The following is a 51,064-nucleotide window of genomic DNA, read 5'->3' as shown; positions in this document are numbered from 1 at the left end:
ATCACTCCCTCCTACTCGATTATCCAAACACACTGTCTTATCTTGAGATGGTAGTCACAAGTGAGATTCTTTCTATAAATAACATATTATTTCGGTTTTTTTATTGAAATAAAAGGAAAAATGCATAAATGTGGTAAAATAGTGTTTAGGCAATACTTTTATTATGAAATGAGGAGTGATAATTTGTTAACTAGAGAAGTAATATCACATCTGTTTGTAAATTTCTCTGAAAAAGAATGCAAAAATTCAAGTAAATTATATGAGTTCTTGTCCTTAAAAATTGCGAAAGATATAGAACTTCTTGAGCTTTCCTTAAACTCGAGAAACGGTCAACCTATACCTAATTTGCTTTTCGGTGCTGTTCATTATCTACTTTTAAAAGGTAAAGACCACAAATTAAAAGAATACTATCCTAGTATGGTCGTTGAAGCAAAGGCATATAACGAATCATTTGATTCCTTTAAAGACTTTTGTTTAGTACACAAAAATGAACTAATTCAGATATTACAAACAAAGCTTGTTCAAACAAACGAGGTCCGAAGATGTGCTTACCTTTATCCAGCTTTTAGTTTCATTTACGAGAAAACCAATAAACCATTGGCACTTATCGAAATTGGAACTAGTGCAGGGTTACAATTACTGTGGGATAAGTATTCATATTCATATAAGGCTGATGAAGTTGTGGGAGACAAAAATTCAAAACTAAGCATTACTTCAGAAGTAATGGGTGACAATACACCATTTTTATATCCAACTCCTCCACCCATTTCAAACAGAATTGGTATTGATTTAAATATAGTTGATCTAAATGATCAAGAAGAATATGTATGGCTGAAATCATTAATTTGGACTGAGCACAAAGAGCGACTAGAGATGTTTGAACGTGCAGCTAGTTATATCAAAGACTATCCAGTTCAATTAATAGAAGGTGATGGGGTAGCATTACTAAGTGAAATTGTTGAAAATGTGCCTGCGGATAGCACAATTTGTATTTTCCATACTCATGTGGCAAATCAAATGTCGCTAGAAACCAGAAATTCATTGTTAACCACTGTAGAGTCAATTGGAATGAAAAGAGATGTATTTCATATTTACAACAATATTCAAGATAGAAATTTGCATTTAGATTATTATTTAAATGGAATTGAATATAAGCAAACAATTGCTGAAACAGATGGTCACGGTAGATGGTTTAAATGGTTACTTGGAACTGAATTGCCAGTATAGTAGCAAGAAATCAAGTACTCCCAAGTTAAATTTCCATAGAAAAAAACTAGGTTTCCGGTTCGCTATGGACGGCAAAGCTGCTGCAACCATAACCTAGAGAATGAAAGCGAGAATCGAAGTGAAGTTGTCACTTCGATTCTCGCCCGTTCATATAGGTAATCCTGCGGCGGATGTGCGTCCGTCGCTCTCCAAAAACCTGGACGTGCACAGATCTTTGATTTTGGGTTAACTAGTGAATGGACACTTACTGCAAAAAGACAATCGGCCGAAGATGAAATTTCGGCCTCTACATGCATTCTTTATAATAGCTACAATTCCATAAACCCACATTTTTGAAAAGTTAGGTTTCGCATATTTTCCGAATCCACCGAGGAAAATATAGTCTAGTTCATAACGTTAGATGGAACGAGAAATGACGGGAAAACTGTCACGTTCCGTTTGGAGCAGAGGAAATAGTAGGAATATTTCTGCAATTGGAGGTGTTTCTTTTGAGACCTAGCAGTCATGAAATTATGGATAAACTGGATACAGACTATATTGATGCAGAGTTGAAGGACTTGTCGTTTGACCACGCAAATCATTTAGTACAAATGAGGTATGGTGATCCAGGAGGGAAAGATTCGGATTCTACTATTTCATTTGTGGATTGTTTATCTGTAACTTTTAATAAGTGACATACAGGAGAGATAAGTTTCTTTGTTCACGAAATCACCATTGAGGATATTGAAATTGACGGAATTCAATTTTATAAATGCACGATGGTAATACCTATGATGGACTGTCAAATTACCTGTTTAATGATTGAAATGAATAACTAATTGTACAACTAACATGTGCTTTTACATCTATAGGTGTAGGTCACTTTAATATCGGGAGGTTGCATATGTTTTGGATAAAGGTGGTACTCTTCTTATTGATGGTGCTTGGCTTAATTATGGTAGTAAAGCTTCTTTTGAGAAAAGTACTTAAGATTGAAAAAGAAAAAAATCCTTTTTTTCTTACAACCACATAAACAATTTGCACAGGAAAATTGATTGGGGTATGAGAATTACTTCTGTTATTGTAATTATAATTACCAATATGTTGGTGATAGTTGAAAATTATCCGAATTATTTTTTACTACTACCTATTTTCATCATTGTACTAGATTATCCAATAAGAGCTTTTTTTGAGAGGAAATATTCGCAGAACCCAAAACAATACATTCTAACACTTAGCGAAGAGGTAATAGTGTTACTTGCCTTAGTAATAGTCATTCAATTTAATTATGATTTAATTATTTAATAATAAAAATGAGCTTGGAGAAACATTTCCAAGCTCATTTTCTTATACAAAATTCCAGTAGTATAAACACATTTCTTGTTTAAATAATGCCCGTGTTCACTCATCCCAATAATAAACCCGCCCAGGAACAGTTGTCCATAGGCGGGGAAGGTTCTACTATTAAATTAATTCACTTTCTTCGAGCTATTCCAATACATTTCTCTCAAACGGAATTTCTGTAGTTTGCCGGTTGCTGTTTTTGGCAATGATTCCACGAATTCCACTTCTTTTGGTGCTTTGAAATGGGCCATGATGGAGCGGCAGTAGCTGATGATTTCTGTTTCTGTTACTTTTGCACCCGGGTGGAGTACGATTATTGCTTTTGGTATTTCTCCCCATTTTTCATGAGGAACGGCAATGACGGCTACTTCCAAAACGTCGGGATGCTTGTAAAGCACGCCTTCAATTTCTGTAGAAGAAATATTCTCCCCACCTGAAATAATTAAATCTTTAATACGATCTTGGATCTCAATGTATCCATCTGGATAAGTTACAGCCAAATCGCCTGTATAGAACCAACCGTCTTTAATCGCTTCTGCCGTTTTTTGTGGATCCTTATAATACCCTGTCATGACAACATTTCCGCGGGTTACAATCTCGCCCATTTCCTTGCCGTCCCATGCAACTTCTACTCCTTCAGGGTTTAAAACTTTTGTTTCCCCGTTAAACGCAAGTTCGATGCCTTGTCGCGCTTTGATTGAAGCTTGTTCATCTTTTGTTTTTGATTCGAATTCCTTTTTCCATTCACAATACAAGATGAATGGAGACGTTTCCGTTAAACCGTAAACATGGATCATATTCAAGCCAAGAATTTCCTGCGCTTTTTGAATAAGAGCGGCTGCGGGAGGTGATCCTGCAGTTGCCATTCGCAGTTCGGTCTTTAATTGAACTTCTTTTGCTTTCGGATCGTTTACCAACATATTCACAATGGTTGGTGCACCACATAGTAAGGAAATATTTTCACTTTCAAATAAATCAAGAATTAAAGATGTATCTACTTTTCGCAAGCACACATGTGTACCACCTGCTGCAGTTAGCGCCCAAACGCCACCCCAACCATTCGCGTGGAACATCGGTAACGTATGAAGATAGACATCATCATGTTTTACATTTAAATGATATAAGAAATTCGCTGCATTCATATAATTGCTGCGATGTGGTAACATGACGCCTTTTGGTTTTGACGTTGTGCCACTTGTGTAATTCAAAGTTAGCATTTGGTTTTCATCAATGTCTACCACAGGAAGTGCAGTGTTGCTGTCTGACTGAACAAGGAATTGCTCATATTCTACAGCTTTTAATGAAGACGTTTGACCAGGTACTTTCACGATAACAAATTCTTCAAAACTTAAATTCCCTGCGATTTCTTCAATTAATCCGCTGAATTCTTCATCGATAATGAGCATTTTGGCATCACTATGATTGATGATGTACTCCAAATCAGCTGATGTTAAGCGATAATTCAATGGCACCATGACCGCGCCAATTTGGCAAATGCCGTAAAAACATTCGAGCATATAATGTGTATTCGGCAACATGACAGCAACATGATCGCCTTTTCGAATGCCTGATTCATGTAGGCCAATTGAAAGTTGGTCTGTGCGTTCTCCAAACTCCTTGTAGGTAAATTTCTTTTCCTCATCTATTACAGCAATTTTTTCAGGGTAATACTTTACCGCCCTGCGCTTCCAATCGAGTGGAGTTAATGGAGAGAACATTGAACATCTTCCTTTCTGAGTTCCCTTATTCGATAGAATAGTAGGATTGTATGTATATTCTACCATATTATTTGAAAATACCGAAAATTCTACGAAAAAAGATTTATGGAAATTTAGAATGCTTGAAAGAAGGATTTCCACACTGCATACTCTGAATTTTTCGGATCGCTATGGACGGTAAACCCGCTGCAACCATAACCTAGGGAATGAATGTGGAAATCTCCAAGTGAAAGACGTATTTTCTATACTGTATCGACTATGGTTTCCGGTTCGCTATGGACGGCACATCCACTGCAGGATAACCTAGGAATGAAGAAAATTATGCGGTGGGTCTGCATCCGTCTCTCTCCTGCAACCTTTTCGAGCGCAGATCTTTGATTTTGGTTAAGAATGGACACTTGCTGCAAAAAGACAATCGGCCGAAGATACAATTTCGACCTCTATTTGCATTCTTTATATTATCTACAATTCCCATAAACCCATATATAAAAAGTAGAGTTTCGTATACTATCCTGATCTTAAGTCAGACAACAATGTCCCTGGATTTATGGACTTCATCTGCAAGTGAACTCAAACAGGAGCGCAGCGAAAACAAAAGCATTTCAAGCCTTTGCAAAACAGTGTGGAAAGGGACTAATTTGGAGCCATTTCGCTGTCGCTACATGACTTTTTTATGCCAGTGAAGGTGTTTTTAATAAAATTCGTCAATTTAATAATAGCTGTATCAGCAAGTTAACTAGACTGTGAGACGTGTTTGGCCGATAAACACCTCAAGTTGGCCGATAAATTTTTATAATCAATAGAGACCCTCAAAAATCGTCTCATGAAACAAGTTGACTAGCTATTGAGATGATTCACTGCTGATTCCCGCTAGCTTTAATTACGTACAATCCCATTTTTTACAGATCTGGATAATATGTTTTTCAGGAGCGCAGCGAAAATAAAACCATTTCATGCCTTTGCAAAACAGTGTAGAACGGGACTAATTGACTTTTTTCTGTAAGTGAAGGTTTTTTTATTAGAGATCGACCATTTATTAGTAGCTGTTTCATCAAGTTAACTAGGCTGCGAGACGTGTTTGGCCGATAAATTTTTATAATCAATAGAGACCCTCAAAAATCGTCTCATGAAACAAGTTGACTAGCTTTGAGATGGAGTCCACTTGATGAATCATTGTTATAGAAATTAAAGGAAAATATAGTGTGGTGCTATTTGTTTGAAATAAATAAATCTTGTACTTTAGCTAATAAATGCTTTACGTCTATAAGAATGATAGTATCTTGTTTAACTAACCAAACTTGGCATTGAAGAGTGATCTTGTTTCTATAACATTTATAACTTATAGGAGGAATAAACAGTGATTAAGTTAATTAAAAAAGTAGATAATGAGTTGATTTATTGGGAAGCTTGGAAAGACGGTAAGACAGTAACCGTACACTTTGGTGTTGTTGGAGATATTGGTGGAACAGAAGAAGTAAAATTAAAGTTATTTGAAAAAGCAGAAAAGGTAATAGGAATATTAGCTAAAGAGAAGTTGGATGAAGGGTATGAACACCTTGATGAAGAGGAGTTAATCGAGCTTGTAGTCCAATATCGTTATGAAGAAGATCAAATGGAAGAAGCACATGAAAGAAGACAGTTGGTTGAAGAATTGATGAATGACTGTTTAGGTTGGACTGGAAATGGTTCGAGCGATGGGGGAGACATTGGTAGTGGTAGTACGAACGTCTTCAACTATGTGATTGATGTCCAAAGAGCTTTAAAAACGACAATTGAGGAATTATCTAATAACCAGTTATTAGATAATGTTAAAATCGCCTTTTTAGATGAAGATGAAGAATATGTTGCTCTGTATCCAAAAGATACTGATTTTGATATTACATAAAATACATAAAACAAAAGAAGATTTAAACAATGTTTGAACAGCAAATCTGCTGCATACCTAAAAATAGAACAAGTGCGAAGTGACAAATAAAGTCACTTCGCACTTGTTCTATATAACACAAAAATAGTGCGACTGGTGTTCACGCATTCATAGAAAACCTTTTAGAAAATAATGATATAGAAGAGATGACCGGAAGAGATTACATCATAAGTAATCTTTATAATTGTTCCACTACCAAGTGTATGATTTTAAAATAAATTAGCTGCTTAGGCATTGTTTCAAGAAATGGTAAACCAATAGATTGGAGTTGTAAAATGAAGAAAAATAGTTTAACAATCTTTATTTATGTACTGCTTTTAGTAGGTGGAATTATTACATTTTTCATCATATTTAAAGACGTTGATAGTTCTTTTTCTTTTGTATTTATTAGTGGCTATATGATATTTCTGGTTCTCTCTGTTTTTTATTTTATTATTGCCATAATTATCAATATGAAGAAATTGAAATGGAGAGAAATAAGAAATAGACTGTTAAAATTTATTGCATATTTTATTTTTCTATGTACGATCTCCTATCTTGTTGGTTATATGTATAAACCGTTACAATCGGATTTGTCTACGATAGTTATAAACTCCATCAGTTTATCTTTTGCGTTCGTTTTTGTTGACCTAGTCTTTTTTAAAGAGAAACGTAGTTAATGCTAGTGTGATTTCTAGCCGAAAATAGGCTCTCTAGACAAACAGAATGAAATTATCCTGCACAATTAACGCGCAAAAATTTGTAGAGTATCCCGTAGTTTTTTAAAGGAGATCATTGGATGAAAAGAGAAGGAAAGAGTAAAAAGAAAAAAGAAAAAAGAAGGTATTCTAAATTACATATTCGGTGAAATTAAAGATTCATTTATGTTTGTAGTAATTTCAGAAATCATATTGTTTATACCGAGATTGATAATACGTTTAATTAGACATATGTTTTAACTTAAGGAAAATGATGAATTGGTAAAAGACAATTGGAGTTAAAAAGTTACATCTAGAAGTAATTAAGGCAGCTGGTTAAATATATAAGCACTGACAAAAAAGCTTCGTAAAGTGATGGAAAGACTCACCACAGGGACATTGTTACAAATAAACCAATAGCTCCAGCAACCAAATAGGAATATCCAAGTACAGTACTATATCTATTTGTAGCTTTCTTGAAAAATAAAAAATAAAGCCCAAACCCAATAATAATTATGGTTAATACGAGGCTCATAATATTAAATAGCATCATGTAAAATCACATCCCTTTGAAAAGCAGCCATGAAAGGCAGCGGAATCTTTAGCCTAAGTATCCGTCATTTCAATAAGTATTTTTATAGTTCAACTTACAGGCTTTTTGTTTTTTGTTTTACCCATTGAATAGAAGGCTATCGCTGCTATAAATAAACCTGTATTTAACCATAGAGCTAGTCCATTCCAATCCCCATTGAAAAAGGTAATATTAGTAAGCGTGACGAGGTGCATTAAAACAATTAGGATTAATAAGACAGTTGATGTTTTCAAATTTTCACTCCCTTTAGTCAGTTTTAAAATTCAGAAAATTAATATCTTAAAGCATAACATGCGTTTAAAGATAAAAATATCTTAATTGGATATATTTACACTATTTTTTTATTGAATTAACCTGCCGTTAGTTCCAACAAGAAAATGGATGATAGCACCATATGTAACAAGCGCAATAGATGTTCGAAACATTATATCCGAAGGTGCTTTAGTTGAACACGCATGAAGTTAACTAATTCCTCATCCAGTTGTTAAGTCAACTGGTTATGCATAAGGCATACACTCACGTGTGGAAGTGATCTTTAACTAAAGCGCAGTTTGCATCCAAAAATAAAGTTTGGTATATATTGGTTATTGCGAATTTTAGGTGGGAACGACTACTATAGATCGGGTGTTTTTACTTGTTATCGTTAGAATAAGATCCTTTCTGGTTCTAAATTCGTCAATTTTCCACCTATAATCTTGAATGATTATAGAACAAACAACGCCATCAATTTTAAATAATATTCCTTATTTACATAGGTGCAGTATAGGTAAACAATAATATGGTTAAATTACTTGATAAATACTAAATTTTGAGGTGGGTTTTATATGCAGGAAAAACAATCGAAAGATTTAAGTCAAATTAGATCTTTGGAAGAAGGACTAACCCAATTACAGATAAAGCATTGGCAAACCTTTTCAGGCTTTGATACCTGGCAACTCTGGTTCATAATAGTGATGATGATTGTATCTCTAGTTGTATTATTTATTTTAATTGATAAAAAAAATATTTTGCTTCTTGGTTTTTTCGGACTTAATTATCATGTCTGGTTTCATTATACAAATGCAATTGGTATTAGAATGGGTTTGTGGGAATACCCTTATCAAATGATACCCTTTTTACCAAGCTTTGCCTTAGATGCCGCATTAGTTCCTGTTAGTTATATCTTGTTATACCAATGGACACTGAAACATGATAAAAATATTTACCTGTACTCGTTACTATTGTCTGGCTTTTTTGCTTTTATCTTTAAACCAATTCTTGTTTCTTTAGACTTTTTCCACATGTATAAGGGAATAAACTATTTACACCTATTCTTATTTTACATGATATTTCTTATTGTATCTAAACTCATTACAAACCTGTTTGTATGGTTGCAACAAAAGCAATATGAAAATAAAACTTAGCCCCAAATTATTCACGGAATAGATTGTCTGCTAATAATAAACTACAAAATGACTAGGATTCTGAAATTAAAGTTCACTTTGTGTTTGTACATATAGGATCCCTCAACTTTTTTGTTTTTTTGTCGTAATTAAAACATATCAAAGTTAGGGATTGTTTTCACTTAAAAAGTGAAAACAAAAAAGTGAGAAACTCTTAGAGTGATAAGAGTTTCTCGCTTTTTTGTTCTCTTGTATGAATAATTACAATCTCATATCCATTGTAAAATCCAGAATGAAATCCCGGGTCATCTATTATATCCCCTTTAACAGGACGAATATTGAATTCAAATGTTTTCATCATTTATTCTTGTCTATTATGTTCTTGAACAAATGTTATAAAAATCATCAAATTTATTTTCATTTCTAAATGCGAGCTGTTCATCTTTTCTTTCAATAAAGCGTCAAGACAAGGTTTTACAACCTATGTAGCATGCGAAACCCTGCTATCAAGCTCAATAGAAAATGGAATTGCCCGCACTTTAAAACTAGCAGAAATGGGCCGAAATTGTATCTTCGGCACATTCCTTTTTAGGCAATAATTGACCATTCACTAGTAAACCAAAATCAAAGACCTATTCACGTGAAGGCTGAAGGCGAGAGACGGACGCATACCCGCCGCAAGATTGCCTTAAGAAGGCTATGAACATCTTGATGAAGAGGAGTTATTCGAGAGGTTCTTCAACTAACTGGTTAGTTGAAGAACAAGCTGCCTTTTACATGGCAATCTTTCTTATGAACCTAATTGAATACTTCCCAATCGTGGTGTTATGACAATCTGTGATGTATACGCGATACAAGCCAGTTGCGCAAACGAATCATGTTTTGCACATTGAACATCCAGTATCTTCTTCAACTAATCTTTAACATTGTGTTACTATAATAATTCTTAATATTTAAATAGTTAAAAGGGAGATTACAATTATGAGAAAAATAGCTTTAGTATTTTCCATATTAATTGGCGGTATAATGGTCAGTATAACTAGTAATAATTTAGGAGAACAAGGCAATCAAATCATTCATTTAATTTGAGCCGTTTTTTTAATAGGTGCATTTATCACTCTATTAACTATGATTTATAAAAAAAGTTTAATAAAATAAATTTAGGGAGAATTCTGTTCTTGTTGCTATTATCAATTTTAGTATTTGCTAATTTATCGCCAACCCTGGCTAATGCACAACAAAATGACCCACGTGTTTATCATCCCAAACGCAATTCACTCTCTTCCAAAGCATTATTGACTTCTTTATAACCAACCTCAAGAAATTTTTTCTCGAATCGATTATTATTTGATTTAATTGCATTTACTACAAGAAATACAAGAACCCAAGTTAAAATAAAAATCATGATTTTTTCACCTATGAACACATCTCTTAGTTAATTTATGTAAAACAGAATTTCTTTTTCACTTCTTTTTAAGTTTCACAGGTTTTTGTTTTTCCTATATTAAATAACTATAAATGCAACTTAATATAAATAGGAGGTCATATGATGAAAAGAAGAATTAGAATGAAAATAGCAAAGAGGTATAGAGAAGAAATGGTATGGGCTATTTGTTATGGTCGATTGGATAAGGTAAAGCGGTTAATCCGTTCTGGAATAGATGTTAATAAATCAGATGAAGATGGATTTACGGCTATTCGATGGGCGACGCAGGAAGGTCATCTAGATATCATCCAATTCCTTCAATCCTCAGGAGCTAATATTAATACAAAAGACGAATATGGGTTTTCACCTCTATATCAAGCTGCTGCAGATGGAAATGTAGAAATCGTTGAATATCTTCTAGATAACGGGGCGGAGATTGATATTAAGTCAGATGACGATACTACACCCTTGATAATTGCTAGTTGTTACGACCACCTAGAAACCGTCGAATTGCTCGTTCAAAGAAGTGCGGAAATTAATTCGAAAGACGACGATGGAAATACTGCTCTCTCATATGCAAAAGAGTATGGAAATGAGGAAGTCACTATTTTTCTAAGAGAGCAAGGTGCAGAATAGTTATATTGTAAACTTATTTCTTATTCGACTAACGAGGGGATTATATACAGTATTTCAGGAAGTAGTATTTAACGTTAATGACGTTAAGTATTGCTTTTTTCTTAAGTAAAAAAGTCGTGTACTCCCTCATCCTGGTGTTAAGTCAACTGGTTATGCAGAAGGCATACACTCACGTGTGGAAGTGATCTTTAACTAAAGCGCAGTTTGCATCCACAAATAAATTTTGGTATATTTTGGTTGATGTGAATTATAAGTCGGTTTGTTAAGGAGAGTTGTAAATGAATTTAGATTTGTGGGAAGAAGAATTAGATGAATATTTTAAAGGTGAAGTTAATCTAGAAACAATAAGTAAAATTCAACAAGAATTAAAGCTGGAATTACCCGAGTCATATATTAGTTTAATGACAAAAAGAAATGGATTTTATTTAAAAAAGAAATACTACCCTACAATTGTCTCCAATGGGTGGGCCAACAACTCTGTACATATAGATTTTTTATATGGGATAGGGGAAAATCCGGGATTATTAGATAGTATTTATTTACGTAAAGAATGGGGGATACGGAGTAAAAAATTATTGATTATTTCAGTAGATGCACCTATGTTTATTTGTTTGGATTATAGAACCAAAAAAACCCCCTCATTTTCATAGATGTTGAGGCAAACCAAGAGATTAAATTGGCAAAAGATTTTGAGCAGTTTATAAATGGACTGGTTGAAGAAATTGAAGAAGAGGACATAGATATATTTGCTTCACTGTCTGAACAGCAAATCATTGACTACTACACTAAAATTGATCTTGTGATAGTAAACGGAAAACCAAAAGAAATAGATAGGTTGCTAGGAGAAATCCTTTCTACCAATAACGATTTAATAAGATACTTGGTTGAAAAAATGAGAAAGCACGAAAAAGCTAAAGTTCATTTTAATTTATTACTTTTCTTATCATGCTGTGCTGAAGGTGAAAATAAGGGGATAATAAAAGATGATTATTTAATGGAAGTTCTAAAAGAATTTTCTGCTAGTAAAAATAAGGATGTTAAAGATTTTGCCTTGTACAGCTTGAAATTATTAACAAGTAGACTTAACATCTAGGGTTGTAGTAAATTCAACTAACTTCGTGCTTAGTTGAAGAACCGGCTGCCTTTTACAAGGTAGTCTTTTTTAAATTAATCTTGATGAATACTTCCTAAACAGGTTGTTATATCAACCTACTGTATATACGAGATGCAATCCAGTTGAATATGTGAATCGATGGTTTACGCACAGATTATCTAAATATGTTAAAATAAGTTAATTAATAGTAAGGAGGGATATTTTGTTTGAGATATTTGTAAAGAAAGTTAATTCTGATATCGTGATTAGATGGCTATTATCAAAGATAACAATTCCAATATCTGATATTTTAACAGTTACCACAGATGACACTTATGGCGGAAAAGAAAAACAGGCAATAAGAATTGGAATGCCGTATGGCACAACAGATAGAGTAGTTATCATCACAAACGAAAACACATATATCTTATTTACAACCAACTATATATCGATACAAAAAAAACTTAACTCGTACATCAATTCATTTAAATAAATAGACTATCAAAAACCGTTGGCGTTTTCTCGCATTCGGTTTTTTTAACCCTCCCAATCTCTCCCGTAGCTTAACTTTTGACTGAAGTTGATCAAGTCAGTCCAAAGCGGGAAGTTAATCTAATTAAAAAACACCCATTACGTAGAATGGGTGTTGGATATATTAATTACTTAGCAAATAATTTAGCTAATGTGTCTTTCGATACAGCAATTTCGCCACCTAGGATTAAGTAGAACGAGTCTTCTGTCTCATATTCCGAAACTTGTGTCTTAGATGCGACTGTAGGCTTTGGTGCTGTTAAAACAATCGGACTTGGAAAAAGTGATGCAAAAGCACTACCAGATAAAGCATCTGGATAATTAGTCCCTGTTGCAATGAACATGAGAGATGGGTCCTCCATCAAACCTGATTCTAAGGCGAAATCATTGAATGCTTTATTCGTATCATATCGAGTCTGTCCAGAAATCCGAATTGGATCTGCAAACAAATCTTCAACTGAAGATGGAACTGCTTTCTCTCCACCAATGATTAAAGACAAATCAACTGGGTTTGCTTTAATAAAATCAGACACCACTGTTGGTATACCCGTTGGTGGTACTAATAGAATTGGATCTTCATAATAACCAGCTAAAGAAGAAATGGATAATGAATCTGCAAAATTTGCACCAGTTGCTACATATAACGTGTCTGTAACGCCGACTTCTTTGGCAATATTTACTGCAGTTTCATAACGTGTCTTTCCGCTGATACGTTCTGTTGTAATACCCAAAATTTGAATTTGCTTTTTCACATTATCAGATAACGCAACTGTTCCACCGACTAAAATCACGTGCTTCGTTCCTAATCGCTTCAGCTCATTCGCAAAACCTGATGGAAGTGAATCTTTTCGAGATAATAATAGAGGAGACATATACGAGCTCGCAAGTGGTGTTGCAGCTAGTGCATCTGGAAAATCAGAGCCCGTTGCTACTACAACTGTTTGTGCTTCGCCATTTTCCCAACCTTCTCTAGAAATCTCTAAACTCGTTTCATAGCGATCTTTTCCCGCAATACGAAGCGAATTATCCCCCGTAAGTGTTGCCGCTTCTACCGTAAACGTTGAAGCCAATGGACTAAACGCCATTGTTGTCGCAAGTGCAGTTGTTACTACTAACTTCCAATATTTCATACTCTTTCCCCATTCTGTATTATAATTGATACTTTTTAATTATAAGAGAATCTCCTTAATTTAACAATAATTTTCGAGTTAGTTTTCAAACTATTTTTCCACCGACGTGCCCCTTCATTTACTTCCTAATCGGGGTGTAATGTCAACCTACTTTTGCGGATGGATCTCATGTAGCAAATACATAGACTGGGATATGATGTAGCATCATTGGTATGCAGATGCAAGGAGCCATGGCCATAATTCCCGCTAGCTTTTACAATGCCTTTTTTCTGTGAGTGAAGGTGTTTTTAATAAAATTCGTCAATTTAATAATAGCTGTATCAGCAAGTTAACTAGGCTGTGAGACGTGTTTGGCCGATAAATCCTCAGATTGGCCGATAAATTTTTATAATCAATAGAGACCCTCAAAATTCGTCTCATGAAACAAGTTGACTAGCTATTGAGATGGAGTCTCCCTTGAATTTACTTCTATAAAAAACCAATCGGCCGAAGATACAATTTCGGCCGATTTCTACTACCTTTAAAGTCTCTTTAATTCCATTTTTTTTTTCAGACCTAGATAGAATCCGGCTGTGTGTGGCGGCATAGAACATTCAATTATCAAAGATCAAAGGGAAAAAACCACATCCAGCGAATTTCAACATGGCATACATATAGTTTACTTAATTAGTAACTACGCCTTTTTTCTTTGACGAGATTTTCTAATGGTCATATAGTATGTATCCTTTTATTAGCGAATATCTGGCTGCTTCTTTAAAATATCTACCTCCAAGGGATCAGGCGCAGCGAATGTCCAGGGTTGCCAAGCATCACTGCGTTCTGCCTTGAACTCCTACTGAAATCGTTCGTCTGCCGCCGTTTATCTTTCTCTTTAAAGCTATAATATAGAATTTTGCAAACTTTATAGTGTGCCAAACCCTTCTTTCAAATAACGCAGACAGATCATTTAAAGTTAGTAACAATCGGCCGAAATTGTATCTTCGGTCGATCCCTTTCTAGGCAGTAAGTGAGCATTCACTAGTAAACCGAGATTAAAGACCTATGTACGTTTAGGTTGTAGGCGAGCGACGGACGCACACTCGCCGTCCATAGCGAGCCGAAAACCTTACATAAATCTTGTTCTAAAAGGTTCGGTTACAGAAGCGTGTGGATTTTTTCTTTAAATAGTGGCTAAAGAAACTGATATATTGATAAAAAGATATGTTGTATAAAGGTTAATACAAGCATACTAATGTTAAATAAATCATTTTTCTGGAGGATGAAAATGAACAAGAAGTTGCTAATTTTATTAGGGACAGTTGCTTGTATTATTGCCTTTTTTGTTTTGATCAGTAATTTTAATGAGAGTGAAAAGCCATTAGCTGAAAGTATGGAAGAAACCAAGAAAGAACATCAAAAGATAGAAGTGTTATTGACTAAAGTTAGTCATGAATTTCAAAAAATGGATACGGAGAAGCATCATTAAGTTACACTCATGAAGAACGCTTGCTTAGAGTTCTGGTCAAGGATGAAGAATTTTTAGCTAATCATGAAAAAGTAATAAAATCATTAATACATGATGTTTCTAAGGAAATAAAGTTAGAGGATGTCGAAGTTAAATTCGAAATTTTAGATATACCAGTTGAAGTGAGTAGGGAAGAAAAAAACAAACGGAGCTATTAACTGAAACAATAAAAATAACGTCAGAATTATTAGATGAAAAAAATTATCAATTTAGTTCAGTGAGTATTGACCCAACTACATCTATTATTGAGATAAGAATTGAAGGAACAAAAGAATATTATCATGCAGTGAAGGGTGAAATTAGTAAACTTGTAGCTGATGCAATTTCATCAAAAACAAATATAAATTTTGATGTTAAAGTAAATAGAAAAAGTGAAAATGATAGTAGAGATGAAAAATGGCATCCGATTTTCACGACCATAAGGGAGGAAACAGATAAAAAGTTTGAGGAATATAAAGGATTTGCCTATTCCTTCCACCCAGAACCTTTACAGATTATTATCAAAACAGATTTGGACAAATCTAAGTGGTGGAATTCCAATAAAAAAGTAAATGAAATAGAAAAATATGTACAAGAGATAATTAAACTTAAAAGAAAAGAATTAGTAATCGAAGAAATACCTTATGAGATCATAATAAGAGGAAAAAAGAATAAGAAATTGAATTAAAACCATCGGCGTTGTCGCTCCTTTGGTTTGATCAGTTTGGGAAGTAGTCAATAAATCAAGTTGAAAATGAATTTGTACTAGTCATTTTTGCTTTTGACTCGTTCAGATGGACTTAAAAATACCACAAATTCAAAGTTATATATGTTAAAATAAGGAAAGTTGAATGGTTTTCAGAAGAAAATCCATATGCAAAAAATGATAAGTCTTGATATATCCCCCAAAGATTTTTGTCATAGTGCATATATAAAAGGAGAAAATTTTTATGTCTACTAGTCCAATTTAATTCCCTTGTTTCTAAAGAAAATTTAGAAGTGGGGGATTAATTTGAATTCAAATCGTAATTTTATTTTTTTAATGCTTGGTCAGTCGCTTGCCAATGTAGGTGATGTGTTATACATTGTCGGTGTTATTAGCGTTATTTATAGTTTAACCGAGTCTGCAACCGCAGCTGCTTTCGTTCCATTTACCATTACTTTTTCTATGTTTATTTCAAGTATTTTAACGCCACTGCTAATTGGAAAGTTTAATTTAAAACATTTATTGATTGTTTCGCAAATAGGGAAAACCGTTATATTATTTGGTTTAGGTACTTTTTTGACGACAGGTATAGATTTAAGTAACTTTACCTTTATATTTATATTAATCGCAGGGATTGCTTTTCTTGATGGTTGTGCCAATCCAATAAGGCAGACTTTAATTCCTTATTATGTGAAAGAAGAAAGTTTAGTTAAAGCAAACGGAATAGCAGAAACAATTAGCCAGTCCATTCAAATAGGAACGTGGTTTTTTGGGAGTTTGTTATTGATTGTGTTGAATCCAAACTTACTAATATGGCTGGTGACTGTGCTATTTGTTTTTTCGAGCATTATTTTGAGTTTGTTAAAAAGTGTGGAACACAAAGTAGAGAAGCAAGAGAAAAAGTGGAGACTATTAACACAAGGATGGCAAACGATTAAAGGAACACCTGTTTTAAAAACGGTTGCACAAATGGAGTTTTTTGAAACACTCGCGGGCTCAGTTTGGATAGCAGCAATATTATTAGTCTATGTTGAACAGGCATTAAATGCAGAGGAGTACTGGGGTTTACTAAACAGTTCGTTTTTTGTTGGGTTAGTGTTAGGGAGTTTAATCTGTATTAAGTTTGACTTATATGTAGATCGAAATCGTCATGTTTTTATTATTACAGGAGCTTTTATGACTTGCCTTTTAACGATTGTATTCGGGTTAACGAGTTTCCCTGTAATCGCATTGATTTTATCTGCCTTAATTGGGCTTTTTGGACAATTAAAAAACATTCCTCAACAAACATTAGTTCAAACAAGCGTACCAAAAGAACAATTGGCAACCGTATATACGTCTCTTGGCACTATTGGAACTGGTGCATTCGGAATTGCCTCTCTGACGATGGGAATTCTTTCTGATTATTTCGGAGTTCGTAGTGTTTTTGTGCTTTCCGGGGTTTTACTCGCAGTGGTTAGTATCATGGCAATTAAAAATAGGAATTTGTTTAGAAAAATTGTTGAGTAAGATAATTTATATTTTAGTTTGATTAAACGGCTGCCTTTACATGGCAGCTTTCTTATTGAGTAATTAAGTAACATGAAGTCGACTATTTACAGTGGAAGTATGGTTTCAAATGTAAGTGTACCGAATTTTATCATAAATGATGATACATTATTAAAAAAGGAGGGTGATTCTGAATGGAATTTAAATTTGGGAACGGTGCTATTATGCTACCCCCTTTACACATCACAATTATCGCAATAATTATTATTTTCTTTTTAGTAAGGTGGAGCAAGCAATTAGAAACACGACGCTTTACGGTTTTTCTTTATTTTATAATCAGCACTTACATTACTCCAATTTATTCGCGCAGTACAAAAGAAGGTGACTTTCAGCTATGGTTTCCATTGGGATTTATGTTAGTTTTTCTTTACTTATTTCGCAGCGAAAGATACCATTCATCTAAAATGAAAGCAAGTATTTTAGGACTTGGCATAGCATTATATCAGTTAATTCTCAAATATGTGGGATAGTTTGCCGGTATTCCAATAACGGGTGTTTATTTAAAGATTTTTACTCCAAATTAAATAAATTTAGTATCTACCTGATTTGTATGTAAACAACTTTAATTAGCCTTACTACATAGTCTAATGTAGTAAGGATTACTAAATAAGTCTTAATAGTGTCATATGTTATATTGATAAGGTAAATACGAATTACGAATGGGACATTTTTCGCCGTCTAAAAGGTTTTAATAATGAATGAGCAGTCGCTGAAAATGAAAACCAGAATCAATGGCTTATAAATAATAGATTAACAATTAAAATACGAGGATAAGCGAATGAAACCGCTACTACAGGTGATTAAATGAGACATACATACTTAGGTGAAACCATACAATTTGAGATCAATTACAAAAAGCGGGCATCCATGGGTGTTCAGATAGACGCCTATGGATATGTGGAAGTCCAGGCTCCTAAAGGGACATCCGATAAAATAGTGATTCAATTAATCGAGCAAAATTGGAATCAGATTCAGCAAAAATCAAAGGAAATGAAAGAAAGAATGCTTGGGCCAAAGGAGAGAGACTATCATCATGGTGAGACCTTTCTTTATTTAGGAAAAACATACCCGATTCAAATTTCTCAAGATACTACTATCAAGAAAGACCATGTCGTTTTTGAAGAGGGCATCTTACGTATAGTTGTGAAACAATTGGAGGATGAAAAAATTAAACAAGCCTTAAAACGATTTTATTATCAACGCTGTAAAGCTTTAATAGAGAAGAGTATCAGAAAATATCAAAGCGATTTTAAGGTAAAACCGCGTTCTATCCGCATAACTGATAGTAAAGCAAACTGGGGAACCTGTGATTCACAACTGCAATTAACATTTAATTGGAGGCTGGCAATGGCGCCACTTGAGGTGATTGACTATGTCGTTGTACATGAAATGTGCCATATGGTCCATCTAAATCACGATCGTTCCTTCTGGCGTCTTGTTGGGAAGATGAGTCCCAATTTTAAGGAACAGGAAAAATGGTTATCGTTATCAAGTTGGAAAATGACTGTTTAAAAACGATGTCCTGGGTTAGAAACAAACTTTCTGTAGATGAAGATGAAAGTATTAAGATCATTTTAAAACCATAGCAAGAAAAGCATGCAATCAAGTCAAGAAACACACATTTTCATTAGGAAGCACTAATTTTCACTTGGTTGAGTCAGTTACTTATCTGAATAAACCCCTTTTACTTTTATTTAGGTACCTTGTTTCTCCTATTGGGGTAACTAACCAATTTTCACCTAATTATCGTCACTCTAATAGAGAAATCAAGACCACTAAAAACAACCTCTCCGTGTTGGAGAGGTTGTTTACTTTTCACTATAAATGATTGCTTATATCTTAGGTACCTTTTACTGATGAAAATGACAGATTTTAATACGGTTATTAGTAAAAACATTCTATCTGCCATATACTCTCCGTCATTTATATTCTTATTTAGATTGTTAAAAAGTCCTATCTATAAATACTTACAAAACTAAACGAACATTAGTTTTTAATAAAATGAACGATCAAGCTGCTTAATCGACAGTTGAACGGCCTTAATGTGTGACGGAGGATTATCCTTATAATAAAAAATGAGGTTAGTTATTAGTATAGTTTATTTATTAAAGGGTTTTCCCTGTGAATTGTGGAATAGTCTGTAGTTATGGGGTGATATAGATGAAATGAATTTTAAACAAAGATGTTCAAGTTTCACATTATGAAATTTCCATATTGAATACTTAGTGAGACTTCAGTATCTTAGAGCTAACCTTATCCTAATAACTGAATTTTCAATCCACTTATATCAATTCCATGTTCAAGTACTATGTTTATTAGCAAAAGCATATTCTGGTCAACATTGAGAACGCTTACATTCACGTACGGACCCTAAAGTTTATAAGAATCAAGAGATTTGGTCGACAGCATTTGGTAGGAAATATACTGTCAGGGAGATGAATTTATAGTGATTGAATCCGTTAGAAAGGCATGTCAAATTATAAGTTGTTTTTCCAGTGAAGAACCTGTTTTAGGAAATGCTGAGATTGCTAATAAACTGGGTATGAACTCCGCTACTACTCATCATTTAGTTAGCACACTTTGTAGTGAGGGAGTACTTATAAGAGATGAAAAAAGGAGATATCGACTGGGTTGGAAATTACTTGAGTGGAACAATAACGTGATGTTTCAGCAAGATATTTATGACAAAGCTATTCCTTTAGTGAAGGAATTAATTCATAGATTTATAGGGACAGCTCATATTGGTATGTTTGACAAAGGCGAAGTAGTTTTTGTCTTGAAGGTATCCTCTCATGAAGCTTCACCCATCCACACATATATAGGTTCAAGGAAGCCTGCTTACGCTACAAGTACAGGAAAAGTTTTGCTGTCATATAATTCTTCTTATTTGCAAGAAACGATAAGTAGAGGCTTATTAAAGCAAGCTCCAAATACCATTACAGACATTAGTAAATTGAAAATGGATTTAGAAATGGTTCGGAAAATTGGATACTCAATCAGTAACAATGAAAATTCCACAGGAACCTATGCTATTGCCGCACCTATTCTTTCATATTCAGGAAAAACGATTGCTGCTGTAAATTTAGTAGGTGCCGTTTCCTATATGGCTGGTATTAATCGAGCTAAAATTATTCAAAGTGTAATGAATACAGCGCAATCAATCTCACAAGAATTAGGGTACATTGAAGTTTAATTTCTAAATTATAGTGGAAGTTTCATTATGTGAAATAAGATGGGTGTTTTTTAAACTCCACTCCATTATAAACAGTAGTATAAATGCTATTAGGAAAAATCGGCATTCATGAGAATTTATTAATCAATCGTGTACTAGCGATAAATAGGAGGTGCAATTGTATCGTTAATTAACTGAATTTTTAAATAAATATTTTTAAATCATGAGTTTTGATTTTGAAGGAGATTCTATTTTTTTACAAAAAGTGAATATACTACTTTAGTAAAACTACATGTGTAAATAAGTAGATTCAAATGTTTTCACAAATAACTTATAAAATATTAAAAAGGGGTGTAGACAGTTGAAAAATAAAAAAAGTTTTTACATGAGTATATTAATGTTGGTGATGATGCTAGTTTTAAGTGCGTGTACTGATAGTGATGGAGGAGATACAAAGGCGGTTTCTGGGGATGCAAAGAGTGAGGGACAGACTTATAATTTTAAACTAGCTCACATTGCTCCACCCGATCATATTTGGAATGATGCAGCCAAAAAATTTGCTGAAGAATTAGAGGAACGGTCTGACGGAAGAATGAAGATGGAATTATATCCAGGAGGTCAATTAGGTGGAGAACCTGATATGGTTCAACAACTTGAAACAGGTTCTTTAGACTTCGCATTCATAACTACTGCTTTTTTAACGTCAAAATCAGATGCATTTAGTGCTTGGTTCGCGCCTTACTTATTTGATTCTTATGAGGATGCATTTGAAGCTAAAGACACAGAAGTTGCTAAGAAAATTCTAGCAACTCTTGATGACGATGGCTTGAGAGCAATGAATTATTTCTTCTCAGGAAATAGAACGATGATGTTCAGAGAAAAGATTGAGACACCAGAGGAAATGAAAGGTTTAACATTACGCGTAACACCAAGTCCTGCTTTACAAGACTGGTACAGATATCTTGGAGTTAATCCGGAGTCAATTTCATTACCTGATGTATATCAAGCCGCTCAAACGGGAGTTATTGATGGAATGGAAATGGATTTAGACGCAGCAGTTACTTCAAATTTTAATGAAGTAACAGGGTTTGGTGCGCTGACCAATCATATGGTTTGGCCATCAGTTATGATTGCGAACGCTGAGAAATTTGATGCAATGCCTGAAGAAGATCAAAAAATTATTCGTGAATCTATGGCTGCTGCTTCTGAATATGCAACGATGAAACGTTCTTCATTAGAAGAGGAATACATGGAAACATTAAGAGAACGTGGAATGGAACTTTACGAAATGGACAAATCATTATTTAAATCGTATATGGAGAAATTTGATGAAGAATATAAAGCGAAAGACCCTTTAATTAAAGAGTTTATTGATACTTTTCGTAAGTAGGAGGATTTTCGTTTATGAATACAGTTAGCGGATGGATCGAATCGGTTGAAAAAGTTATTGCTATGATTCTAATCGCTGCAATGACTCTAGTGATTGCAGCTGCTGTTGTATTTCGTTACTTTTTCCATGCTCCTCTTTTTTGGGCAAATGAAGCAAGTATATTTATGATGGCGTGGATTACATTTATTGGGGGGAGCTTGGGACTTAAATATAAGTCCCAGGCCTCCATTACGTTTTTGGTAGATCGATTATCATTCAAAAGTAAAAAAATTCTTGAAATCATCTCTTATACCATCATCTTAGTTTTCATGGCTATGTTGTTATATTTAAGCTATGAATGGGTGATTTCAGTCTCACATCAAAAATCTACTTCGATGCGAATTCCAATGTGGATTCCGTATCTTTCTGTTCCAGTTGGGCTAACTTTTGCGTTCATCCATTTGATTAATAATCTCATTAAGACCTTTAAGTCTAAACAGCAAGGCGGTGAACCACTATAGAAACCATTGTAGTTATTGTGTTATTTATAGTGTTCTTACTCATCGGAATTCCAATATCACTTGTGTTAGCAATTACTTCACTTTCGTATTTATTATTAACTGATTTAACGACATTGATGAGTTCAGCACCACAAAAAATGTTTTCCGGGTTAGACAACTTTGGATTGCTGGCCATTCCTTTATTTATGTTGGCTGGTGAGCTGATGAATGGTGGGGGTATTACCAAGAGATTAGTAGCCTTTGCTAAAGTTTTCATTGGTCATTACCGAGGTGGATTGGCATATGTAGCAGTCATTGCAAATATGTTCCTTGCTTCCATTTTAGGTTCAGCAAATGCACAAGCTGCCATGATGAGCAAAGTGATGGTTCCAGAAATGGAAAAGGAAGGTTATTCACGCGAGTTTTCTTCTGCGATAACATTAGCCTCCTCTATTGTAGCTCCAGTAATTCCACCTAGTATGTTGTTTATCATTTATGGAACGTTAACAGGTGCATCGATTGCTGATCTGTTTATGGCGGGCATAGTACCAGGTTTCATGTTAGGTTTTGGGTTTATTATTATTATTGGAATGATGAATCATAAACAACAATTCCCTAAAAGTGAAAGAGCATCTTTAAACACACTAATGAGATCCTTCTTTCGAGTAATGCCGGCTATGCTTATTCCATTTACAATTATTTATGGAATTTTAGGTGGCGTGTTCACTCCGACTGAATCAGCCGCAATTGCTTGTGTGATTGCTTTTATTATTGGCTTTGTATACCGAGAGCTAAAATTGAAAAATCTACCAGATATATTATTAAACACAGTAATCAATACAGCGACTATCACATTTTTAATCGTTACAGCAAATTTATTCGGGTTTATCATTGCCTATGAACAAATTCCACAGTTAGTCGCAGAATCAATGCTTGGACTATCTGAAAATCCATTAGTTTTCTTGCTATTAGTAAACATTTTCTTGCTTCTAATCGGAACAGTTTTAGATGGTATTGCAGCATTAATTATTTTAGTGCCAGTCCTTATGCCTTTACTCGTGATCTATCAAATAGATCCTGTTCATTTTGGCGTCATTATATGTATTAACTTAACAATTGGATTACTCACTCCTCCCGTTGGAACTGGTTTATTTATAGTTTCTTCCATTGCAAAAGTAAAGTTCGAAAATCTAGTAATAGCAATCATGCCGTTTTTAGGTATGGCTATTATTGTCCTACTCATACTTACTTTTTGGGAAGACGCTGTCATGTGGATTCCAAACCTTTATAAAGATTAGTGTTGAGTGAATTGCATAAGCCTCAATATGAGAATCACTATCTTTTTTATACAACATAATACTTACAAGAGAAAGAGTCACTGGTAGTGACTCTTTTTTCATGTATATTTTCTGATCAATGTTCGCACATACATATACTTGTATATTTCTAGCTTGTCTAATTTAAATCCTTATAAATTAAATTAATATTCTGTATATTTCATATTATGAAATATTCGTATTGAGCCTAAAAATTATCTTCGCTATATTATGTGTACATTACGAAGTAAAGAGAGGTTGGATAAATATGGATGTTAGAGAATTAAGAAATTGCTTTGGACAATTTGCAACTGGAGTTACGGTCGTTACTTGGAAAGATGATCTAGGTGAAAAACATGGTATTACGGTGAACTCGTTTACTTCTGTTTCCTTAGAGCCCGCTCTTGTGCTCGTTTCAATTGCTAAAAATGCAAAAGCTTGTAGTGCCTTAAAAAACCGTTCATTTGCAATTAATGTTTTATCTGAATATCAAGAATCATATGCTTGGCAATTTGCTGGTCGACCAGATGAGAATCTCGTCGTTGAGTGGCAAGAGGATACAAATAGAGTTCCTCGTCTAAAAGATGCTCTGGCAACATTTGAATGTACATCCTGGGCAGAATACGAAGGTGGGGATCATGTTTTGTACTTAGGGAAAGTAGAAGATTTTTCATATGGCGATGCAGATGGTCTTCTCTTTTTTAGAGGGAAATTCATAAAAAAAACAATTAGCCAAGCTGCTGTTAACATTTAAATATTGGGGGAATGGAAGATGGGAATTAGAACTGGAGCCGAATATATTCAGGCGTTAAAATCACGTCAACCAGAGGTTTGGTTAGGCGGAAGAAAAATACTAGATTTAACACAGGAGCCAATCTTTAAACAACCAATAAATGAACTTGCTAGACTATTTGATTTGCAGCATGACCCTTTGTATCAAGAAAAAATTACGCATGTATGTGAAGAAACAGGTGAACGTGTAAACAATGCATACTTAGTCCCGCGAAATGGTGAGGACTTGAAAGCAAGAAGACAACTATTTGAAGTGTGGGCACAAGCAACATTCGGTTTGATGGGGAGAACACCAGATTTCCTAGGAACGGTAGTAACTGCAATGGCATCAAATGACTGGTTCTTCAGAGAGTATGGGGAGAGGTGGGGAGATAATATTGTCAATTACTACAAATATATAAGAGATAACGATTTCTTTTTAACACATGCCATTATTAATCCTCAAAATGATCGAAGTAAAGCTTCAAATCAACAGGAAGATACGTTCACACACTTAGGAGTAGTTAGAGAGACTGAAGAAGGTTTAATTGTAAGAGGATCTAAAATGCTAGCTACACTTGCACCACTTACTGATGAAGTCATTATTTATTCTTATCCGAGCTTTAAACCGGGAGATGAAAAGTATGCAATTGCATTTGCTCTTCCGATTGATACACCAGGACTTCGGATTTTATGTCGTGAAGAAACTCAAAATGGAACGAGGTCAACATGGGATCATCCACTGGCATCAAGATTTGAAGAAATGGATGCATTACTCGTATTTAATGACGTTTTAGTTCCATGGGATCGCGTATTTATTAATCAAAATGTAGAAGCTGGTAACTTACTCTATCCTAAAACAGGAATAAATTTACAGCCTTCTCATCAATCGGGTATTAGAGGTCTTGTGAAAATTTCATTTGCTACGGAAGTCGCATGTTCAGTAGCAGACGCTGTTGGTGTTGATGGTTTCTTAAATGTCCAAAACCAATTAGCTGAACTTTTACAAGGTGTAGAGTCGATTAGGGCACTGGTTCGTATTTCTGAATATGAGTATGTCATGACGCCACATGGTGAAGCAATTCCGTCAATCGTACCATTAGAAACCATTCGAGGAATACTACCTAAATTGTACCCAAGAGCAATTGAGATTTTGCAAACGATTGGTGCTGGCGGACTCTTAATGTCACCTACAGGCGCAGACTTTGCTCATCCAGACTTAACAGAGGATATGAACAAATATTATATAGGACGCGAAGGTGTATCAGCTGATGAACGTGTACGACTATTTAAATTAGCATGGGATCTTTGTGGAGAAGCATTCGGACAAAGATTAGTCCAGTATGAGCGCTATTACTCAGGTGATCCAATTCGCAAAATGGCCATGTTTTATAATGCACATAAACGGAATAATCCAACCTATCCAATGGTGGAAAAAGCTCTTCGTGATTCATTAGAAATGGCGAAAACAACAGTCCCAAATTGATTTTCTTACTAAGAGAATTTTGTATTTCTGTCGTTCATAAAGTAGTCATGTGATTAGGATTATGTACATGTAACATAACTAAAAAAGTGGAGGTTATACGAAATGACAAAATCTACAATGACACAGTTAAAAGCGTTTAATTTATTGGGTTGGATTGAGGAAAATAAAGGTCATCTTAAACCACCAGTTAATAATAAGGTTCTTTGGGAAGATTCCGAATTTATTTGTATGATACTGGGTGGTCCAAATAAACGCCGTGATTTCCATGTAGACCCTTCAGATGAATTTTTTTATCAGATTAAAGGGGACTGCTTTGTTGAAGTGATTAATAATGATGGAAATCGCGAAGTTGTTACAGTAAAAGAGGGCGAAGTGTTCATGTTACCAGCAATGGTTCCACATTCTCCACATCGGGTTGCTGATACGTATGGTTTAGTAATTGAACGTAAACGTGCTCAAGGCGAGCTAGAAGATTTTGTATGGTTCTGTGATGAGTGTAATTATAAAATGCATGTAAACCGTGTTCAATTAACTGACATTGAGAAGCAAGTAAAAGGCGCAATTGAAGAATTCAATAGTAGTGAGGAACTTCGTACATGTGAGAAGTGTGGTCACGTCATGTCAGAGGAAGTAGGACTATGGAAATAAGAGTAGACTTTCATACACATATCATACCGGAGGAAATACCAGAATTTACACAAAAATATGGTGGAGCCCGTTGGCCGACTTTAGAAAAGACCTGTTCTTGTGGTGCAAATATTATGGTTGCTGGCAAAGTATTTCGTGAGGTGACTGATCAAGTTTGGAGCCCGGAAAGAAGGATTCGTGATATGGATGAAGAGGGTGTCGATATTCAAGTGTTATCCCCTATTCCGGTAACTTTCTCCTATTGGGCTGAAGCAGAAGCAGCAGAAGAAATGTCGAAAATCCAAAATGACTTTATAAGTAATACCGTTAAACAATATCCTGAACGGTTTATTGGATTAGGAACTGTTCCTTTACAAGATGTAGAGGCATCAATCAGAGAAATGGATCGTTGTATGCATGAGTTAGGGTTAAAAGGTATAGAAATCGGGACGAATATTAATGGTAAAAACTTAGATGACCCGTCCTTTACAGCGTTTTTTGAAATGGCTGAGAAGTGGGAAGTCCCATTGTTCGTTCACCCTTGGGAAACATTAGGAACAGAACGAATGCCTAGACATAATTTTATGTACACTGTTGGCATGCCAAGTGAAACTGCCTTGGCCGCTGCAAGTTTGATTAGCGGTGGTGTAATGGAAAAGTTCCCTCTTTTAAAAATTTGTTTTGCCCATGGTGGTGGATCTTTTCCTTATATCCTTCCACGTTTGGATCAAGGGTGGAAAGTTTGGCCGCACTTAAGGGCAACGAAAGAACCACCAAGTTATTATGCTAAGAACTTTTACTTTGATTCTCTGAACTATGACCCGTTGACATTGAAATTTCTAGTAGATAGCTTTGGCTATGAAAAAATTGTCATGGGTTCTGATTACCCGTTTTTATTAAGAGAGATTCCTCCTGGTAAGGTGATCGATGACACGCTCGCACTATCTAGCGAACAGAAATCAGCTATTCTAGGGAAAAACGCACTTGATTTCTTAAACATTAAAGTAAAAGAAGTGGTTAAACGATGAGCACTCCAGAAGAGAAATTGACAGAATTAGGCTTGACACTCCCTCCCATACGACCAGCATGGGGAAGTTATGTTAGCTGTGTAAGAACAGGAAATCTTTTATTTACCGCAGGACAGGGTGTTGATCAATACCATGGGAAACTGGGTAGAGAATTAACAACAGATGAGGGGTACTTAGCAGCTCAACAATCAATGCTTAATTTACTTAGAGTAGTTAAGGACGAAATTGGTGAATTAAGTAAGGTTAAACAGTTTGTTAAAATTCTGGGCATGGTTAATTGCACGGAAGAATTTATTGAACTTCCTGCAGTCATGAATGGTGCATCTGATTTGATTGGGAATGTTTTTGGAGATAAAGGCAAACATGGACGTTCAGCAGTAGGAATGGCTCAATTACCAAATAATACAGCAATCGAAATAGAGATGATTATTGAGATAGAAGATTAGGAGGAACTCCAGTGACTAATGAGGTGATAGATGAAAAGAGAACTATCCAGGATGCAAAACTTTTTATTGATGGGAAATATGTTGAATCTCTATCCGGAGAAACCTTCGACACGATTAATCCAGCAACGAATAGAAAGTTGGCCACTGTCGCTAATGGTGGTAAAGAAGATGCAAAATGGGCCATTGATGTTGCTCAGCGAACATTTGCAAGTGGCGTTTGGAGTAAGATGTCTATCGAAGAAAGATCAAGGATATTGTGTAAAATGGCGGATTTAATCATGGAGAATGTTGATAAACTTGCCTATGTTGAAACGTTAGATGTAGGCAAGCCCATAAAAGAAAGTCGTGGGTTTGATATCCCCCGTGCTGCTTCCAACTTCCGTTTTTTTGCTGAAATGGCGAAATATATGGTGCATGAACACTACGATATGAGTAAGCATATGTCATATGTTCAATATGCGCCTGCGGGTGTTACTAGTTTAATTATTCCGTGGAATTTACCTTTTATGCAATTGACCTGGAAAGCTTCCGCAGCTTTAGCAGCCGGAAATACAGTTGTGGTTAAACCCGCATCCTATACTCCATTAAGTGCTGTTATGTTAGGTGAGATTGCAAATGAAGCAGGATTACCACCAGGTGTATTAAATATTTTAACAGGACCAGGAAGTACTGTTGGAACTGAAATGTGTATGAATCCTTCTATTCGTAGAATATCATTTGTAGGTGAGTCAACAACTGGGAAAACCGTCATGCGAAATGCTGCTGAGAACTTGATACCAGTTTCACTAGAGCTTGGTGGAAAATCTGCAAATATCATATTTGACGATGCAGATTTGGATGAAGCTGTAACTGGATCAATCGAAGCGATTTATCGTAATCAAGGCGAAATTTGTTTAGCGGGTTCACGAATTCTCGTACAAGAAAGTATTTATGATCTTTTCTTAGACAAGTTTGTAGACGCTGTAAAGAAAATTAAAGTCGGTGATCCTACTGATGAGTCAACAGACATGGGAGCTCTTGTATCTCGTGGTCATCTGAAGGCTGTTGATGACTACGTACAAATTGGTCTTGAAGAAGGGGCGAAACTTGCCTATGGAGGGAAGGTTGTAGCAAATCTTCCAGAAGGCAATTTCTATGAACCTACTGTTTTATATGATGTTGATAATAAAATGCGAGTAGCTCAAGAAGAAATTTTCGGTCCAGTGCCAGTGATTATTCCATTTAAAACGGAGGAAGATGCGATTGACATCGCAAATGATTCTATCTATGGATTAGCAGGCGTAGTATGGACGAATGATTTGCGACGAGGGCAACGTGTCACCTCACTTATTCATGCTGGTTTGCTATGGGTGAATTGTTGGTATATTCGTGATTTACGCACACCATTTGGCGGTGCAAAAGCAAGTGGTATTGGACGCGAGGGTGGACGACATAGTTTTGACTTTTATACAGAAGCAAAAACGATTACCTTAAAAAAATAATAAACAAATAAAAGGTGGCATCTAATGCACGCCTTTTATTTGTTTTAAGTATTGGAGTGATGTTCAGGTGACAGTGAAAAATATTCAGTATGCAACAGAACTAATAGAAGCAGAGGAAACACGTAAAGGATTATTGCCTTTGACAGATCGAGACAAAGGTTTAACGATAGAAGATGCCTATCAAATTCAATTAGAAACAGTGAAGCTTAAGCTTGCTGAAGGAAAAAGAATAATAGGCAAAAAAGTAGGTCTAACAAGTGTTGCTATGCAGAAAATGTTGAATGTAGACGAACCGGATTATGGTCATTTATTTGATAATATGCAAATTGAAAACGGGGCTACTATCAGAATTAATTCCATGATATCGCCAAAGGTTGAAGCAGAAATTGGCTTTGTTCTTGGAGAAGATTTGGTCGGACCGAACATTACTTATCTTGATGTCATGATGGCTACAAAATATGTTGTCCCGACTTTAGAGATTATTGATAGTCGTGTAAGTGACTGGAAGATTAAATTAATCGATACAGTTGCGGATAATGGTTCGTCAGGAAAAGTGGTAGTTGGTGATGAAAAGACTACGCTTGATTTAGTGGATCTACGAACGACTAGTATGGTGCTGTTTAAAAATATGGAACTCCAAGCTACAGGTGCTGGCGCGGCTGCACTGGGTCATCCAGCTCACGCGGTTGCATGGCTTGCAAATAAATTAGCTGAATTTGGTATTTCATTAAAGAAAGATGAATTAATTTTACCTGGTGCATTGTCGGGTGCAGTATCAGTTGGTTCTGGGGATACGATTGAAGCTAGGTTTGGCACTCTTGGATCCGTTACTGTTCATTTTAAATAAAAAAACTTACTACACAAAACCGAGAGTTAAAGAAAGGTGAATGACCGTGAAGAAAATTAAAGTAGCAATTATCGGCTCGGGTAATATTGGAACAGATTTAATGTACAAATTAGAAAGAAGTGACGTAATTGAGTTAACGGCCATGATAGGAATTGAAGCGGAGTCAGATGGTCTTAAACGAGCAAAAGAAAAAGGGTATCAAGTGATTTCGAATGGGATTCAAGGAATAATAGATAATCCTGAACTAGCAGAAATTGTCTTTGATGCAACTTCTGCTAAGGCCCATGTACATCATGCCAAAATATTAAAAGAATTAGGGATACTCGCAATTGACTTAACTCCTGCTGCCATAGGACCCTTCTTTTGTCCTGCGGTGAGTGTAAATCAACAGTCTATGGAAACGATGAACGTCAATATGATTACTTGTGGAGGACAAGCGACTATACCAATTGTTCAAGCGATTAATGAAGTGGCAGATGTTACATATGGAGAAATTGTAGCGACAATTTCTAGTTTAAGTGCTGGACCTGGAACGAGAGCAAATATTGATGAATTTACTATTACGACACGACGCGGAATAGAAGATGTAGGGGGTGCGGACAAAGGCAAAGCTTTAATTATTCTAAATCCAGCTGATCCACCTATATTAATGCGCGACACGATTTATTGTGAAGTAAAAACTATGGATGAAGTAGCTATCCTAGCTTCGATTAAATCAATGGTTGAGAAAGTAAATGCCTATGTTCCTGGATATCGTTTAAGACAAGAACCGATGTTTGAAGGGAATTGCGTTACGGTCTTTGTTGAAGTGGAAGGAGCAGGCGACTATTTCCCTCCATATGCAGGGAATTTGGATATCATGACAGCAGCGGCAGTCCGAGTTGGTGAAGACTTTGCTCGAACAATGTTAATTAAACAAGCGGCAGAAACAACCATATAAAAATAATAGAAAGGAGATTGCGATATGACCGATAAACCAATTCAACTAACAGAAGTATGTCTACGTGATGGTAGTCACGTCGTAGCCCATCAATTTACGGAAAAACAAGTACGCAATGTAGCACGTGCGTTAGATGACGCAGGTATGCACTATATTGAAGTGAGCCATGGTGATGGTTTAGGTGGCTCGACCTTACAATACGGAAAATCATTAGTCGATGAAATGACATTGATCGAAGCGGCAGTTGATGAATGTAAAACTTCGAAAGTAGCTGTATTGCTGATTCCAGGAATCGGAACTGTAAATGAATTAAAACAAGCAAATGAGCTAGGAGCTCGGTTGGTACGAGTGGCAACACATGCAACAGAAGCTAATGTATCAGCTCAACATATAAATAAAGCACGGGAACTTGGTATGGAAGCATTAGGATTTTTAATGATGGCTCATTCGGTTTCAGTTGAAAAGCTAGTAGAGCAAGCTAAACTAATGGAAAGCTATGGAGCGGAGGCTGTTTACGTAACCGATTCTGCGGGTGCCTTACTTCCACATGAAGTACGGGAACGAATTAAAGCTCTTCGTAACTCATTGGATATTGAAGTGGGCTTCCATGCACACAACAATTTATCTGTTGCAGTTGCGAATACAATTGTTGCGATTGAAGAAGGGGCCACGCGAATTGATGGGAGTGTTCGTTGTTTAGGAGCGGGAGCCGGTAATACACAAACTGAAGTGTTACTCGCTGTAATGGAGCGAATGGGTATAGATGTAGGTATCGATTTATTTAAGATGATGGATTTAGCAGAGGATATTGTGGGACCTATCATTCCAGGCTCTCAAGAAATTCGAAAAGGTAGTCTCATTCTCGGATATGCCGGTGTATATTCAAGTTTTTTACTTCATGCCGAACGCGCCGGAGCAAGATTTGGACTTGATCCACGCGATATCTTAATAGAACTAGGAAAAATGAAGGTTGTAGGTGGACAAGAAGATATGATTCTTGACGTTGCAGCTGAGTTAGCTAAAAAAAGTAAAGTGAGGATATAACTTATGCCCCTACTAACAAACAGAAAGAAAAGTATAATTGAATACTTATATACAGCAGAATGTGAAGCACGTGAAGTTGTTAAAGTAACTGACGAATATCCAGACTTAACGATAGAAGAAGCTTATGAATTACAAGACAGATTACTTGCTCACAAACTAAAGGATAGAGGTACGAAAATAGTTGGAGTGAAGCTTGGATTAACAAGTAAGGCGAAGCAAAAAATGATGGGTGTTAATGAAGCCATCTACGGATATTTGCATAATGATATGCTGGCCTATGAGTGGGAAGCCATAAACTTCGCAGAATTGATTCATCCAAAGGTGGAGCCTGAAATAGCGTTCCTAATGGCAGAGGATTTACAAGGTGAAACTATAACAGCAGAAGACGTCATCCGGGCAACGAAGTATATAGCACCAGCTCTTGAAATTATTGATAGTCGTTATAAAGACTTCCGGTTCACATTAGTGGATGTAGTTGCTGACAACTGTTCGTCTTCTAAATTTGTGGTGGGCAGCAAATGGGTCTCGCCAAATGCGATTGATCTAGAAAATATCGGCATGGTGATGAGCAAAAATGGAAAAGTTGAACAAACTGGTTCAAGTGCAGCCGTATTAGGGCATCCAGCAACTGCGATTGCGTGGGCGGTGAACGAATTAGGAGCTCGAGGAAAAGGCCTGAAAAAAGGAGATATTATCCTAAGTGGAGCAATGTCAGAAGCGATTGCGTTTATGCAAGGTGATACCGTTATCGCTGAATTTGATGGCTTAGGTAGTGTGTCCATGCATTGTAAGTAGTAGTAGAGTTGCAGAAATTGTATCTTCGGTAACTACTTGCTATGTAGAAGATGACTAGTATTTTATTAAGTCCACTGGAGAGCGAGTGGAAATAGAATAAGCTTGATACGATGTAGGCTTGTGGCATGGATTTTAATAAGAAGGGTAGGGCGGTCGAAATTTCATCTTCGGCCGCTTAGTTTATTTGAAGGAGCCAGACACTTCTTTCATTTCCCCAAACATAGTGTTGAATTAACAGATATTTCTTACATATGTAGGTTGAATAGATTACTATGAAGAGAGAAGGTTACATAATAAGGGGGATTTTTAGTGAAGAGTCAATTGCTTTGAGTGCATTTGAAGGGTATGCGAAAGTTTTGATTCGAATATATCAAATTACGAACGGCTATTGGGTTTGCTCATGTTGCTTCTGTCACCAAGTCATTCACTCGTGTAGCAATTTTGGTGCTGCAAGAACAAGGTAAGTTTTCTGTCCATGATCCAGTTGAAACGTATTTGCCCGAATTCTTTACACCAACAGATGCTATTTAGCGGGTGTCCCGGCAACTACTATTATAAATGGAGCTCTTAATGATTTGGAAGGTCGTGCCGTTGATACAACGTCGTTTGCTTAAACGAAGCATGAGTTTTCACTCGAGGAACTAAATGATTACGAAGGGACTTATACCTCAAGTGAGGGGATGAGTCTATCCATTACGATTGGTGATGGAGTCCTCGAGTTCTTTACACATGGAACATCTTTCCCGATTCAATGTATTGGCCAAGATTTGTTTCTTGCCATTGTTCAAGATCAAAGTGAGTTAATCCGTTTTGTTCGTGATGAAACTGGTGTTATTGAGCGAGTTGCTTATCATATGCGGCAGTTTCCTAAGAAATAGTTTGGCTCAAACAAGTGATTTTCTTTAGGAGACAACAGATCCAAGATTGTGAAGGAGAAATCAAATGAAAACGATGCTACGTCTTTATCAATTAGGAAACACAAATTATCGTTCAACATTTTTTGATTTAATACATGGCGATACAGAAACTAAGCAAACCAAGGGGCTTTCATATTTATTCTCGAAGTATCCTGAATTAATTGAGCTTTTCTTAAAGAAAGTTGACCGTCAGCTTACTCAACAGAATCCTAAATTCATGCAGGAAATTGATTTTGTTCAAGTAGATGCGGAAATGTTATCAGTTGGTGAAACGAAAATTAGACGTGACATTACGTTATCTTTTTTTCAAAGGAGTATAAAAAGGTTAGTAATAGTCATAGAAGCTAAGAGCGCAAGTACAGGTGTGATTAATGAGGCGGATCTTACAAGTCAACTTACAGCATATCTTGACCCAATTAACTTTCCTTGGGATGTAAATGTACCAATGATAGGTATAACACTGACAAAACATAAAGTACTTCATCCTCCTAACAGTGGATTCTCTAGTCTTACTTGGACCGACATGGTGGGTTTAATAAAAGAATTAATTAGTAAAGAGAAAAAGAGCGGTGGAGAAATAACAATTGCAGAAGAATTTTTAGATTTTATTTATGGGGTGAGAAAAGCGATGAAATATTATGAAGTTGAAGTTCTTTCAGTTGCAGCTGGTAAGACCCATGAGTTAACAAAGAAGCACTTTGTTCATGCTTGTCCTCATAATGCTAAAGGTTTTTTGTATAAAACACCTATTTATATGACATTTAGATCTAGTGGTGGAGGAGAAATGGAATTTTTATATAAAACAGAGGAAATTGTAGTCCTTAACCCACTCTCTCCTTCACTCGATATTTCATTAGAGGGAATTCAAAAAGATTTCGCCACTAGAATTAAAGAATATATCACGGATCGTATTGAAGGCTTTGGATTCACCCATCAAGGAGAAGATTATCGTTTCTATAACCTTTCTAGTAAAGATGTAATTCATTTGAAGCATCTTCCCAAACCACCGGCTAATAACTCTGGTGCTCGGTATTATTCTATTGCGGAACTCATAAAAGGAGAAAAAGTTGTGAGTGTAGCTAGTCAAGACAAATAAACTTTGAAAAAGTCCCCGGAAAAGAAAAAACGAATGTTTTAACCTTCATAATTGTTTTGTGTATCAGGAAAATTAATAAGTACATACAAAAAGAACGGAAAAAAATCAGATTTTATCATTACTGAAAATGGAATAAGCGAAATTAACTCTATTAAGATTGGTGGTATTAAGCTATCAATTCTTAGCGTGCTTTATTTTCTGTTGCTTAATCTGTACTATACAAGCGACCTATGGAAAAAGTGGTTTTGATCACGATGTGCCTCATCGCATTGTTCAGTCTGTTTATGGTGTTCTATCTCCAAGTCAATTCAGTGGCCCATTAGAAACACGATTTTGAATGTAACAAAAGTGCAGTTAAGTTACTATCAATGTAATTCATCGTAAAAGGGTTTGATTAGAAAGCATAACAAAAGCCTTCCCAGTTGAAGGCTTCTTCATTGTAGTTATGTAATGGAGAGTCCTACATAAAATTAATTTCAACTGATTTAAACCTTGGGAACTTCACATTAAAGAATTGTAACTCTTGGCTATAAGATACCGAAAAAATCAGTCGTATATAATAATATGAGCAGTATCAATGTAAAAACTAATTGGTAAACTGTAAAAATATAGGCATTTGGATTCTTTGCATATCTCTTTTCCATGACTGCTCTTACGGTTTCAGTGATAAATATAAGTACAAACAACAAAAACCATGGTTGCAAGAACAAATAGGGCTCCCGAGGGATGATTGTCACATTAATAAAACCTCCTATTACCATCATGGCAATAAAAAACAACCTAATACTCCAATCGATTTTCTTGTGTTTATCATTTACATGGTTATGAGAGAATGCTTTTCGTTTCTCAACTCCTAACCACCTTCGCATGATGGCATTAAATGAAATCATTAACACGAAATAAACGGTAAGTATGAGAAGTAAGGGAAGTAACTTTAACCAGAACGTCGAATCAAATCCATACACAAAATCTCCTCCAATATTTAATTTAGTAACATAATAATCTATTGGTCTAGACTACTCTGTTTAATTTACTAGTCATAAAATGCTATTTCTCTTTCTCCTATTTCATTCAATGGTTTTTCACTTCTTCTTTTTACTTCGCAGCAAGAGATAGTTGCTACGCCTAAAAGTACAATTGTAATTAACGATAACATAAGCCTTTCTATTTACCAAATAACGGAATTTTTAATATACCTTAACAACGCGGCTCTTCTTACGATTAGTCATGTACTTCCTCATCCAGGTACTTGTTCGACTATCGGCTTGGAGGAGATATTTAAATGAATAAAATCATAGGAGTTTTGGAAAATACCTCATAGGCAGTGTAACAACTATTTGTGGGATATTACTTCTACTAATTAGTTATGGCAAACCCTTTAATGAAACTGAAGTTTGGCTGAGGGGAACTTCCTAGAAGTAGTGATATGTCAAACTGTCGTGCGTGGGATATTTAATCAGTATTATGCCTAGAAAGTGATTTAGAAAGTGGTGGAGAGATGATAAGAATTGCTTTATTAATAGGTATCTTATTGGTTGGGGGATGTTCTTTTAATGAAATAGAATTTACTAATGATATATATCTTATTCCAGAAGGGTATGAGGGCTCTATTATAGTTTTTTACGGAATTCCGGGTGAACCAGTCTTAGAGCAACAAGGAGACTTTTCAGTTATTCCTGTAAAAGAAGAATTTTTAGAATCAATGGCATTAAGTGAGTACCCTTATTATGGTATTTCATTCACGTCTACCCCCTTAATGGATGCAAAATTTTATAAAGATAAATTCTTCTACGTCGATTCAAATGGTGGAAGGTCGACTATTCAAGAAGATTGTATTCATCAAGGTGATGTAGGCGCAATTACAAAAGATGATGGAAAGGTTGTTACCTACGTAACTTTACAAGTTACAAAGAGTGGATGTGGACAAGAGTTTTGGTTTGATGGCAAGGATATTTACTATGATCAATTAAAGGAAGTAGAAGATTACTGGTTTAATGAACTATATTGAAAAATTCCATAAATCTTTAACTATATTTGAATCGCGAAGATCATATGTTGAAAAACCGCTACCTTTACATGGCAGCCGGTTCTTTTTAAATTAAAGAGTGATTAAGTTGGTCCTTATAGATGTATCCTGAGTGCTTATAATAACTAAAGCAAGTTTTCAAATTAAAAAGATCGCTATAAAAAGTAAACCAAAACTGATTAATAGAAAAATAATTTTCGTCAACCACCATGGACCTATACTTAAGAAAAAGCTAACAATTAATATGAAAATAAGCGCGACTATTGAATCTGAGGTGTTCGCAGATGATGCATCTTCAGCAAACTTAACATGTTCTTTTTTCCCATAGTACATACTCCCAATAATCAGCGCAATACTCATTAAAATCATTATTATTTGTAGAATGATTGTCCCACCTTTTTATCTAGACGATGTAAATCTTTTTAACCCACGACTTCCACCTTTATTCCAAACGACTTTCGCCCGTTGAACCAAGTTTAAGTCTTTAATTAAGCCGCTAGTTAAATATGACATATAGAACCCATTAAAAGAAGGTTTATTTCCTACCTTGGTTGTTATGTCAACTGATGAGCAGGGTGTATATAATAGTTATCGTCAAAACGAAATTTTTTCACGCAACGTGACATATGATAATTTGTGAAGAAATGGAGGCGATTGGTTGTCCAACGAGTTTGTTGTAAGGTCCTTAGACGAAATTAGATTTTGGGCAAGAATTATGAAAGAACATGCATTATTTTTAAGTTTAGGATTTACCGTTAATGAGAAAAAACTTATTGTGGAAGCTCAGCAGTTCATTGCTAGCTTTGAAAGAATTGAAGAGCAGTTAGCAGGTTACTCGGAGCAAACCGATCCACAACAGATACAGGCTTTCAATTCACAAGTGTATCAAGAAGTTGCGTCAATTTGGGCATATAAACGAAAAGTATTAGGATTGATTCTTCGATGCAAAATCACAACCAATAATTATCCTTTATTGGTTGATCATACGAGTAGAGAGGCTGCATACTTTGCTAATAGATTAAAAGAATTAAATGAAGGTAAACTTCAGCCTTTACCAGAAGCAATAATTGAGGAAAATATATTCTTTCTTAAAATTATGGCAGACCATGCGAAATTTATCGGTCATCTTTTAGATCCAAGTGAGCGAAAATTAGTCGATCAAGCAAGGGAATTTAGCCACGACTTTGATCAGTTGATGTACCAGGCTATTGACTTGGATAGTATGAGACCCCAGTCAGAAACACCACCACTACTGCATCAATTTTTAGATCAAAATCGGGTATCTGTTGTTTCGTTAAGAGACTTTAAGAAAACAGCACGTGATTTAATTGAAGAATGCCGAATTAAGAGTAATATTCATCCGCTATTAGCTGACCATGTTTTTAGAGAAGCTGAACGATTTATTGAAATTATCGATATTTTCGAGGCAAGTCTTAAAAAGGCTAAAATACAAACACCATGACTATAGACAACGGTAAAAAGACCACCATCAAATTAATGTAAGCCGTTCAGTTTTGGGTCACTTATTCATAAATAAATGGTCAAATCGAAACTGTTTTATTATCAAAATATACAGCCAAATATAACCAAAATTAGCACCTCTGAAGAGAACCCCTTAGACTTAAAGTCAGCTCTTTTTTTATGTGAGAAACTATCTATTGACGCGGGAATTAGTGGGTTCCTAATTTTTCCAAAAAGAATAGGGGGATAATAACAATGAGACTTACGAAAGATGTAATACAAAAACTCTTAGATATAAATGAGGGATTTGCGAAAACGAAAGATTACGTCGGAATAAATTTTAAAGAAACCAATCACTACTTAATTAAGGGTGGAAAATTACTCATACGCTCTACTGGCAAGACATCATGGGCTGATAGCCGTCATGATAACAATACAATTGCGGATATAGACCAAACCAGAAAATTTTTGAGAAAAGTCATTGATGAGCTAAAAACTGAAGGAATCAAGTAGGCAAATTCCAATTTATCGTTAGTTAATTTGTAGTCTTCTTTTATTATTATATAGTACCTCATTTAACTTCAAAAACGAGTTTGTGAAACAATGTACTTAAACTATAGGGTGCTTTACTTCAACAACCAGCTGCCTTTACAAGGTGGCTTTTTCTTTTGGCCTGAATTTTAATCGTGTACCTATACTTAATGTCGTCCAGGTTACTGAACTTAGATTGTCGAACGAGTTCTTGAACATTAATGAAAGAGTCCTTCCTCAAAAAACACTGTAAATATAGGGTGTTCATTAACTCCTGGTTTTCTGAAAAAATCCTGTAGATGTTTTCCAGGAAAGATACCTGACCCCCTTGATGTGAACCAATGTTATTTAGGTTCAGTTAAATTCTTGTATGTTGGGAATAGGAACACTCTCGCTAATGAAACGTGCTTGAACCTTCCTTGAGTGCAATTAAACTCAATTATCCTAAGTTGCATATCATTCAAACAGATTTCTTTAAGCAGTTACGGATGATTGGTAAGATGTATAATATCCACTCAATATGGAAAACTTCAACTAGAGGTGACAATTATGCAAAAAAATGATTCGATTTTATTTTCACAAGGTCACATAGGAAAATTGACAACAAAGAATCGCTATATTGTCGCACCGATGACACGCATTAGTGCGGATGAAGATGGAAAAGCAAATGCACGGATGAAATCCTATTATGAGCGCTTTGCAAAAGGTGGATTTGCTGCAGTTATTACAGAAGGAATTTATTTCGATGATCAATATAGCCAGGGCTATTTCAACCAACCTGGTATCGAAAGCGATGATCATATACAAGCTTGGAAGCCTATCGTTCAAGCGGTGCAAACACAAGGATCTACCATTATTGCACAGCTCATGCATGCAGGCGGTCAGTCGCAAGGAAATCGTTTTCAAGACGAAACAATCGCACCTTCTGCAGTAGCACCTAAAGGTGAACAGCTTTCATTTTACAATGGTTCAGGTCCATTTCAAACACCTAAAGAAATGACGCAACAAGACATTACACAAGTCAAAAACGCGTTTGTCCACGCAGCAACTTCAGCCCAAAAAGCTGGATTCGATGGCGTGGAAATCCATGGAGCCAATGGATATTTACTTGACCAATTCTTAACGGATTATCTTAATAAACGGGAGGACCGTTATGGCGGTTCAATCGAAAATGGTTTAACTTTGACGACAGAAATCATTGAAGCCGTTCGTGAAAAAGTAGGCGAAGATTTTATTGTCGGCATTCGCATTTCTCAAGGGAAAGTGGCAGACTCGACTTACAAATGGCCAGGAGGAGAAAAAACAGCTCAATCTGTCTTTTCAACACTAGGTAAAACGCCACTCAGTTATATTCATGTCACAGAAAGTGATGCAACAGCTCCAGGCTTTGATGATGGCACGAAAACATTCACTCAAGTCGCAAAAGAATACAGCTTATTGCCAGTTATAGCAAACGGCGGTCTAGGTGATGCTGTAAAAGCAAGCCATCTACTTGAAAATAAATACGCTGATTTTGTGAGCATTGGAACATCAGCACTCGCAAACCCTGATTTACCAAACCGAGTATTACAGGGCGAAAAGTTAGACGACTTTAACCCAAATGAAATCTTGATGCCAATTGCTAAAATTAAAGATAGCGAGTTGACTAAAGAAGTTTTAAGTCATAAATAGACATTACAACAGACCCTAAAGCGCTCAAAACGTTAGGGTCTGTTTTTATTTTATAGATGTTGGATGTAAGGAAAAAACCTGTTATCCAGCTCAATAGAAAACGGAATTGCACGCACTTTAAAACTAGCAGAAATGGGCCGAAATTGTATCTTCGGCACATTCCTTTCTAGGCAATAATTGACCATTCACTAGTAAACCAAAATCAAAGACCTATGCACTTCATGTTTGATCCGCCGCAATATTGCCTTTACGAAAGAAGAATCTGTATGTGACAGCGTCACATACAGATTCTTTTTACTCTCTAGGTTATCCTGCAGCAGATAGGCCGTCCATAGCGAGCCGGAAACCATAGCAGATGTAGTGGCTCAACACAGCCACTTATTATCACTTGGGTTTGTGATTCTCTTTCGTTAACGAGGCACCGCGAGAGTGTTATTAAATGTCTTTCAGTTTGTTCCTTAGCATATGTGCTATCCATGCGAGCCGGAAACCAGAGTAGACACAGTGGCAAATCCTTTTACAGGTGTCGGGACTCTCACGGCACACGTTAAAGAGAGAAAGGTCTAAAACGAAGGGCTAAATAGGTGGCACGGCTAGCCGATTTGCCACTTTCCTGTTCGAGATAATCTCCGCTGCGCTCGCTTTGAGCGAGGATTTTTCGTACCTGTGTAAGCCACAAATTGGGAGACATTGGTGTCTTACACAGGTACGGTAAAGTGTGCCAAACCCTTCTTTCAAGTAATGCAGATAGATCATTTATAGTTAGCAACAAGCAGCCGCATCTTCGGCGATACTTATTATAGAGTGTGGTACCAATCTAGTCATGCAAAATCAAAGACCTACGCACGTCAAGGTTGTAGGCGAGCGACGGACGCACACCCGCCGCAAGATTGCCTCTAAAAAAGAAACATTTTGATGTGACAGCGTCACATCAAAATGTTTTTTATTCCCTAGGGTATCCTGCAGCAGATACGCCGTCCATAGCGAGCCGGAAACCTAGGCAAGCAAGCCATCAATAGGGTTCTGGCTTTAACGAGTCCGCGAGAGCAACATCCCATATTCTTTTAGGTGTTTCCTAGATCCATTTATCTCTTCTTTCTTTCCCCAGAACATTGCACGCATGTAATACAAATCCCCCTAGCTATCCCAAAACTTTCCCAAATGATATGATAAAGGAAAAATGACATTCAAAGGAGCACAACATAATGCCCTCGTTTGAACAATACTTTCTCATGAACACAGACCATGTAAAAGACTACGTCAAAGCCAACATACATACCTTTAAAAATGCACAAAACATAACATGTTTAGAAATCGGCGATGGCAACCTTAACTATGTCTACCGTGTCCTCAACAATGACACCAACGACTCAGTCATAGTCAAACAAGCGGGAACCACTGCGCGCATTTCAGACGAATTCATTCTCTCCACAACCCGCAACAAAATCGAAACCGAAGCACTAAAACTTCAACACACACTAGCACCAGGACTCGTCCCTGAAATCTACCTACTCGATGAAACAATGAGCTGCTGCGTCATGGAAGACTTATCTCACTTAACCATTATGCGTACGGCGCTGACAAACTTTGAAACATTCCCGAAGTTTGCCGAACACATCACCGACTTCATGGTCAACACACTACTGCGCACAAGCGACGTCGTATTAAACCATAAAGACAAGAAAGAACTAGTCCGCACATTTATCAACCCAGAACTTTGTGAAATCTCGGAAGACCTCGTGTTCACTGAGCCATTTCATAATCAGTTTAACCGCAACGAAGTGACGCCAGGCAATGAGCATTTTGTCCAAACACATCTTTACTCAAACAAAGAACTACACCTAGAAGTCGCAAAACTGAAATTCCATTTCATGAACAACAGCCAGTCACTCCTTCATGGCGACCTACACACAGGATCTATTTTCATTGACCAAAACGACACGGAAATGATTGATCCTGAATTCGCATTCTTCGGTCCAATGGGATACGATATCGGAAACATCATGGCCAACCTCATTTTCGCATGGGCAAGAGGGGACGCTTATCAACAGAAAGAATTCACCGAATGGGTCGAAAATACATTATTCGACGTCTTGGACTTGTTCGACACCAAATTCAACAAAGCATGGGACGAACACGCAACTGAAGTTGTCGCCAAAAATTCAGATTTCAAACAACACTACTTGCAAAACATTCTTAAAGACACAGCGGGCATGGCGGGCCTCGAACTCGCACGCCGCATCGTCGGACTAGCAAAAGTAAAAGACATTACTACTATAGAACCAATTGAAAATCGCCTAAAAGCAGAACGTCTCTGCCTACGCGTCGCACAAACACTGATTCTTAATCCACATGATTTTAGTCATGGCGGAGATTACGTAACGGCACTCCAAAACGCACTACAGGAGGAAAAAAATGACTGAAGCACTCAATCCGATCCAGTGGAAAAACAATGCACTCGTGCTACTTGACCAAACCAAATTACCAAATGACATTGTCTATGAAGAATTCACCACCGTCGAAAGCGTCTGGGATGCTATCGTCACCATGAAAGTCCGCGGTGCCCCAGCTATCGGCGTCGCAGCTGCATATGCCGTGTACCTAGGTGTTCGCCATCTTAAACCAGACCTAGACCAAACCGTTTTGGGCAAAGTAGTGCAGAAACATGTCGCGTATTTAGCTACATCTAGACCGACCGCTGTGAACTTATTTTGGGCACTCGAACGCATGACAGCAGTTAAAATCACGGACGCTAGTTATAAGGAAGCACTATTAGCAGAAGCACAAGCCATTCATAAAGAAGATGAAGAAATCAATCGCACGATTGGCGAGAATTTATTAACATTACTGACTGACGGCATAGGGATTTTAACACATTGTAACGCTGGCGCTCTCGCGACATCGAAATATGGAACCGCCACTGCCCCCATGTATTTAGCTAAAGAAAAAGGCTGGAATTTTAAAGTATATGCAGACGAAACACGTCCGCGTTTACAAGGTTCAACATTAACTGCACTTGAATTAAGCAGAGCAGGCATCGATGTCACAGTCATTACGGACAGCATGGCAGCAATGGTCATGTCGCAAGGCAAAGTCCAAGCCGTCATTGTCGGTTGTGACCGCGTCGCAGCAAATGGAGATACAGCTAATAAAATCGGCACACTCGGCGTATCCATTTTAGCTAAACATTACGGCATTCCATTCTACGTAGCAGCACCAACACCAACGATCGACCTAAACACGCCAAACGGAGCGGGCATTCCAATAGAAGAAAGACATAAATCCGAAGTCATCGAAGGATTTGGTAAACTAACAGCACCAGCCGACGTAAAGGTCTATAACCCAGCCTTCGACGTCACACCCGCCCAACATATAACGGCAATCATTACCGAAAAGGGTATTGTGCGAGCACCTTATGGAGAAAACCTAGAGAAATTATTCTTTTAAAGCCTTCCGCGAGAGTATGGTCTGCTCTTTCTTTAAAGAGTGGAAAGCCAACAGAAAATGTGGCAGGTGATTTGCCTGCCACCCATTAAGCACTTGGGTTTAGAATTTACTTGCTTTAACTAATACCGATAAAGGAACTACTACATATAAGGAGGACACACTGATGTTCATGAAAGAGCGCAATGTACTTGTTGATTATTGTAAGTTACTTAAGACGAGGGGCCTTACAAAAGGGACTGGAGGCAATATTTCCATCTTTAATCGAGAATCTGGCTATATGATCATTAGTCCGAGTGGCGTTGACTACGATATCATGACGACTGAAGATATAGTTGTGTGCGACTTAGATGGGAATATTATTGAAGGTGAAAGAAAGCCTTCGAGTGAATTTCACATGCATGCGATTTTCTATCAGAAACGTACAGATATAAATGCTGTTGTCCACACACATTCTCTTAACGCTAGCGTACTTGCTTCACTTCGATGGAGTTTACCTGCAGTGTCGTATTTAGTTGCCTTTGCGGGGAAAAATGTACGCTGTGCTAAATATGCTAGTTTCGGAACACCTGAGCTAGCAACCCATGCTTTCGATGCAATGCAAGATCGTCAAGCAGTTCTACTAGCTAATCACGGACTACTCGCAGGAGCGGGCAATCTGGCGACAGCATTTGATATCGCAGAAGAAATCGAATTCTGCTGCGAAGTATACTTAAAAGCTAAAACAGTCGGCGAGCCAGCCATCCTAGATGATAAAGAAATGGCTCATCTGGCAGAACAATTTAAAACATACGGTCAAAAATAATCGAAACTCACATGCGAGAGGACCAACATTTAAAGAGTAAGTGTTACTGAATCACATAGGGTTTCCGGCTCGCTATGGACGGCAATGCCACTGCAGAATAACCTAGGAAATAAAGAGAGCGAGCGATGTGACGTTGTCACATCGCTCGTTTTCTTTCGGACAGGCAATCTTGCGGCGGATGTCCGTCCGTCGCTCGCCTACAACCTAAACGAGCACAGAACTTTAAATTTGGTTTTGGTTTACTAGTGAATGGACACTTACTGCCTAGATAAGAAGCGGCCGAAGATGAAATTTCGGCCGCTCGTTACTAACTTTAAAAGGTCTCCCTGCGTTATTTGAAAGAAGTCTTTTTAATACTCTACCGTAGCTGTGTAATAAACCAATGCCGCTCAATTTGTGGCTTACACTATAAGGGAAATTACTATAAGCCATTCCATTTTACAGACGTGGGTAGAAGGGTTTTCCGGAGCGTAGCGAAAACAAAACCATTTAATGTCCTCTTCAAAACAGAGTGTAAAAGCCTATAGAGGAGCCACTTCGCTGTCGCTTCTTGGTTTTTTTCTGTTAGTGAAAGAGTCTTACAAAAAGTCTTCCTTTATTAGTAGCTGTTTCAGCAAGTTAGCTAGTTTATGAGACGTGTTTGGCCGATAAATCTCCAGAATGGCCGATAAAATTCTCAAGTTGGCCGATAAATCTCAAAGTTGGTCGATAAACACCCAAACTTGGCCGATAAATAATTTATAAAGGAAGCAGTCGTTTAAAACGTGTCTCATGAAACAAGTTAACTAGCTAATGAAACGAATTTCGATAAAACTTGAGCCATATGGTTGTCTTTGGCCAATATTTTTTTGATCGAGCTACGCGAGATTATCACCATGCGCAAACTAAATGGTTTATTTTTCACTACGCTCCTGTTTAAATTCACGTGATGATAGGCCTTCCCTAAGTATCTTAAAGCATACGAAAACCTTGCTACTATCTAGGTCTATAGAAAATGGTATTGCACCCACTTTAAAACTAGCAGAAATGGGCCGAAATTGTATCTTCGGACCATGCCTTTCTAGGCAGTAAGTGACCATTCACTAGTTAACCCAAAATCAAAGACCTATGCACGTTGAGGTTGAAGGAGAGCGAAGGACGCACACCCGCCGCAAGATTGCCTCTAAAAAAGAAGAATCTTTATGTGACAACGTCACATAAAGATTCTTTTTACTCCCTAGGTTATCCTGCAGCAGCCGTACCGTCCACAGCGAGCCGGAAACCAGAGTCGACACAGTCGTTCAATAACTTCACTTAGGTTTATGGTTCTCTTTCGTTAACGAGCGACGCGAGAGTATTATTAAATGTTTTTCAGTTTGTTCCTTGGTTCTCTTTCTTTAACCATCCACGCGAGAGCATAACTAAATGCTTAAATTAACATAAAAGTCAGACTTCTTACCTAACTTTACATATTACATACAATATTTACAAAATATTATGGAAAACGATTCCAATAGTTTGATATAATTTGAACGTATAACAAAACACACACTGAGGAGTGGAAATGGATGTCGAAAGAAGGTATTTTGAAACATGCTTTAGGTAAGATGCTACTCGCAATCTTACTAGTAATTTCAATGGTAGCACCTTTTATTACAGCACCAAGTGTACAAGCAGCTGAACCAATAACCGTAGCTGAAGCCATTGCCAATAACACTGGCGCAGCAACAGTAAAAGGATTTATAGTCGGAACAGCAAGCAGTGGCTCGAGTTATGACCAAGACCCACCATTTACCTCTAATACAAATGTTGGACTAGCAGACAGTCCGGATGAAACAAACGCAGCTAAAATCCTGCCAGTTCAATTACCCAACACTGCTGTTCGTGCAGCAATCAATTTAAAAGATAACCCAGATAACTTTAAAGCTGAAGTAACCATCTCTGGAAATCTAGAAGCATATTTCTCGGTTCCAGGTTTAAAAAGTGCAAATGCATACACCATCATTTCTGAAGGCGAACCAGCACCTGAAGCTGAAGTAATGGCTGACATCGCTGCAGCTCGTGCAGTCACGGATGAGACAAAATTAATCAAAGTAACGGGAACTGTAACAACAGGTACTGGATTCTGGGGCGGTAAAGCGTTCTATATCCAAGACGACTCAGCTGGTATTTATGCTTACACAACAGCAGCTGACGTTCAACCTGGTGACATTGTTGAGCTTGAAGGAAAAGTAAGCCCATACAGTGGCGAACTTCAAATTCAACCATCAAAAATTACCGTTAAATCTTCAGCAAACCCACTACCAGCAGCACAAGATATCACTCCAGCTGGTGTGAAAGAAGATACACAAAGTGAACGTATTCTATTAAACAATGTCACGATTGCTGACTTAACAAAAGTAAATGACTTCGGTACATTCGAATTCACTGCTACACATGAAAACGGTGAATCAGTTGTCATTCGTAACGATAACCGTAACGGCTTGGCTTATGATGACTTCATCAAACGCTACAAAAATGGCGATCTTGTAAACGTTTCTGGGATCGCATCCAAATTCAATACAAGTTACCAAGTGAAAACACTAGGTCTTGAAAGCTTTGACTTAGTTAATAAACCTGCTGTTTATACAGATATTTTCCCTGGAACAGTATCTGAAGGAACAGAAATTTCATTAATTACACCCATCGAAGGCGCGACGATCTACTATACGGTAGACGGATCAACGCCAACATCAGCAAGCACACAATATACAGCACCTATTACCTTAACAAAAGACACAACTATCAAAGCCATCGCTGTAAGTGACACGACTTCTGAAGTCTTCTCATTTACGTATAAGGTCTTGAAAGTGGACAACCTAGTCATTCGTGATATTCAAGGTAATGGACATTATTCAGATTACGAAGGTGCTACTGTAAAAGATATTACGGGTGTTGTTACTCACCTGTATAACACTGCAAACTTTGTCATCCAAGATATCAACCCAGATGACGACAACACAACGTCTGAAGCACTAATCGTAAACAAATCTTCAAACGGACTAAAAGTAGGTGACGTAGTAACCGTTGAAGGAACAGTTGAAGAATGGTATTACGAAGGCTATTCAGACAAGCAATCAAATGATCTACCAGTTACACGTATTCGTGCAACTTCAACAGTAGCTTCAGGAACAGCAACACTTCCTGAGCCATTAGTAATCGGCGTGGACATTTTCCCACCAACAGAAATTATCGACAACGATCAATTGACATCTTTTGATCCTGAAGAAGATGGCATTGATTTCTGGGAATCAGTTGAATTAATGCGCTTATCAGTTCCAAATGCAAAAGTGGTCGGTCCACAAAAATATGGAGAAGTCGTGGTAGTAGCAGAAAACTCTACGAACAATGATTTTAATGTTTTAGGTGGTATCAACATCTCAGCAACTGATTACAACCCAGAACGGATTATTGTAGACTTTGATAATGAAGCGTACGATGCAAAATCTGGTGACTATTACACTGGAAATATTATGGGTGTTATGGGCTTCGGCTTTGGTAATTACAAACTGTGGGCACAAGAATCAGATTTACCTGACATCACACGTGTTGAAAAACCAAATCTAGTAACTGATATTGAACCAACTGAAGACAAACTGAACGTAGCAGCATATAACGTTGAAAACTTCTCGAATAATAGCACACAAACACCGGATGAAAAAGTAGAGAAAATTGCACGCTCATTCGTTGACAACATGAAATCACCTGATATTATCACGCTTGTAGAAGTCCAAGATAATGATGGTGCAACAGCTTCAAACAATCCTGATGCGACTGAAAGCTATGAACGTCTAATAGCAGCAATTGTGGCAGCAGGAGGACCAGCATACGAATGGACAGACATCGCGCCAGAATACAATAAAGACGGTGGACAACCAGGCGGGAATATCCGCGTAGGGTACCTATACAATCCTGAACGTGTAACATTATCTGAAGGAACAAAAGGCGGTTCAACGGAAGCAGTAACTTGGGTAGATGGAGAACTATCTAAAAACCCTGGTAGAATCCTAGACTTGCCTCAGGCAAACACACGTAAACCATTAGCAGCTCAATTTGAGTTCCAAGGTGAAAAAGTAGTCGTTATCGGCACTCACTTAAACTCTAAAGGTGGAGACCAACCGTTATTCGGGAAAAATCAACCTCCATTCTTAGGTTCAGAAGCGGAACGTATCGAACTTGCGACCATGATTAATGACTTTATTAAAAAAGGACAAGAGCAAGATCCAAACCTAAAAGTAATCTTGGCTGGTGATATGAATGATTTCGAATTCACACCAACACTTGCGGCACTTAAAGGTGGAATCTTGACGAATATGATTGAAAAAGTACCAGCTGGAGAACGTTTCACTTACTATTATCAAGGAAATAATCAAGTACTTGATCACATCCTAGTATCTAATAATTTGGCTGAAAGAACACAAGTCGACATCATCCATGTCAATGCTAACTACATGGAAATTCACGGTCGTGCATCTGACCATGAGCCAGTGTTAATTCAAGTGGACTTAAAAGATCCAGTCGTTGCTCCAGATGTTAAAACATTGTCAGTTAATAAGACAACTGTTGCATTAGAAGTAGATGCAACAGAGCAATTAGTAGTAACAGAAACAACAACAAAAGCTGACGACACATCTAAAGATGAAGACGTTACAGCAACTGCATCATATAGCGGCTTCGACACAGAAGTGATTTCTGTAAATGCTGGTTTGATTACAGCAAAAGCAGCAGGAACGACTAGCATCACAGTGACGGTTGGCGACAACACGGAAACTGTAAGTGTTACGGTAGAAAAAGGCGCGAAAACAGTCGAACGTATTTCAGGAACCGATCGCATTAAAACAGCAATCGCTATTTCTAAAAAAGGATGGGATACGGCTAATACCGTTATTCTAGCGCAAGGGTACGATTTCCCAGATGCGCTTGCTGCATCTCCACTTGCTTACCAATTAGATGCACCGATTCTTTTAACAAAACAGAAAGCATTGAGCGCTGAAACGATTGCAGAACTGAAGCGTTTAAATACGAAGAAGGTCATCATCGTTGGTGGAGAAATCGCGATATCTCAAGAGGTTGTCAATACTCTTTATTCACATGGTATTTTTGTAGAGAGAATAGCTGGCAAGAATCGCTTCGAGACAGCCGTGAAAATCGCTAAACGAATGGGTGGCAATCCAACTAAAGCCATCGTCACAGATGGATTTAGTTTTCCGGATGCACTGACGATTTCGTCATATGCTGCACAAAATGGCTATCCAATTTTGTTAACGAAAACGAATAATTTACCTAGTGAAACGAAAAATGCATTACAGTCGATTCCAAATACGATTGTAATGGGTGGGACTTTGGCAGTTTCAGCTTCTGTATTTGACCAATTAAATAATCCTGTTCGAATTGCAGGTAAAAGTAGATATGAGACGGCGGTAGCTGTAGTTGAGGTGTTGGATCTACCTACGGATAAGGTATATGTGGCAACTGGCGAAGCTTTTGCGGATGCTATGACAGGTTCGGTATTAGCGGCTAAGAATATGGCGCCTATTATTTTAGTACGACATAATGGGATACCGCAGCCAACTGCAGATTTGATCGAAAAATATGATATTCGTAATTTCACGCTTTTGGGCGGGGAGTTAGCAATAGGCAAAGACTTGTTTGAATAAATTTCTAGATTGGTAGTGAGATAGAGTCATCCGCTAACACTGCAGCGAGCTAGGTTTCCGGCTCGCTATGGACGGCAAATACCGCTGCACAATAACCTATTGAGTAAAAAGGAGCTGTCCTAAAAGTCATAAAATATGACAAAGGGCAGTTTCCTTTTTTTTATAGTAGTGGTAGATTTCCGTTTCAGACGGACGCATTCCGCGGGCATGGCCTCAGCCC

At 36.8% G+C, this 51,064-nt stretch carries 45 protein-coding genes and 1 pseudogene; 40 read left to right on the top strand and 6 right to left on the bottom strand.

Annotation, left to right across the window (positions count from 1 at the left end; translation table 11 throughout):
- Positions 1–183: 183 nt before the first annotated feature.
- The 4 genes from C406_RS0117315 (at position 184) to C406_RS21155 (ending at position 2,511) form a co-directional block, all read left to right on the top strand.
- Positions 184–1,227, top strand: a complete 1,044-nt coding sequence (locus tag C406_RS0117315) for a DUF2332 domain-containing protein (protein ID WP_017381923.1) — start codon at positions 184–186, stop codon at positions 1,225–1,227.
- Positions 1,228–1,715: 488 nt separating this feature from the next.
- Positions 1,716–1,901 (top strand): hypothetical protein, encoded by a 186-nt coding sequence (locus C406_RS0117310; RefSeq protein WP_017381922.1) that lies wholly within the window; start codon positions 1,716–1,718, stop codon positions 1,899–1,901.
- Positions 1,902–2,110: 209 nt separating this feature from the next.
- Entirely contained in the window at positions 2,111–2,239 is a 129-nt protein-coding gene (locus C406_RS21305) for a hypothetical protein (RefSeq protein WP_017381921.1), read from the top strand.
- A gap of 29 nt (positions 2,240–2,268) precedes the next feature.
- Positions 2,269–2,511 (top strand): DUF4181 domain-containing protein, encoded by a 243-nt coding sequence (locus C406_RS21155; protein ID WP_017381920.1) that lies wholly within the window; start codon positions 2,269–2,271, stop codon positions 2,509–2,511.
- Between the two features lie 164 nt (positions 2,512–2,675).
- On the opposite strand, the gene C406_RS0117300 is transcribed toward C406_RS21155, so the two are convergent.
- Positions 2,676–4,268, bottom strand: a complete 1,593-nt coding sequence (locus C406_RS0117300; protein WP_017381919.1) for a long-chain-fatty-acid--CoA ligase — start codon at positions 4,266–4,268, stop codon at positions 2,676–2,678.
- Between the two features lie 1,357 nt (positions 4,269–5,625).
- On the opposite strand from C406_RS0117300, the gene C406_RS0117295 reads away from it, so the two are divergent.
- Positions 5,626–6,153, top strand: a complete 528-nt coding sequence (locus C406_RS0117295; RefSeq protein ID WP_017381918.1) for a hypothetical protein — start codon at positions 5,626–5,628, stop codon at positions 6,151–6,153.
- Positions 6,154–7,511: 1,358 nt separating this feature from the next.
- On the opposite strand, the gene C406_RS0117280 is transcribed toward C406_RS0117295, so the two are convergent.
- Positions 7,512–7,694: a hypothetical protein gene (locus C406_RS0117280; RefSeq protein ID WP_017381915.1), complete on the bottom strand. Its 183-nt coding sequence runs from the start codon at positions 7,692–7,694 to the stop codon at positions 7,512–7,514.
- A gap of 591 nt (positions 7,695–8,285) precedes the next feature.
- Here C406_RS0117280 and C406_RS0117275 point away from each other — a divergent pair.
- Positions 8,286–8,864, top strand: coding sequence for a CBO0543 family protein (locus tag C406_RS0117275; protein WP_017381914.1), 579 nt, complete (start codon positions 8,286–8,288; stop codon positions 8,862–8,864).
- 1,237 nt (positions 8,865–10,101) lie between these two features.
- On the opposite strand, the gene C406_RS20590 is transcribed toward C406_RS0117275, so the two are convergent.
- A complete protein-coding gene (locus C406_RS20590) occupies positions 10,102–10,248 on the bottom strand; it encodes a hypothetical protein (RefSeq protein WP_017381912.1) in 147 nt (48 codons plus the stop codon).
- Between the two features lie 144 nt (positions 10,249–10,392).
- Here C406_RS20590 and C406_RS0117260 point away from each other — a divergent pair, with 144 nt between their 5' ends.
- From C406_RS0117260 to C406_RS0117250, 4 genes are all read left to right on the top strand, one after another.
- Positions 10,393–10,905 (top strand): ankyrin repeat domain-containing protein, encoded by a 513-nt coding sequence (locus tag C406_RS0117260; protein WP_017381911.1) that lies wholly within the window; start codon positions 10,393–10,395, stop codon positions 10,903–10,905.
- 278 nt (positions 10,906–11,183) lie between these two features.
- Positions 11,184–11,555 (top strand): SMI1/KNR4 family protein, encoded by a 372-nt coding sequence (locus tag C406_RS19735; RefSeq protein ID WP_017381910.1) that lies wholly within the window; start codon positions 11,184–11,186, stop codon positions 11,553–11,555.
- Positions 11,556–11,581: 26 nt separating this feature from the next.
- Positions 11,582–11,998 (top strand): hypothetical protein, encoded by a 417-nt coding sequence (locus C406_RS19980; RefSeq protein ID WP_017381909.1) that lies wholly within the window; start codon positions 11,582–11,584, stop codon positions 11,996–11,998.
- 223 nt (positions 11,999–12,221) lie between these two features.
- Complete coding sequence (locus C406_RS0117250; RefSeq protein WP_017381908.1) at positions 12,222–12,491, top strand: SunI/YnzG family protein; 270 nt, start codon at positions 12,222–12,224, stop codon at positions 12,489–12,491.
- Positions 12,492–12,657: 166 nt separating this feature from the next.
- Here the strand turns inward: C406_RS0117250 and C406_RS19730 are convergent, their stop codons facing one another.
- On the bottom strand, positions 12,658–13,659 hold the full coding sequence (locus tag C406_RS19730) for a cell wall-binding repeat-containing protein (protein WP_017381907.1): 1,002 nt from the start codon (positions 13,657–13,659) through the stop codon (positions 12,658–12,660).
- Positions 13,660–14,923: 1,264 nt separating this feature from the next.
- Here C406_RS19730 and C406_RS0117240 point away from each other — a divergent pair.
- The 22 genes and pseudogenes from C406_RS0117240 (at position 14,924) to C406_RS0117135 (ending at position 35,231) form a co-directional block, all read left to right on the top strand.
- The gene (locus C406_RS0117240) at positions 14,924–15,124 is read left to right on the top strand and encodes a hypothetical protein (RefSeq protein WP_017381906.1); all 201 of its coding nucleotides are present in this window, start codon (positions 14,924–14,926) and stop codon (positions 15,122–15,124) included.
- A gap of 256 nt (positions 15,125–15,380) precedes the next feature.
- Positions 15,381–15,830 (top strand): hypothetical protein, encoded by a 450-nt coding sequence (locus tag C406_RS0117230; RefSeq protein ID WP_017381904.1) that lies wholly within the window; start codon positions 15,381–15,383, stop codon positions 15,828–15,830.
- A 324-nt stretch (positions 15,831–16,154) separates the two neighbouring features.
- Complete coding sequence (locus C406_RS0117225; RefSeq protein WP_017381903.1) at positions 16,155–17,357, top strand: MFS transporter; 1,203 nt, start codon at positions 16,155–16,157, stop codon at positions 17,355–17,357.
- Positions 17,358–17,530: 173 nt separating this feature from the next.
- Entirely contained in the window at positions 17,531–17,866 is a 336-nt protein-coding gene (locus C406_RS0117220) for a hypothetical protein (protein WP_017381902.1), read from the top strand.
- Positions 17,867–18,200: 334 nt separating this feature from the next.
- The gene (locus C406_RS0117215) at positions 18,201–18,908 is read left to right on the top strand and encodes a M48 family metallopeptidase (protein WP_017381901.1); all 708 of its coding nucleotides are present in this window, start codon (positions 18,201–18,203) and stop codon (positions 18,906–18,908) included.
- 934 nt (positions 18,909–19,842) lie between these two features.
- Positions 19,843–20,589 carry an IclR family transcriptional regulator gene (locus C406_RS0117210; RefSeq protein ID WP_017381900.1) on the top strand — a complete coding sequence of 249 codons (747 nt, stop codon included), beginning with the start codon at positions 19,843–19,845 and terminating at the stop codon, positions 20,587–20,589.
- Between the two features lie 340 nt (positions 20,590–20,929).
- Positions 20,930–21,958, top strand: coding sequence for a TRAP transporter substrate-binding protein (locus tag C406_RS0117205; RefSeq protein WP_017381899.1), 1,029 nt, complete (start codon positions 20,930–20,932; stop codon positions 21,956–21,958).
- A 14-nt stretch (positions 21,959–21,972) separates the two neighbouring features.
- Positions 21,973–22,458, top strand: coding sequence for a TRAP transporter small permease (locus tag C406_RS0117200; RefSeq protein WP_017381898.1), 486 nt, complete (start codon positions 21,973–21,975; stop codon positions 22,456–22,458).
- Positions 22,459–22,475: 17 nt separating this feature from the next.
- Positions 22,476–23,735, top strand: coding sequence for a TRAP transporter large permease subunit (locus C406_RS0117195; RefSeq protein ID WP_017381897.1), 1,260 nt, complete (start codon positions 22,476–22,478; stop codon positions 23,733–23,735).
- Between the two features lie 286 nt (positions 23,736–24,021).
- On the top strand, positions 24,022–24,507 hold the full coding sequence (locus tag C406_RS0117190; protein ID WP_017381896.1) for a flavin reductase family protein: 486 nt from the start codon (positions 24,022–24,024) through the stop codon (positions 24,505–24,507).
- 18 nt (positions 24,508–24,525) lie between these two features.
- Positions 24,526–26,010, top strand: coding sequence for a 4-hydroxyphenylacetate 3-hydroxylase family protein (locus tag C406_RS0117185; protein WP_017381895.1), 1,485 nt, complete (start codon positions 24,526–24,528; stop codon positions 26,008–26,010).
- Between the two features lie 102 nt (positions 26,011–26,112).
- Positions 26,113–26,658, top strand: coding sequence for a 3-hydroxyanthranilate 3,4-dioxygenase (locus C406_RS0117180; protein WP_017381894.1), 546 nt, complete (start codon positions 26,113–26,115; stop codon positions 26,656–26,658).
- A complete protein-coding gene (locus C406_RS0117175; protein ID WP_017381893.1) occupies positions 26,649–27,665 on the top strand; it encodes an amidohydrolase family protein in 1,017 nt (338 codons plus the stop codon). The genes C406_RS0117180 and C406_RS0117175 overlap by 10 nt, the downstream gene beginning before the upstream one ends.
- Positions 27,662–28,111, top strand: coding sequence for a RidA family protein (locus C406_RS0117170; protein ID WP_017381892.1), 450 nt, complete (start codon positions 27,662–27,664; stop codon positions 28,109–28,111). The genes C406_RS0117175 and C406_RS0117170 overlap by 4 nt, the downstream gene beginning before the upstream one ends.
- Before the next feature lie 11 nt (positions 28,112–28,122).
- Positions 28,123–29,592 carry an aldehyde dehydrogenase gene (locus C406_RS0117165; RefSeq protein ID WP_017381891.1) on the top strand — a complete coding sequence of 490 codons (1,470 nt, stop codon included), beginning with the start codon at positions 28,123–28,125 and terminating at the stop codon, positions 29,590–29,592.
- Positions 29,593–29,659: 67 nt separating this feature from the next.
- Complete coding sequence (locus C406_RS0117160) at positions 29,660–30,439, top strand: 2-keto-4-pentenoate hydratase (protein ID WP_017381890.1); 780 nt, start codon at positions 29,660–29,662, stop codon at positions 30,437–30,439.
- A 46-nt stretch (positions 30,440–30,485) separates the two neighbouring features.
- The gene (locus C406_RS0117155; protein WP_017381889.1) at positions 30,486–31,379 is read left to right on the top strand and encodes an acetaldehyde dehydrogenase (acetylating); all 894 of its coding nucleotides are present in this window, start codon (positions 30,486–30,488) and stop codon (positions 31,377–31,379) included.
- A gap of 24 nt (positions 31,380–31,403) precedes the next feature.
- Positions 31,404–32,423: a 4-hydroxy-2-oxovalerate aldolase gene (dmpG, locus tag C406_RS0117150; RefSeq protein WP_017381888.1), complete on the top strand. Its 1,020-nt coding sequence runs from the start codon at positions 31,404–31,406 to the stop codon at positions 32,421–32,423.
- 3 nt (positions 32,424–32,426) lie between these two features.
- The gene (locus tag C406_RS0117145) at positions 32,427–33,218 is read left to right on the top strand and encodes a 2-keto-4-pentenoate hydratase (protein ID WP_017381887.1); all 792 of its coding nucleotides are present in this window, start codon (positions 32,427–32,429) and stop codon (positions 33,216–33,218) included.
- 402 nt (positions 33,219–33,620) lie between these two features.
- Positions 33,621–33,743 (top strand): annotated as a pseudogene (locus C406_RS21440) (serine hydrolase); the annotation flags it as partial.
- 155 nt (positions 33,744–33,898) lie between these two features.
- On the top strand, positions 33,899–34,096 hold the full coding sequence (locus C406_RS0117140; protein WP_017381886.1) for a hypothetical protein: 198 nt from the start codon (positions 33,899–33,901) through the stop codon (positions 34,094–34,096).
- A 64-nt stretch (positions 34,097–34,160) separates the two neighbouring features.
- On the top strand, positions 34,161–35,231 hold the full coding sequence (locus tag C406_RS0117135) for a hypothetical protein (protein ID WP_017381885.1): 1,071 nt from the start codon (positions 34,161–34,163) through the stop codon (positions 35,229–35,231).
- A gap of 527 nt (positions 35,232–35,758) precedes the next feature.
- Here the strand turns inward: C406_RS0117135 and C406_RS0117130 are convergent.
- Entirely contained in the window at positions 35,759–36,196 is a 438-nt protein-coding gene (locus C406_RS0117130; protein WP_017381884.1) for a DUF4181 domain-containing protein, read from the bottom strand.
- 533 nt (positions 36,197–36,729) lie between these two features.
- Between C406_RS0117130 and C406_RS0117125 the strand changes: the two genes are divergently transcribed.
- The gene (locus tag C406_RS0117125; protein WP_017381883.1) at positions 36,730–37,239 is read left to right on the top strand and encodes a DUF6843 domain-containing protein; all 510 of its coding nucleotides are present in this window, start codon (positions 36,730–36,732) and stop codon (positions 37,237–37,239) included.
- Positions 37,240–37,395: 156 nt separating this feature from the next.
- Here the strand turns inward: C406_RS0117125 and C406_RS0117120 are convergent, their stop codons facing one another.
- The gene (locus C406_RS0117120; protein WP_017381882.1) at positions 37,396–37,626 is read right to left on the bottom strand and encodes a hypothetical protein; all 231 of its coding nucleotides are present in this window, start codon (positions 37,624–37,626) and stop codon (positions 37,396–37,398) included.
- 289 nt (positions 37,627–37,915) lie between these two features.
- On the opposite strand from C406_RS0117120, the gene C406_RS19725 reads away from it, so the two are divergent.
- The 7 genes from C406_RS19725 to C406_RS0117080 all read left to right on the top strand — a co-directional run bounded on the left by C406_RS19725 (position 37,916) and on the right by C406_RS0117080 (position 50,844).
- The gene (locus tag C406_RS19725) at positions 37,916–38,719 is read left to right on the top strand and encodes a DUF2935 domain-containing protein (RefSeq protein ID WP_017381881.1); all 804 of its coding nucleotides are present in this window, start codon (positions 37,916–37,918) and stop codon (positions 38,717–38,719) included.
- Positions 38,720–38,973: 254 nt separating this feature from the next.
- Positions 38,974–39,231 carry a hypothetical protein gene (locus tag C406_RS0117110; protein ID WP_017381880.1) on the top strand — a complete coding sequence of 86 codons (258 nt, stop codon included), beginning with the start codon at positions 38,974–38,976 and terminating at the stop codon, positions 39,229–39,231.
- A gap of 567 nt (positions 39,232–39,798) precedes the next feature.
- Positions 39,799–40,920: an oxidoreductase gene (locus C406_RS0117105; RefSeq protein ID WP_017381879.1), complete on the top strand. Its 1,122-nt coding sequence runs from the start codon at positions 39,799–39,801 to the stop codon at positions 40,918–40,920.
- Between the two features lie 1,205 nt (positions 40,921–42,125).
- The gene (mtnK, locus tag C406_RS0117095) at positions 42,126–43,343 is read left to right on the top strand and encodes an S-methyl-5-thioribose kinase (RefSeq protein ID WP_017381877.1); all 1,218 of its coding nucleotides are present in this window, start codon (positions 42,126–42,128) and stop codon (positions 43,341–43,343) included.
- The gene (mtnA, locus tag C406_RS0117090) at positions 43,336–44,367 is read left to right on the top strand and encodes an S-methyl-5-thioribose-1-phosphate isomerase (protein ID WP_017381876.1); all 1,032 of its coding nucleotides are present in this window, start codon (positions 43,336–43,338) and stop codon (positions 44,365–44,367) included. Before mtnK ends, mtnA begins: the two co-directional genes overlap by 8 nt.
- 160 nt (positions 44,368–44,527) lie before the next feature.
- On the top strand, positions 44,528–45,169 hold the full coding sequence (locus C406_RS0117085; RefSeq protein WP_026045741.1) for an L-fuculose-phosphate aldolase: 642 nt from the start codon (positions 44,528–44,530) through the stop codon (positions 45,167–45,169).
- A gap of 1,547 nt (positions 45,170–46,716) precedes the next feature.
- Positions 46,717–50,844, top strand: a complete 4,128-nt coding sequence (locus C406_RS0117080) for a cell wall-binding repeat-containing protein (protein ID WP_017381874.1) — start codon at positions 46,717–46,719, stop codon at positions 50,842–50,844.
- Positions 50,845–51,064 lie beyond the last annotated feature (220 nt).

Origin of the sequence: Paenisporosarcina sp. TG-14 (genome assembly GCF_000297555.1) — a bacterium.
Lineage (GTDB): Bacteria > Bacillota > Bacilli > Bacillales_A > Planococcaceae > Paenisporosarcina > Paenisporosarcina antarctica.
The sequence above is the reverse complement of the archived record's forward strand: the minus strand, read 5'-3'. Positions and strand labels throughout refer to the sequence as shown.

Coding starts and splice junctions, on each gene's coding strand:
- C406_RS0117185 (WP_017381895.1), top strand. CDS start 24,526: ATGGGAATTAGAACTGGAGCCGAATATATTCAGGCGTTAAAATCACGT.
- C406_RS0117175 (WP_017381893.1), top strand. CDS start 26,649: ATGGAAATAAGAGTAGACTTTCATACACATATCATACCGGAGGAAATA.
- C406_RS0117300 (WP_017381919.1), bottom strand. CDS start 4,268: ATGTTCTCTCCATTAACTCCACTCGATTGGAAGCGCAGGGCGGTAAAG.
- C406_RS0117125 (WP_017381883.1), top strand. CDS start 36,730: ATGATAAGAATTGCTTTATTAATAGGTATCTTATTGGTTGGGGGATGT.
- C406_RS0117170 (WP_017381892.1), top strand. CDS start 27,662: ATGAGCACTCCAGAAGAGAAATTGACAGAATTAGGCTTGACACTCCCT.
- C406_RS0117135 (WP_017381885.1), top strand. CDS start 34,161: ATGAAAACGATGCTACGTCTTTATCAATTAGGAAACACAAATTATCGT.
- dmpG (WP_017381888.1), top strand. CDS start 31,404: ATGACCGATAAACCAATTCAACTAACAGAAGTATGTCTACGTGATGGT.
- C406_RS0117080 (WP_017381874.1), top strand. CDS start 46,717: ATGTCGAAAGAAGGTATTTTGAAACATGCTTTAGGTAAGATGCTACTC.
- C406_RS0117240 (WP_017381906.1), top strand. CDS start 14,924: ATGAACAAGAAGTTGCTAATTTTATTAGGGACAGTTGCTTGTATTATT.
- C406_RS0117190 (WP_017381896.1), top strand. CDS start 24,022: ATGGATGTTAGAGAATTAAGAAATTGCTTTGGACAATTTGCAACTGGA.
- C406_RS0117120 (WP_017381882.1), bottom strand. CDS start 37,626: ATGATTTTAATGAGTATTGCGCTGATTATTGGGAGTATGTACTATGGG.
- C406_RS19730 (WP_017381907.1), bottom strand. CDS start 13,659: ATGAAATATTGGAAGTTAGTAGTAACAACTGCACTTGCGACAACAATG.
- C406_RS0117260 (WP_017381911.1), top strand. CDS start 10,393: ATGAAAAGAAGAATTAGAATGAAAATAGCAAAGAGGTATAGAGAAGAA.
- C406_RS0117110 (WP_017381880.1), top strand. CDS start 38,974: ATGAGACTTACGAAAGATGTAATACAAAAACTCTTAGATATAAATGAG.
- mtnK (WP_017381877.1), top strand. CDS start 42,126: ATGCCCTCGTTTGAACAATACTTTCTCATGAACACAGACCATGTAAAA.
- C406_RS0117145 (WP_017381887.1), top strand. CDS start 32,427: ATGCCCCTACTAACAAACAGAAAGAAAAGTATAATTGAATACTTATAT.
- C406_RS20590 (WP_017381912.1), bottom strand. CDS start 10,248: ATGATTTTTATTTTAACTTGGGTTCTTGTATTTCTTGTAGTAAATGCA.
- C406_RS0117215 (WP_017381901.1), top strand. CDS start 18,201: ATGAGACATACATACTTAGGTGAAACCATACAATTTGAGATCAATTAC.
- C406_RS19735 (WP_017381910.1), top strand. CDS start 11,184: ATGAATTTAGATTTGTGGGAAGAAGAATTAGATGAATATTTTAAAGGT.
- C406_RS0117105 (WP_017381879.1), top strand. CDS start 39,799: ATGCAAAAAAATGATTCGATTTTATTTTCACAAGGTCACATAGGAAAA.
- mtnA (WP_017381876.1), top strand. CDS start 43,336: ATGACTGAAGCACTCAATCCGATCCAGTGGAAAAACAATGCACTCGTG.
- C406_RS21155 (WP_017381920.1), top strand. CDS start 2,269: ATGAGAATTACTTCTGTTATTGTAATTATAATTACCAATATGTTGGTG.
- C406_RS0117275 (WP_017381914.1), top strand. CDS start 8,286: ATGCAGGAAAAACAATCGAAAGATTTAAGTCAAATTAGATCTTTGGAA.
- C406_RS0117180 (WP_017381894.1), top strand. CDS start 26,113: ATGACAAAATCTACAATGACACAGTTAAAAGCGTTTAATTTATTGGGT.
- C406_RS0117200 (WP_017381898.1), top strand. CDS start 21,973: ATGAATACAGTTAGCGGATGGATCGAATCGGTTGAAAAAGTTATTGCT.
- C406_RS0117220 (WP_017381902.1), top strand. CDS start 17,531: ATGGAATTTAAATTTGGGAACGGTGCTATTATGCTACCCCCTTTACAC.
- C406_RS21305 (WP_017381921.1), top strand. CDS start 2,111: ATGTTTTGGATAAAGGTGGTACTCTTCTTATTGATGGTGCTTGGCTTA.
- C406_RS0117140 (WP_017381886.1), top strand. CDS start 33,899: ATGAGTCTATCCATTACGATTGGTGATGGAGTCCTCGAGTTCTTTACA.